Origin of the sequence: Rhodococcus sp. IEGM1339 (assembly GCF_050321925.1) — a bacterium.
In the GTDB taxonomy this organism is placed as follows: domain Bacteria; phylum Actinomycetota; class Actinomycetes; order Mycobacteriales; family Mycobacteriaceae; genus Rhodococcus; species Rhodococcus pyridinivorans.
This window is the reverse complement of sequence record NZ_JBNQFT010000011.1, coordinates 57,672-115,342: the sequence shown is the minus strand read 5'-3', so window position 1 is coordinate 115,342 and position 57,671 is coordinate 57,672. Positions and strand designations below refer to the sequence as shown.

Sequence of the window (57,671 nt, the reverse complement as noted above, 5' to 3'; positions counted from 1 at the left end):
TCGACGTGGGCGTCGAGGACGTCCCGCAAGCGTGCGGCGACTTTCACGGCGCTGAGCGAGTTGCCCCCGATTCCGAAGAAGTCGTCGTCGAGACCCACGCGGTCCCGGGTACCGAGCACTTCCGCGTAGATCGAGGCGACGACCGTCTCCGTGCGGCTGCGCGGGGCGCGATACGGCGCCGAGGCGACCTCCGCTTCCGGAAGAGCCTTGCGGTCGAGCTTACCGTTGACGTTGAGCGGCAGGACGTCGAGCGTGACGAAGCCCTGGGGGACCATGTAGGACGGCAGTGTCCGGGTCAGCGCGGCGCGGATCGACGCGATGTCGGGGGATTCGGCGACGGGAACCACGAATGCCACGATCCGATCGCCGTTCTGCACAGTGACGACGGCGTCACGAACCTGCGGAAGCGCACGCAACGCCGATTCGATCTCCCCCAGTTCGATGCGGAAACCCCGCACCTTCACCTGGAAGTCGGCGCGATCGAGGTATTCGAGCGTGCCCGACAGCCCGTCGTCGTCGAACCGCCAGCGCACGACGTCGCCGGTGCGGTAAAGACGCGTACCGGGTGCACCGAACGGGTTCGCCACGAACCGTTCGGAGGTGAGCTCGGGACGCCCGAGATAACCGCGAGCGAGCTGGGCACCGGCGAGATACAGCTCTCCCGCGACACCCGGAGGCACCGGATGCAGGCGGTCGTCGAGGACGAACACCTGCGTGTTGGGGATCGGCGACCCGATGGGCACGGATGTTTCCGCTGTCTCGGTGACTCGGTGGGCTGTCACCGAGACCGCCGCTTCGGTCGGACCGTAGAGGTTGACGAGGTCCGTGTCGGAGTGTTCGAGGGTGCGCTCCGCGGTGTCGACCGGAAGTACCTCGCCGATCGCCAGGACGCGTCGTAGCGAACCCGGCAGTTCTCCTTCTGCGTCGTCGAGCAGCGCATCGAGCATCGAGGGGACGACGTGCAGGGTCGTCACGTTCTCGCGGCGGATCAAGTCGTTGAGGTAGGCGGGGTCACGGTGTCCGTCGGGCGACGCGATGACGAGCTTCGCACCCGAGGTCGGCGCCGACCAGAACTCCCACACCGACAGGTCGAAGGTCGCGGCGGTCTTGAGGAGGACCGCGTCCCCCTCGCCGAGCCGGTACTCGTTCTTCTTCCAGACCAGCTGATTGACGATCGCCTCGTGCGAGACGACGACTCCCTTCGGACGGCCGGTCGAGCCCGAGGTGTAGATCACATACGCCGCGTTCCCGGCGCGCAGGGGTGCGAGACGGTCGGAGTTTCGCAGGGCGCGACCGTCGTACGCGGCGAGATCGACCGTGTCGACCTCGATCGTCGGGCGGTCACCGGGGAGGTCGATCCGGTCGCGGCCGGTGGTGAGCACACACGCCGGGTCGGCCGACTCCACGATGTACTCGATCCGCTCGCGGGGATGGTCGGGGTCGAGCGGCAGGTACGCTCCACCGGCCTCGACGACGGCATACATCGCGACGACGAGATCGATCGAACGACGGATGGGGAGGGCGACGACCGTCTCGGGACCGACTCCGTGTTCGATCAGCATCCGTGCGAGACGGCGTACCCGCGTGGCGAATTCACCGTAGGTGAGTTCGCTCTTCGCATCGACGAGCGCGCAGGCCGACGGTGTTGAGCGGACCTGGTCGGCGAACAGGTCGGCGAGGGTCCGGCCGGGGCCCACCGCGACCTGCTCGGCCTCCCATGCTTCGAGCATGGCGGCGAGCTGGTCGGGATCGTGCAGGTCGATGTCGCCGACCACGACGTCCGCGTCGTCGGCGACGACCGACAGGATCCGCAGATAGCGGTCGACCATGCGGCGGACGGACGACTCGTCGAACAGGTCGGTGGCGTAACCGAATTCGATGTCGAACCCGCCGGGTCCGCCGTTCACGCCGCGGTCGACGATCGTGACGTGGAGGTCGAACCGGACCGACGAGGACGAGGCGTCGAGCGGTTCGACCCGCAGGCCCGGCAACTCGAGCGCGTCGAGGGTGAAATTGTGGTACGACAGGCCCACTTGAAAGAGGGGATGGCGCGCCGGCGACCGAACCGGGTCGAGCACCTCCACGAGCCGCTCGAACGGGACGTCGGCGTGGTCGAAGGCCGCGATGTCCACCCGGCGCGCCTGGTCGAGCAGTTCGGTGAAGGACGCGCCGAGGTCGACGTCGGTACGCAGGGCGAGCATGTTGACGAACATGCCCACGAGGTCGTCGAGCTCGGGTGCCGATCGACCCGCGACGGGCGTCCCGATCACCACGTCGTGGGTGTTCGACAGTCGCGCCAGCAGCGCCGCGAGCGCGGCGTGGACGACCATGAACGGCGTCGTCCCGGTGCGGCGTGCCAGCGCGGTGATCGACTCGTAGGTGTCGCCGTCGAGTTCGGTGCGCACGGTGCCGCCACCCGAGCCGAGGATGGCGGGGCGGACGTGGTCGGTGGCGAGGTCGAGGTGGTCGGGGATACCGGCGAGCGCTTCGGTCCAGTACGCCAGTTGCCGGCCGGCGACGGACCCGGGATCGTCGTCGCTGCCGAGGACCTCGCGCTGCCACAGCGTGTAGTCGGCGTACTGCACCGGCAGCGGCGTCCACGCCGGCGGACGGCCTTCGGCTCGGGCGGTGTACGCGGTCACGAGATCGCGCACGAGCGGCGCGAGCGACGTGCCGTCACCGGCGATGTGGTGCATCACGAGCATGAGCACGTGGTCGTCGGTTCCGGTCTCGAACAGGTGCGCGCGGACCGGCACCTCCGCGGTCACGTCGAAACCACGTCCGGCGACGGTCGCGAGCCGCTCGACCAGTGCCTCTGCCGGAACCTGCTCCACCGGCACGTCGACCGTGACCCTCCCGGGTTCGAGGATGCGCTGTTCCCCGGTACCGTCGACCTCCGGGTAGACCGTGCGCAGCGTCTCGTGACGTTCGACGATGTCGGCGAACGCCGTACGCATCGCGTCGATGTCGAGGGTGCCCGCGAGCCGGACCGCCAGCGGAATGTTGTAGACGGCGGACTCGGGATCGAGGCGGTTGAGGAACCACATGCGCTGCTGAGCGTAGGACAGGGGCAGGCGTGCGGGTCTGAGCCGTGCGACGAGCGGCACCGTTCCGCCGGACGAGGTGGCGTCGAGGCGGCACGCGAGTCCCGCGACGGTCGGTTCCTCGAACAGCGCCGCGGCACCGACCGTGACTCCGAGCCGTGTCCGGAGACGACCGGTGACGGAGGTCGCGAGCAGCGAGTTGCCGCCGAGATCGAAGAAGTTGTCGTCGAGCCCGACCCGGTCCACCCCGAGCACGTCGGCGAACACCTCGGCGATCGCCCGTTCCGATACCGTCGCGGGGGAACGGAACTCGGTGGCCGTGATCCCGGGTTCCGGCAGGGCGGCGCGGTCGACCTTGCCGGACGGGGTGAGGGGAATCCGGTCGAGGACGACGACCGCTGCGGGAACCATGTACGCCGGAAGCAGGTCTGCGACGTGGCGGGTGAGGACATCCGCATCGAGCGCCGCACCGGCACGGTGCACGTACGCCACGAGGCGTGTCTCCCCGGCAGGTGTCGGACGGCCGAGGGTGACGGCGAAATCCACTCCGGGGAAGGACGACAGCGCCGCGTCGATCTCCCCGAGTTCGATGCGGAAACCGCGCACCTTCACCTGGAAGTCGTTGCGGCCCACGTAGACGATGCCCGCATCGGCGCTTTCGGGTCCACGGACGACGTCACCGGTGCGGTACATCCGTGTGCCTCCGGCAGCCGCGACGAATCGTGTCGCCGTCAATCCGGGACGTCCGTGATAGCCGCGGGCCACGCCCGGACCCGAGACGTACAGTTCTCCCACGACACCTGCGGGAACCGGATGCAGACGCGAGTCCAGCACGGACTCCGACACGTTGCGGATCGGGGGCCCGATCGTCACCCGGTCGCCGGGAGCGAGTTCGTCCGAGATGTTCGACATGATCGTCGTCTCGGTGGGGCCGTAGCCGTTGAAGAATCGGCGTCCGGGAGCCCATCGCGTCACCAGTTCGGGCGGGCATGCCTCACCACCGACGACGACCGTGTTCAGCACGCCGAGCCCGGACGGGTCCACCGAGGACAACGCGGCCGGAGTGACGAAGGCGTGGGTGACCCCGTGTTGCAGAACGAATTCTGCGAATTCGCCACCGCCGAAGACCGAGCGCGGCGTCACGACCATGGTCGACGACGCCCCGACCGCCAGGAGCAGTTCGAGTACGGAAGCGTCGAAACTCGGCGATGCGAAGTGCAGGGTGCGCGAATCGGCCGTCAGGCCGTAGCGTTCGACCTGCTCCGCACAGAAGTTCGCGAGACCTGTATGGGTGACGACCACACCCTTGGGCCGTCCGGTCGAACCGGACGTGTAGATGACGTAGGCGGCGTTGTCCGGTCGCAGCGGACCGCGTCGCTCGTCGAAGCCCACCGGGGTCGAGGCCAGCGCCTCCGCTTCGGACGACACGTCCGGTGCATCGATCCGCAGCCACTCGACGGTCTCCGGCAACGAGGAAGCGGTGTCCGAAAGGGTCAGTCCGGTAACAGCGCCGGAGTCGACCACCATGTGCTCGACCCGATCGGGCGGGTATGTGGGGTCGACGGGAACGAAGGCCGCGCCCGTCTTGGCGACGGCCCAGGTGGCGACCACCGATTCCGGCGACCGGACGAAAGCCAGCGCCACGACGTCCTCGGGGCCGATACCACGGCCGATCAGCAGTCGCGCCAGACGTGACGAAGCGGCGTCGAGTTCCGCGTAGGTCGTCGATCCCGATTCGGAGAGCATCGCGATACCGGAAGGATCGCGCTCGACCGCCGCGGCCAGCAGATGCGGGAGAAGCGCGGTCGCGCGACGGCGGCGTAGACGGTGATTCCACCGGCGAGAACCGCGCTGTCGGTGAGCGTCTGCGGACACCGCCGGACTCGATTCCGGCCCGATTGCACTGGTGGTCATGCCCTCCCCGATCTCGCCGGGGGTACGCAGAACCAGACGTCGCGAGAGTTCGCGGCGCCCATCGATCGAGCATCTGTGTGGACTGGTCCCCGACTACCGGTCCACATCTGCCGATCGTGATCGAGTCTGGCACAGGCCGGGCTAGGGCTCCACTCGAACGGACGGACCGACTCCGCCTCCCCGGTTGCCCGACTGGGCAATTCGGACATTCTCACCGCTGGTGAACTTCGCCAGGATCGGCCCGATCTCACGGCATCCTTCATCGGAGGTGATGCCCCAGTGATCGACGTCCACGATGTGCCGCACCACGCGACCGGTGACGAACGGATCCCATTCCCGAAGCGAAGGCTGTTCCCGGCGGGAGGATTTCCCGGCCTCGACGAACAACATGTTCCCGTCGAACAGGCCCGGTGTGTGACCTTCGAGCACCTCGAAGGAGTGGGTTATGCCGCGCAGAATCCCGTCGAGGGGAAGCGACCCGAGCGCCGGCCCGTTGTCGTCCGCCGGGTTGTTTGTGAAACGAAACACACCCGCGGGTGGTGTGTCGCCACCCTGCCCGGCCCCGATCAGGCCTGCCATCGCGACCTCCGCCGGATCGACCCGATCGGTCAGGACGATCCGTACGTGCGCGTCGAGGAGGGTCAGCGACGAGACGATCGAGCCCGCGCGCTGCAACCGGACCGCCATCTCGTGAGCGATGACGCCACCCATCGACCAACCGACGAGGTGATACGGACCGGCGGGCCGGACTTCACGAACGGCCTCGACGTAGACGGCGGCCCATTCCTCGATGGTCCCGGGTAACGGCGCGTCACCCGACAGTGCCGGTGACTGCAGTCCGTAGACCGGGCGTCCGTCCTCCACGTACTCGGCCAGCCCGGCGAAACTCCACGCCAGGCCTACGACGGGATGCACGAAGAACACCGGTGGACCATCGGCATCCGGTGTGCGCAGCGGTAGCACGATGTCGAAAGCTGCCCTGCGTCCGTCCTCGCCGGTAGGGTCGGTGCGATCGATCCGTTCCGCGAGATCGGCGACCACAGGACTGTCGAAGATCCACTCGACCGGCACGGTGTGCCCCACCGCAGCCGCCAACTCGCCGTGGACGGCGATCGCGAGCAACGACGTGCCGCCGAGTGCGAAGAAGTCGTCGTCACGTCCCACTCGCTCGATCCGGAGCGTGCGAGCGAATGCCGACGCGACAGTTGCTTCGGTGTCCGTCCGTGGCGGACGGTACCGAGCGGCTTCGGCCCGCAGAACGGGAAGAGCATTGCGGTCGAGTTTTCCGGTGGTCCCTCGGGGCAGTCGGTCGAGCAGGCCGATCGCGGTCGGAATCATGTATCCCGGCAGCCGCTCGGTGAGGGCAGGTCGTAGCGCTTCCACGTCGAGGTCGGTGTCGTCGTCCGCCACGACGAAGGCCACCAGCCCGTCTCCCCGGTCCGCATCTTTCTGCACCGCCGCAGCGGCGGTGATCACCCCCGGGCACGAACGCAGCGCATCCTCGATCTCGGCCAGTTCGACCCGGAAACCGCGGATCTTCACCTGCTGGTCCCGACGTCCCACATACTCGAGTTCGGTGCCGGCCGATGTCTCCACCCACCGCACCAGATCACCGGTGCGGTACAACCGTCCGTCGCCGAACGGGTCCGCGACGAACCGAGCGGCGGTCTCTGCCGTACGGCCGAGGTATCCGCGCGCAAGCTGCACCCCACCCAGATACAACTCGCCCACGACCCCCACCGGAACCGGGTTCAGGCGCCCATCGAGCACGCGCACGGTCGTGTTCCATGCGGGCACACCGATCGGAACGACATGCAGGTCGTCCTCCCGCACCTCGTGGGCAGTGACCGAGACGGTCGCCTCGGTGGGACCGTAGAGATTCGTCAGCACGGCATCCGAGCACTTCCGGAATCCCTCGGCCGAGGCGGGCGACAGCGCTTCCCCGATGGACAGCACCCGGCGCAACGAGGCGGGATATCCGCCGGTCGCTGCCGCGGTGAGCATATCGAGCATGGTCGGTACGGAGTGGAAGGTGGTGACCTCCTCCCGGTCCATCAAGGCCAGCATCGCCGCAGGATCGAGATACCGTCCGGGCGGCGGAACGACCAGGCATCCCCCGGAAGTGAGCGCACCCCAGAACTCCCACACCGACAGGTCGAAGGTCGGCGGTGTGTGCAGCACTGCCACTTCACGGTGGTCCGCTCCGAACCGGGAACGGATCCATTCCAGCTGGTTCACCACCGCCCGGTGCGGGACGACCACTCCCTTCGGTGTTCCCGTGGAGCCCGAGGTGAACAGCACGTAGGCCGCATTGTCGGGTGACAGCGGCGAAGTCCGGTCCGCATCGGTGAGATCGTCCGCCGGCAACTCTTCCCACGCCGGGTCGTCGATGTCGAACAGAACCGCGTCACGGGTATCGACCGTGCGGGTTGCGCCGGTCGTCTTCGACGAACGGAGAACGAGCGCGGGACGGGCGGTGTCCACGATCTGTTCGATCCGGCCGGACGGCAGAGAAGGATCGAGGGGCACGTAGGCGCCGCCGGCCGTCGAGACGGCGAACATCGCGACGACGAGCTCGAGAGAGTTCGGCATCAGAAGTCCCACCCGGGTCTCGGGTCCGACACCTGCTGCGACGAGTGCGCGTGCCGTACGGTTCACCCGCGCAGCGAATTCCCGGTACGACGCTCGTCCGCCGGGGTGGACCACCGCGGTGGCCTCCCGGACACGGGATACGTTTCTGCGGAAGAGCTCCGGTAGCGTCTGCGCGTCGGCCGGGTGTCGCCGGCCGCCCGAGATGTGCAGGAGGCGGGTGCGTTGCGCGGGGTCGAGCATCTGTGCGTCGCCCACCGGCCGCGTGGGGTCGGTCACGAGGTCGCGAACCAGGCGCACGAACATGTCCGCGAGTGCCTGCGCGGTGGACTCCTCGAAGAGATCTGTCGCGTAGGTGAGCACACCGGCCAACCCGTCCACCACGCCCTCGCCGTCGTAGCGTTCGGCGAGGATCAGGTGCAGATCGAATTGGGAGACGTTCCTTTCCGCTGCGAGACTTTCGGCCTCGAGACCCGGTAGGTCGAGATACGCGCGCGACAGGTTCTGGAAGGACAATCCGACCTGGAACAACGGGTGGTGCGCGAGAGACCGCACCGGATCGAGCACCTCGACGAGACGCTCGAACGGCACGTCGGCGTGCGCGAACGCGGCGAGGTCCGCCTTCCGGACCCGGGAGAGCAGAGTGGAGAACGACTCCGCGAGATCTACCTCGGCCCGGAAGACGATGGTGTTGACGAACATTCCGACGAGGTCGTCCAGTGCCGGGTCGTTCCGTCCCGCGACGGGAGTGCCGACCACGATGTCGCGCATGCCGGACATCCGGGAGAGCAGCACCGCGAACGCCGCGTGAACCACCATGAACGGCGTGGCGCCGTGATCCTGCGCAAGTGCCCGGAGCGCCGTGTGGACCTCCGTACCGATCGAGACATCCACGCTTGCACCACGATACGACTGCACCTTCGGCCGCGGGTGATCGGCGGGAAGGTCGATCCGGTCGGGGATTCCGTCGAGGGCGCGACGCCAGAAATCCATCTGTCGGGAGGACATCGAGCCGGGATCGGACTCGTCGCCGAGGATCTCGCGCTGCCAGAGTGTGTAGTCCGCGTACTGCACGGACAATTCGGGGAGCCGCGGTTCCGAACCGGAGAGTCGGGCGACGTAGCAAGCCGCAAGATCCCGGGTCAGCGGCCCCATCGAGTAGCCGTCGGCGGAGATGTGGTGCACCACGACGACGAGCACGTGCTCCTCCGGCGCCGTCCGGAGGAGTTCGACGAGGAACGGGACCTCACGTGTGACATCGAATCGAGTGCAGACGACTCGTTCGATCCTGCCGGCCAGCGCATCCGGCGAGATGTCGACCGGGACGAGCACGGACCGCACCGAGTCCGCACCGAGAATGTGCTGTACGGGACGGCCGTCGACCTCCGGGTAGACCGTCCGCAACGACTCGTGCCTGGCCACGACGTCATCGATCGCACGGCCGAGCGCGTCTGCGTCGAGCGCTCCGGTGAACCGGACGACGACCGGAATGTTATAGGCCGCAGACGAATCGACACGGTTGAGGAACCACATGCGTTGCTGCGCCAACGACAACGGCACCCGCTCCGGACGCTCCCGCACCGCCAACACCACAGTCCCGGCACCGGCACCGGCACCGGCGGTGTCGATATCGACACGGGCCGCCAACTCTTGCACCGACGACGTCTCGAACACCACCGGCACCGCCACCCGATACCCCAAACGCGCCGACAACCGCGCCACCAACCGCGTCGCCGCCAACGAATTACCCCCCAGATCGACGAACGAATCATCCAACCCGACCCGCTCGACCCCCAGAACCTGCGCGACCTCCTCGGCCACCGCGATCTCCACTGGTGTCCGCGGCGCCCGATACTCGGCCACCTCGAACACCGGCGCCGGCAACGCCGCCCGATCGACCTTCCCCACCGGCGTCAGCGGCACCTCGTCGAGCACCGTCACCGACGACGGCACCATATAACCGGGCAACACCTCCCCCACCGACGCGCGCACCTGCGCCGGATCGAGCACCGCCCCCGCCTCGGGCACCACATACGACACCAACGCCGACTCCCCCGACGCCAACGCCGCCCCCACCGTCACCGCGAAACCGACCCCCGGCACCGACGACAACACCGCATCGATCTCCCCCAACTCGATCCGGAACCCCCGAATCTTGACCTGGAAATCACTGCGCCCCACATACTCGAACACCCCATCGCCGCCCCGACGCACCAGATCCCCCGTCCGGTACATCCGACCACCCGGAGTGAACGGATCGGCCACGAACCGCGCCGCGGTCAACCCGAACCGACCGTGATAACCCCGCGCCACCTGCGCCCCGGCCACATACAACTCACCGACCACACCCTCGGGCACCGGACGCAACCGCTCATCGAGCACGAACGCCCCCACCCCCGCGATCGCCGACCCGATCACCACCGGCGCATCGGGCACCAACTCCGCCGACGAGGTCGCCAGAATCGTCGTCTCCGTCGGACCATAGGCATTGAAGAACCGCCGCCGACCCGGCACCGACCACCGCCGCACCAGATCCGGGGTGAACGACTCACCCGCCACGACCACCACACGCAGAGCATCCAACCCGGCAGGATCCATCGACCCCAACGCACCCGGCGTCATGAACACATGCGACACCGACTGCGACGCAATCACATCCGCCAGATCCGGACCACCACCAACCCCCGCCGGCGCCACCACCACCGTCGCCCCCGCCGAGAACCCCACCCCCAACTCGAGCAACGACACATCGAAACTCGGCGAACACACATGCAACACCCGCGACGAGCCATCGACCCCGAAATGCTCACGCTCGGCCGCAATCACCCCACCGACACCGGCATGCGAGACCACCACACCCTTCGGCCGCCCCGTCGACCCCGAGGTATAAATCATCCACGCCGCATCCGACGGCTCGAGCGAACGCACCCGATCCGCATACGAGACCGGCCGCGACGACAACCCCCGCACCTGCGCGGCCACCGACACCTCGTCGACCACCACCACCGGCACCGACCCCGCCGACCCGGCCACCACCTGCGCCACCGACGCCACCGTCAACGCCAACACCGCACCCGAATCGGCCACCATGAACTGCACCCGCTCGGCCGGATAACCCGGATCCACCGGCACGAACGTCGCCCCCGACTTCGCCACCGCCCACAACACCACCACCGACTCGAGCGACCGCGGCACCGCCACCACCACCGCATCCCCCGGCCCCACCCCACGACCGATCAACCACCGCGCCCACCGCGACGACACCGCATCGAGCTCCCGATACGACAACGACCGAGAACCCTCCACCACCGCCACCGCATCACCGGCCGACTCCACCGCCGACACCAACAACTGCGGCAACAACACACCACGACGACCACGCCCACGCCGCTCCGGGCGGGGTCCGCCGGACCGGCGACCACTCCGCGACTGTGTCGCGGCTCCTCCGAACCTGTCGATTCCTCGTTCGGACCCCGCCTCGGCCACGTGACAACTCCTCCCGTCGGAGCACCCCGACGGCCCCGGTCACGGTAAAGTTACCGTTCGGTCACGTGTCCTGCACTCCCGACGGGGAGGGCCGTCGGGCGCTCGTGTTCGTCACAGATCACAATCCGTCCCGAGTGTCACCCCGAGAAGTCGATCATGAACCGGACGACCACGGGTGAGTTCTCGCGCAGATGGTGGCGTCGACCGATTCGGAAGCCGCCGTCCCGATCCCGTCCGTGACCGAGACGAACTCGAGATCCGCACAGCCGACGAGGTCGGCCACCGCATCACCGGGAACGAATGCGTGTGTCACCCATTCCTCTTCCGCAGCACGGGCGAGATCGTCACGGTTTTCGGGAACGATCACGACAGCACCGGCCAGTGCGGCAGCGAGCACCGCATATACCGACCAGGGGTCTGCCGCCCGCCCTGACACCAGGATCCGAGCATCGTAGGTGAGACCGAACTCGGTGTGATCGCGGCGAAGAGCAGCCACCGCACGTCCCTGAGTGAGGTCGCCCTGCGGCAGCCTCAGCGCAGGGTCCCCGGCACGGAGGACGGACGTGCGCTCGGTGTAGGCGATGGGGCGCTCCGATTGCACCGACACCCTCGACACCAGTTCCGGGTCGTCCATCGGAAGCAGAACCGCCGAGCCGTCGGCGGTGCGCTGTGAGGTCGTGAGAATCCAACGAGCCTCGGAGGACGTCCCCACCGCGATCGCGGCCCCCGCCTTCACGGTTGCCCAGATCGCGGTCACCAGGTCGATTCCGGCGGGGACATCAACGGCGACGGTCTCGCCCGGACCCGCACCGAGCGAGATCAGATGCCGCGCCCACCGAGAGGATCGTTTCTCGACCTCCGCGAAGGTCGACTCGGTCTCGCCGAACACGACGGCAGGAGCGTCCGGATCCGATTCGACCACAACGCGCAGTTCCTGGGCGATCGTCGTATCGGGGACCTGCGAAGACGACTCCGGCACGGCGCGAGGGGCACCGGTGACCACCGCGACCTCGTCAGCGGTCCGGATATCGATGTCCCCGACCACCGCGGCGGGATCGGCGGCCACCGCGTCGAGCACCGCCACGAATCGACGCGCGTAGGCCTCCGCGGTGTCCGCGTCGAACAGATCGGTCGCGTAGGTGAAGGCAACGGCCATCCCACCCGGCCCGCTCGCGGAGTCCTCCCGAGGCTCCACCGTGACCTGCAGATCGAACTTGGCGGAGAGCTCTCCCGTGTCGAGCGCTTCGACGGTCAGCTCCGGCAGTTCCATACGCACGGGGTCGAGGTTCTGGAAGGACAGCACCGTCTGGAAGACCGGATGCCGGGAGCTCGAACGAGCGATCCCCAGTTCGTCCACGACACGCTCGAACGGCACGTCCGCATTCGCGAAGGCTTCGAGGTCGCCGGCTCGGACCGTGTCGAGCAGGGCGTCGAACGCCGTGGCCGGGTCGACGTCGCTGCGCAGTGCCAGCGTGTTGACGAACATGCCGACCACGTCGTCGAGTGCCCGAGCACCGCGCCCGGCCACTGCCGTCCCGATCACGACGTCGCGCGAACTGCTCAGTCTCGACAGCAACACCGCGAGAGCGGCATGCACCACCATGAACAGCGAGGCACGATGTTCCGAGGCGAGAATGTCGAGGCGAGCACGGGTATCCGCGGACACATCGATCATGGTCGTGGCACCGCGGGTGCTGGTTTGTGCGGGTCGCGGCCGGTCGGCGGGAAGGTCCAGCAGGTCCGGCACCCCTGCCAGGCGTTCACGCCAGTAGTCGAGCTGCTTCCCCGCAGGCGATGCCGGATCGTCGGCGTCCCCGAACACGTCCTGCTGCCACAGCGCGAAGTCCGCATACTGCACCTCGAGCGGAGGGAGCTCGACGGAGCTGCCGGAGATGCGCCCGATGTACGCCGACACGAGGTCGCGGGCGAGCGGTGCGAGCGACGCACCGTCCGCCGAGATGTGGTGCACGACGAGCACGAGGACGTGGTCGTCCGGCGTGAGCGAGACCAACCGGCCCCGCACGGGTACGTCTGTGGATACATCGAAGCCCTGCGACGCGACCTCCACGACCGCCTCGAACGCCTCTCCCTCGGTACCCGCGGTGACGACCGTCAGTTCCTCGACCGCGTCGACGGACCGGATCCGCTGGTACGGACCGTGATCGTCGTACGGGTAGACGGTACGCAGTGTCTCGTGGCGCTCGACCACATCGCGCACGGAAGCTGCGAGTGCCTCGGTGTCGAGGCTTCCGCGCAGCCGAATCGCCAGGGGGATGTTGTAGGTGGACGAACCGGGGTCGAGCTGATTGAGCACCCACATCCGCTGCTGTGCGAGCGAGAGCGGGATGCGATCGGGACGCGGCCGTGCGACGAGCTCCGGCACCGCGCGATCGGAACTGCCGCCATCGACGCGCGCCGCCAGACCCGCGACGGTGGGAGCTTCGAACAGTTCCCGGATGGCCAGGCTCGCTCCGGTCGCCTCGTTGATGCGGGCGACGACCCGTGTCGCGACGAGGGAGTTGCCGCCGAGGTCGAAGAACGAGTCGTCGGCACCGACGCGTTCGATACCCAGCACCTCGGCCCAGACCTGCGCGACGATCCGTTCCGATTCGGTGGCCGGTTCGCGGAAACGATCGGCGTCGATGTCGATGCGGGGCACGGGGAGAGCGCGCCGGTCGAGCTTGCCGTTCACCGTGAGCGGCAGTTCGTCGAGCACGGTCACCACATCGGGAACCATGTACCCCGTGAGAAATTCGGATGCGTGCGCGCGCACCGCGGCCGGATCGACGGTTTCACCGGTGCGGGCGACGACGTAACCGACGAGACGTTCGCCGAGTCCGTCGTCCCGGACCATCGCGACCGCCTGTGCGACACCCGGAGCCTGCAGTAGCTGCGACTCGATCTCGCCCAGTTCGATACGGAAGCCGCGGAGCTGGACCTGGGAGTCGCTGCGGCCCGCGTATTCGAGGATGCCTTCGCCGTTCCACCGCGCGATGTCGCCGGTGCGGTAGAGACGACCGCGACCGAAGGGGTTCGCGACGAAACGCGCGACCGTCAGGTCGGGGCGTCCGAGATATCCGCGGGAGAGCTGGTCGCCGGAAATGTACAGCTCCCCCGGCACGCCGGCGGGCACGGGATGCAGACGCCGGTCGAGGACGTAGGCGTCCAATCCGGGAAGCGAGCGTCCGATCGCGCTGGCGGCACCGGCCTTCGCGAGGGCGCGGTCGATGCGCTGGTACGACACGTGCACCGTGGTCTCGGTGATGCCGTACATGTTCACCAGTTGTGGGCCGGCGGGGTGACGATCGAACCAGCCCGCGAGCCGGGCCGGGTCGAGTGCCTCGCCGCCGAAGACGACGTAGCGCAGCGCGAGCGGTGCCGTGTCGGCCGCGAGAGTGCGATCGGCCTCGTCGAACTGGTAGAACGCCGACGGCGTCTGGTTGAGCACCGTGACGCCCTCGCGCCGCACGAGCTGCGCGAACAGCTCGGGTGACCGGGAGGTGAGGTAGTCGACGACGACGAGCCGGCCCCCGTACAGCAGCGGTCCCCACAGTTCCCACACCGAGAAGTCGAAGGCGTAGGAGTGGAACAGCGTCCACACGTCGTCCGGGCCGAAGCCGAAGCGGGGCTCGGCGTTGGCGAAGAGGGTCAGCACGTTCCGGTGCGTGACGGCGACACCCTTGGGGCGGCCGGTCGAACCGGAGGTGAAGATGACGTACGCGAGATCGTCCGGTTGCGGCGATGCGATCCGGTCGGCGTCGGTGAGCGGATCGGCCGAGACCGAGTCGTCGTTCTGTGCGTCGGCGACATCGAGCATCTCGATTCCGCTGCCGCGCAACGCCTCCGCTCCGGGCTCGTCTCCGAGTGCATCGGAGGTGAGGATCACGCGGGGCCGCGCCTGGTCGAGGATGTACCGCACACGGTCCTGCGGGTGAGCGGTGTCGATCGGCAGGTAGGCGCCGCCGGAGAGCACGACCGCGGTGAGGGCGACCACGAGGTCCTCGGTCCGCGGCAGGGCCACCGCGACGAGAGTTCCCGGTCCGACGCCGGCGCCGACGAGCCGGCGTGCGATCCGATTCGCGCGGGCACCGAGCTCGGCGTACGTGAGGGTCGTCTCGCCGTGGGTCACCGCGGCATTCGCGGCGTGGGCGCACACGGCTGCGTCGAAACGTGCAGCCAGCGTGGCCGGTTCGACGACCGGGACGGATTCGCCGAGCGTGTTCCACTCGGTGAGGATGCGGTCGAGTTCGTCGTCGGTGACGAGCGGCACGTCGCCGACCGCGATGCGCGGATCGGTGGTGACCGCCTGGAGGATCCGCGAGAACCGTTCTGCGACAGCGGCGACGGTCTGCTGATCGAACAGTTCGGTGGCGTAGTTGAACTCCACCACGAGACCGGAGGGATCGCCGGCGGCGTCGACGACATCCGCGACGGTGACCTGCAGGTCGAACTTGGCGACCTGCGCGTCGAAGTCGATACCGGAGACGGTGAGCTCGGGCAGTTCCAGCTGCGAGACCGGCATGTTCTGGAAGGTGAGCATGACCTGGAAGAGCGGATGACGTGCCTGCGAACGAGGCGGATCGAGCACCTCGACGAGCCGCTCGAACGGCACGTCGGCGTGCGTGAACGCCTCGAGGTCGGCCGTGCGCACCGAGTCGAGGAAGTCGCCGAAGGACGCCCCGGACTCGACTGGTGTACGCAGCACCAGGGTGTTGACGAACATGCCCACCAGGTCGTCGAGCGCGGCGTCGCCGCGGCCGGCGACGGGGGTACCGATCGTGATGTCGTCGTTGCCGCCGAGCCGCGCCAGAAGTACAGCGAGCGCGGCGTGGACGACCATGAATTCCGTTGCGCCGCTGCGGCGGGCCAGATCGGCGATCGCTGCGCGGACGCGCTCGTCGAGGGTGAGCCGGTGTGAGGCACCCCGATAGCTCGCGACGGCCGGCCGGGGACGATCGGACGGCAGCGTCGACTCTTCCGGCAGATCCGCGAGGGTCCGCTTCCAGAAATCGGTCTCCCGCGCCATGAGCGACTCGGGGTCGGACTCGTCTCCGAGGATCTCGCGCTGCCAGAGTGTGTAGTCCGCGTACTGCACCTCGAGCGGTGCCCATCCGGGTTCCCCGCCCGCGACACGCGCGGCGTAGGCCGTCACCACGTCGCGGGTCAGCGGTCCCATCGAGTAGCCGTCGGCGGAGATGTGGTGCACCACGACGACGAGCACGTGCTCGTCCGGGGCCACGGAGAACAGGCGCACTCGGATCGGAACCTGTTGCGTCACATCGAAGCCGGTGGTGACCGCTTCGGCGACCCTGGCCGGGACCTCGTCGGCGTCGACGATCTCGGGGCGGACCTCGACGACCGCGTCCGCGGCGGGCAGCACCTGCTGGTAGCCGACACCGTCGATCTCGGGGTAGACGGTGCGAAGCGATTCGTGGCGTTTCACCACGTCGGAGACCGCCGCCTGCAACGCGTTGGTGTCCAGTCGTCCCGAAAGGCGAATGGCCACAGGGATGTTGTTCACGGCGGAGTGCGGTTCGAGCCGGTTGAGGAACCACATGCGTTGCTGCGCCAACGACAACGGCACCCGCTCCGGACGCTCCCGCACCGCCAACACCACAGTCCCGGCACCGGCACCGGCACCGGCGGTGTCGATATCGACACGGGCCGCCAACTCTTGCACCGACGACGTCTCGAACACCACCGGCACCGCCACCCGATACCCCAAACGCGCCGACAACCGCGCCACCAACCGCGTCGCCGCCAACGAATTACCCCCCAGATCGACGAACGAATCATCCAACCCGACCCGCTCGACCCCCAGAACCTGCGCGACCTCCTCGGCCACCGCGATCTCCACTGGTGTCCGCGGCGCCCGATACTCGGCCACCTCGAACACCGGCGCCGGCAACGCCGCCCGATCGACCTTCCCCACCGGCGTCAGCGGCACCTCGTCGAGCACCGTCACCGACGACGGCACCATATAACCGGGCAACACCTCCCCCACCGACGCGCGCACCTGCGCCGGATCGAGCACCGCCCCCGCCTCGGGCACCACATACGACACCAACGCCGACTCCCCCGACGCCAACGCCGCCCCCACCGTCACCGCGAAACCGACCCCCGGCACCGACGACAACACCGCATCGATCTCCCCCAACTCGATCCGGAACCCCCGAATCTTGACCTGGAAATCACTGCGCCCCACATACTCGAACACCCCATCGCCGCCCCGACGCACCAGATCCCCCGTCCGGTACATCCGACCACCCGGAGTGAACGGATCGGCCACGAACCGCGCCGCGGTCAACCCGAACCGACCGTGATAACCCCGCGCCACCTGCGCCCCGGCCACATACAACTCACCGACCACACCCTCGGGCACCGGACGCAACCGCTCATCGAGCACGAACGCCCCCACCCCCGCGATCGCCGACCCGATCACCACCGGCGCATCGGGCACCAACTCCGCCGACGAGGTCGCCAGAATCGTCGTCTCCGTCGGACCATAGGCATTGAAGAACCGCCGCCGACCCGGCACCGACCACCGCCGCACCAGATCCGGGGTGAACGACTCACCCGCCACGACCACCACACGCAGAGCATCCAACCCGGCAGGATCCATCGACCCCAACGCACCCGGCGTCATGAACACATGCGACACCGACTGCGACGCAATCACATCCGCCAGATCCGGACCACCACCAACCCCCGCCGGCGCCACCACCACCGTCGCCCCCGCCGAGAACCCCACCCCCAACTCGAGCAACGACACATCGAAACTCGGCGAACACACATGCAACACCCGCGACGAGCCATCGACCCCGAAATGCTCACGCTCGGCCGCAATCACCCCACCGACACCGGCATGCGAGACCACCACACCCTTCGGCCGCCCCGTCGACCCCGAGGTATAAATCATCCACGCCGCATCCGACGGCTCGAGCGAACGCACCCGATCCGCATACGAGACCGGCCGCGACGACAACCCCCGCACCTGCGCGGCCACCGACACCTCGTCGACCACCACCACCGGCACCGACCCCGCCGACCCGGCCACCACCTGCGCCACCGACGCCACCGTCAACGCCAACACCGCACCCGAATCGGCCACCATGAACTGCACCCGCTCGGCCGGATAACCCGGATCCACCGGCACGAACGTCGCCCCCGACTTCGCCACCGCCCACAACACCACCACCGACTCGAGCGACCGCGGCACCGCCACCACCACCGCATCCCCCGGCCCCACCCCACGACCGATCAACCACCGCGCCCACCGCGACGACACCGCATCGAGCTCCCGATACGACAACGACCGAGAACCCTCCACCACCGCCACCGCATCACCGGCCGACTCCACCGCCGACACCAACAACTGCGGCAACAACACACCACGACGACCACGCCCACGCCGCTCCGGGCGGGCAGCACGCTCGGAACGCGCGGCACGCTCGGGGCGGGGAGCACGTTCGGGGCGGGGAGCACGTTCGGGACGCGACGCCCGGGCACGAGCGCGATCGGCCGGAGATACGTGCGAGTCCGCGTCACTCGATCGCGATGCGTTTACCGGAGTGGCTCCGTCCGCGCTGCCGTCGTGTCGTGAACGCATGAAAAAGCCCACACCCTTCGCTTTCGATACCAGTGGTCGCGCCTGCGAACCGAGCAAGCATAGTCATCCACCCGAATCGCGTGACCTTACTCGACAGTAACCTCTCTGGTTCATCTCCCGAGTCGCCCTCGACGTTACCGGGCGGTACCTCCGGGGTCCCACCTCGCGCATCGGCGGGGCCGTCCGAGGACGGCCCCACCTGCGGTCAGTCCGGATCGGAGAGCCGGTGCACCCGGTGCGCCGCGCCCCATTCGTCGAGCAGATCCTGGGGCGCCTCGTCGACCACGACGACCACCGCGAGATCCTCGAGACTGCCCGGCTCGAGCGTGCGCAGCGAGGCTTCCGGCAGGTGGACGTGCGTGACCCACTCGTTGTAGAGCACACCGTCCAGGGAGGCCCCCGACACCGTCTTCTCGGGTACGACCACGACGACCGCACCCGTCGCGGTCACGGCCAGCGGCTCGAGGGCCACCGATTCGACGTCGACGCTGCCCAGGGCTGCGCTCCGCGACTCGTAGGTCAGCTCGTACCTCTCGCGCAGCTCGTCGATCCGCTCGAGAAGTTCGGCGTTCGTGAACGTCCGCGACCCGATGACCGCCGCCGCGTCCGACGGTTCCACCGGGCGCAGCCGGTCCGAGTACGTCACGGGAGCGGCCGAGAGAGCCGACAGGTCCGTCTGCACCTTCTCGTCGTCCACGACGATCCAGTCGCCCGACAGGGATCCTGCCGCCTTCGAGAGGGTCAGACCCACCGCGGCTCCCGCCGGCAGCTCTTCGCCGTGGCGAGCCGGGTCGACCATCACCAGTGCCGAGCCGGTCTTGGCCACCGCCCACTGCGCGACCACCGAGTCCACCGATCGTGGCATCGAGACGGCGACAGCATCGCCTGTTCCCAGCCCGCGATCGATGAGCATGCGGGCCAGGCGGGAAGACCGTTCGTCGAGTTCGCGGTACGAGATCTCCACACCCTGCCCGTCGGCCTCGGGTTCGGCGGGCACGGCGAGTGCGGGCGCCGAGGGGTCCATTTCGACCACCTCCGCGAGCACAGTGGCGAGGGTGCCCGCTCCCGTACCGCCCACAACCGCGGAGGGCCCGGATTCGGCCACGATGCGCGCGAGTTCGTCGGCCTCGACGAGTTCGATATCGGCGACCGCCGTGTCGGAATCCTCGACGAACGCCTCCAGCACACGCACGAATCGTCGGGAGAGGTGAACGACCTCGGCCTCGTCGAAGAACCGCTCCAGGTACTTGAAGGTCAGTTCGATCTCGCTGTCGGCAACGGTGAGCAGCGTTATCGGGTAATGCGTGGCGTCCTTCACTCCGACGCCCGTGATCGTCATGCCGTCGATCGAGCCCGCAGCGTCGGACAACGCGTCCCGATCGATCGGGTACGACTCGAACACCAGCAGGGAGTCGAATCCGATCGGCGTTCCGATGCGCTGTTCGATGTCGGACAGGCCGACATAGTGGTGATCGAGCAACCCCGCCTGCTCCGCCTGCAGACGTCGGAGCATCTGCGACACGGATTCGTGCCGGTTCGTCCTTACGCGCACCGGCAATGTGTTGATGAACAGACCCACCATCGACTCGACGCCGGGCAGGTCGGCGGGACGACCCGACACGGTCGCGCCGAACACGACGTCCGAGCTGCCGGTGATGCGGCCGAGCACTACGCCCCAGGCAGCCTGCACGAGGGTGTTCACGGTTACGCCGAGATCGGCCGCGAGGGCGGCCAACCGGGCGGTGCGCTCGGTGTCGAGCAGGACGCGGACCGTGGAGATCGTGTCGTTCCCGGGGTCGCGCTGAACCGGAGCGATGGCGGTCGGATCTCCGAGCCCTTCGAGCGCGGTGGCCCACGCGTCGAGCGAAACCGTCCTGTCCTGCTCGGCGAGCCACGCGAGGAAACTGCGGTAGGAGCGCGCGCGCGGCAGTGCCGTGGGATCACCGCGAAGCACGTACAGGGCCATCAGATCCTGCATGAGCAGCGGCATCGACCAGCCGTCGAGAAGGATGTGATGGGTCGTGACTCCGAGGTGGTACCGGTTCGTTCCGGATCTCACGAGCAGGAACCGAATGAGCGGTGCCGACTCCATGTCGAAGCGGCGGGACTGCTCGTCCGCCAATGCCGATGCGACCGCGGCCATCCGTCGCTCGTCCTCGGTGTCGCTCGAATCGAGTTCTCGCCAGGGAAGCTCGACGTCGTCGAGCACCAGTTGCAGGGACCGTCCCTCCGCGTCCGTGACGAAAGCGGTCCTGAGATTCGGGTATCGGTCCAGCAGTGCTTGTCCGGCCGCACGCAGGCGCGCCGGATCCACCTCACCCTCGAGGTCCAGCACGGCCTGCATGGTGTAGACGTCGACGTGCTCCTCGGTCACCATCGACGCGTGGAACAGCAGACCCGCCTGCAGCGGCGACAGCGGCCACACGTCCGAGAGCGCCGGGTAGCGCTGCTCCCATTCCTCGATCTCGCTCTGTTCCAGACCGGCGAGCAGCAGGTCGGACGGTGTCAGGCCACCCGCATCCGGTGACGCCGCGTACTGGGCGAGAGCGCTCAGTGCCTGCGACCAATGCTGAGCAAGCTCGTCCACGTCGTCGGAATCCAGCAGCCCCGACGGGAAGGCGATGCTCGCGCCGAGCTGTGGTCCGCCGTCGCCGTCCGAGACGATCGCATTGATATCGACGCTCGCGTTGGCGGGCATGTCGGCGTCCTGAGCAACATCCAGCTCGCCGAGCGCGGAGGTCGGTGCCCAGCCGATCTCCGCGAGGCCCTCCGGTACGTCCGCCGACGACATCCGGCCCAGATAGTTGAAGCTCACCTGCGGCACTCGGGCGATCGACGCCAACCGCGCCGACGATTCCGGATCCAGATAGCGCAGCATGCCGAATCCCATACCCTTGTCCGGGATGGCCAGGAGCTGTTCCTTGACCGCCTTCACGGCCGATCCGATCGCAGCGCCACCGGCGAAAGCCTCGTCGACGTCCACTCCGGTCAGGTCGACCCGGACCGGGTACGCACTGGTGAACCACCCGACCGTCCTCGACAGGTCCGCTCCCGGCAGGACGGACTCCTCCCGCCCATGACCTTCGAATTCGACCAGTGCCGAAGACGATTCGATGCCTCGATCGCGTCGCCACCGCACGAGTGCCAGGCCGAGCGCAGCCATCAGGCCATCGGCGACACCACCGCGGAACAATGTCGGCACCGACGTCAGCAGAGCATCGGTTTCGGACGCCGGGAGAGACAGCTCGACCCGTCGGACGGTGGAAACGGTGTCGACGGCAGGATCGAACGGACGTGAGCCCAGAGCCGGGTCCGGGCCCTCCAGAATGCGCTCCCACAGAGGAAGTTCCGCCCGGCGCTCCGAGGCCGCAGCCACGAGACCGTGCGCCCATCGCCGCAGGGACGTGCCCACGGCGTCGAGCGACACTTCCTGGCCGGAGACGATCTGCCCCCAGGCCAGGCCGAGGTCCGGCAGCAGGATGCGCCACGAGACGCCGTCCACGACCAGATGGTGGGCGACGACCGCGAGGATGCCCGCACGCTCACCGCCGAAATCGAACCACACGAACCGGAGGACCGAACCGCTGGCAGGATCGAGCCGGCCCAGCGCTGCGTCGATCTCGTGTTCCGCAACGACAGTCAGATCTGCGTCGCTGATTCCGGCGGGTAGCTCGACCCGTTCGAGAATCGACATCGGATCGACACTCCCCGCGGCGCGAACGCGTAGGACATGCTCCCCATCGGTTCCGCGCTCGAGGATCGAACGCAGAGCGTCGTGGTGATCGACGACAGCACCGATCGTACGAACGAGCACGTCCTGATCGATCCCGCGCGGCAATGTCACGGCGACGATCTGCGAGAACCGATCGAAACCACCGGGCCACGACAGGACCTCATGCATGATCGGCGTCAGCGGAACCTCGCCGACACCGCCACCGGGAAGCTCGGCCGGACGCAGTGTCGTCCCGCCCTCGGAGCGCGTCGCGACCTCGGCGAGACCGGCGACCGACCGACGCTCGAAGACGTCCCGGGGGGTGAACACCACACCGCGCGCCTTCGCCCGCGACACCAACTGGATCGACACGATGCTGTCGCCGCCGAGCGCGAAGAACGACTCGTCGACGCTCACCTTGTCCAGATGCAGAACCTCCGCGAACACCTCGGAGATGATCTGCTCGACCTCACCCTCGGCGGCCCGGTACTCACGCTCCTCGATCACCGGTTCCGGCAGCGCATCGCGATCGAGTTTGCCCACCGGCGTGAGCGGCACCTCGTCGAGTACCACGATGGCCGACGGCACCATGTGCGGCGGCAACGACCGTGCCACGAACTCGGTCAACTCCGCCGTGTCGACCGTTCGGCCCCGCACCGGCAGCACGTACGACACCAGCACGGTGGCGCCGGAACCGGTGGTCCGGCCGAGAGTAGCCGCGAAATCCACACTGTCGTGCCCGGCGAGAGCCGCGTCGATCTCGCCGAGCTCGATACGGAACCCGCGGACCTTGACCTGGAAGTCGCTGCGGCCGACGAATTCGAGCTCGACGGGACCGCCCTCGATCGAACGCCAGCGAACCACGTCGCCCGTGCGGTACATGCGCGAGCCGTCGCTGCTGTAGGGATTGGCGACGAACCGCTCGGCGGTCAGGGCGGTGCGCCCGTGGTAACCCCGCGCGAGCGCGCCACCTGCCATGTAGAGCTCGCCTGCGACACCCTCGGGCACCGGGTTCAGCCGGGCATCGAGGACGAGCGCGGATACACCGTGGGTCGGGTTGCCGATCGTGATCGGCCGGCCCGGTTGCAGGCGGGCGAACGACGAGATGATCGTGGTCTCGGTGGGGCCGTACCCGTTGAAGTACTTCCGTCCCGGCGCCCAGCGACCGAGCAGCTCGGGTGTGGTGACGTCGCCGCCCACCGACACCACCTCGAGGCTGTCGATACCGGCAGGATCCATCGTGCCCAGCACTGCGGGCGTGATGATCGTGTGGGTCACCTGTTCGGTCTGCAGCAGTTCCGCAAGATCCGGGCCGCCGATGATCCGGCCCGGCACGATCACCAGCGTCGCACCGCTCGAGAATGCAGCCATCCACTCGAGCACCGACGGGTCGAAGCTCGGCGAGCAGATGTGCAGGAACCGGTGGCCGGCACGCAGGTGGTAGAGGTCCACGGCGGTGTCGACGACGCCACCGAGACCGGTGTGGGTGACCACGACGCCCTTGGGCCTACCCGTCGAACCCGACGTGTAGATCACATAGGCCGGGTGTTCGAGCCGGATCGGCCGCACGCGATCGGCGTCGGTGACCGGCGCACCGGACCGCGCGTCCAGTTCCGCGGCCGTCTCCGGCGCGTCGAGCACGACCCAGTCGGAGTCGTCCGGCATCGCCTCGCGATATTCGGCGCCAGTGATACCCATGGCCGCTCCGGAATCCGCGAGCATGTAGCGCACGCGGTCGATCGGGTAGTTCGGATCGACCGGCAGGTGGGCGGCACCGGCCTTCGCGATCGCCCACACGCTCAGCACCATCTCGTACGAACGCGGGTACGCGACGGCGACGATGTCCTCCGGTCCGACCCCTCGCTCGATGAGCATGCGGGCCAGGCGCGACGAGGTCTCGTCGAGTTCCCGGTAGGTGACCGACCGGCCCTCGTACCGCACCGCGACGGCCTCGGGGGCCCGCGCGACGCCCGAAGTGAGGATGTCGGTGAGGCTTCCACCTGCACTGACGCGGTCGCCGTGGACGTGCGTGAGCCGGTCGAACTCGTCTGTGTCGAGAAGCGGTAGATCTCCGACCGGCAGGTGCGGATCGCCCAGTACTCCCGCGACGAGCATCTCGAACCGTCGAGCGAATCCTTCGATCGTCGAGCGGTCGAACAACGCACTCGCGTAGGAGAATTCAGCCGAGATTCCGGCGGGGCCATCCGATCCGCCGCGATGCTCGCGGAGGGTCAGCGACAGGTCGAACTTGACGGTGTCGACCTCGAAGGGCACTCCGGACACCGTGAGTTCGGGCAGTTCCAGCGCCGTCTCGGGCAGGTTCTCGAACGACAGTGCCACCTGGAACAGCGGGTGGCGTGCCGTCGACCGCTCGGGGGCGAGGATCTCCACGAGCCGCTCGAAGGGGATGTCGGCGTGGGCGAACGCCTCGAGGTCGCCCTCCCGCACGCGCGAGAGGAGGTCCGAGAAGCTCTTGCCCGCGTCCACCCGGGTGCGCAGGACGAGCGTGTTGACGAACATGCCGACCAGGTCGTCGACCTCCGATTCGCCACGACCGGCGATGGGCGTGCCGATCGCGATGTCGTCGCTGTCGGAGATCCTCGACAGAAACACCGCGAGCGCGGTGTGCATCACCATGAACATCGTGGTGCCCGTGGAGCGTGCGAGTGCCGCGAGGCCGCGGTGCAGGTCCGCGCCGAGGACGAACTCGATCTTGCCGCCGGTGAAGGACTGGATCGAAGGACGCGGCCGGTCCATGGGGAGATTCAGCTCGTCAGGCAGACCCGAGAGCGTGCGCTTCCAGTACTCGGCCTGCGCAGCGAGCAGGCTCTCGGCGTCGTCCTCTCCGCCGAGGACCGCGCGCTGCCAGATGGCGAAGTCGGCGTACTGCACCGGCAGCGACGCCCAGCGGGGGGCTTCACCCTCGGCGCGGGACATGTACGCCGTCATCACGTCGCGGGTCAGCGGCGAGATGGACCAGCCGTCGGCGCTGATGTGATGGACGACGAAGACCAGCACATGATCGCGCTCGGAGAGCTCGAACAGTCTTGCGCGCAGCGGGATCTCGGTGGTGACGTCGAACCCGCGGGAGACGACCGCCGTCACCTTCTGCAGCAGGTCGTCCTCAGTGGCCGATTCGACGTCGATGTCGGGTGCGGCCTCCGCGACCGGGAGTATCAGCTGGTAGGGCTGTCCGTCGATCTCGGGATAGATGGTGCGGAGCACCTCGTGCCGGGTGAGCAGGTCTTGGACCGCTGCCTGCAGCGCACCGAGGTCGAGTGCCCCGGTCAACCGGACCGCCACTGGGATGTTGTCGACCGACGACTCGGTGTCGAAGCGGTTGAGGAACCACATGCGCTGCTGCGCGAGCGACAGCGGCACACGTTCAGGCCGCGGCTGCGGCACCAGCGGCGGACGTGCCGCCGCATCGGTGTGCTGCTCGGCCGCGACGGCGAGCGCCGCGACACTGGGGGCTTCGAACAGCACGCGAACGGGGACGCGGGTGTCGAGCGCCGCGCCGATCCGCGAGACGACCTGGGTGGCGAGCAGCGAGTTGCCGCCGAGTTCGAAGAAGTCGTCGTCCACACCCACGCGGGTGAGGCCGAGGACGTCGGCGAACACGCCGGCGACGATCTCCTCGACCGGGGTGCTCGGGGCACGGAATTCGCGGGTCTCGAAGACCGGCTCGGGCAGGGCCCTGCGGTCGAGCTTGCCGTTGACGTTCAGCGGCAACGCATCGAGCGTCACGAACGCCGACGGCACCATGTACGACGGCACCTGAGCACCGAGGGCGGATCTTATCGACTCGATGTCCGCCTGCGCATCGTCCACGGGCACGATGTACGCGACCAGCTGGGTGCCGACCCGCTCGTCCTCGCGAGCGATCACCGCGACATCACGCAACGCATCCATCGCCCGCAGAGCGGATTCGATCTCACCGAGCTCGATACGGAACCCACGCACCTTCACCTGGAAATCCGTACGCGACAAGTAATCCAACTGCCCGTCGCGAGTCCAGCGCACCAGATCGCCCGTACGATACAGACGTTCACCATCACCGAACGGCGACGCGACGAACCGCTCCGCACTCAGATCCGCACGCCCGAAATACCCGCGCGCGAGCTGCGCACCCGCGAGATACAGCTCACCGGCGACACCGGCCGGAACCGGATGCAGACGCTCGTCGAGCACATACACCCGGGTGTTCCACTCGGGCACACCGATCGGCACCGACGCACCCGAGACATCGGTGACATCACCGGCGGTGACCGACACCGCGGCCTCGGTCGGACCGTACAGGTTCACGAGCCGCGCACGGTTGTGGGTCAGGAACCGCTGGGCGGTCGCCGGCGGCAGCGCTTCGCCGATGGCGAGGATGTGGCGTAGCGAGGAGGCCAGCACTCCGTCGGCGTCGACCATCAACGCCTCGAGCATCGACGGCACCACATGCAGCGTCGTCACCGACTGCTCGGTCAGCAGCCGGTTCAGATAGGCCGGATCGCGATGACCGTCGGCCGACGCGATCACCACACGACCACCGGAGACCAGCGCCGACCAGAACTCCCACACCGACAGGTCGAACGTCGCCACCGTCTTCAACAGCACCGCATCATCGACACCGAGACCGAAATACTCACGCTTCCACAGCAACTGGTTGACGATCGCCGCATGCGGCACCGCCACACCCTTCGGCCGACCCGTCGAACCCGACGTGAAGATCACATACGCCGTGTTCGACGCACGCAACGGAGCGATCCGCTCGCCGTCGACGATGGAGGCGGACGAGACGTCCGAGAGATCGAGCGTGTCGATCGCCAGGCTCGGGACAGACCTCTCCCCCGGCACGACGAAGGCATCGCGTTCGGTCGACAGGATCACCACCGGCGCCGCGGTGTCGAGAATGTACGCGTTGCGATCGTCCGGCTGATCGGGATCCACCGGCACATACACGCCACCGGCCTTGACCACCGCATACATACCGACCAGCAACTCGACCGAGCGACGCATCGCCAGCGCCACCGTCGACTCCGGACCCACACCCTCCGAGATCAACCTGCGCGCAAGACGATTGACACGCGCATCGAACTCCGAATAGGTCAGCGACTCGCCCTCGAACACCAACGCCGGCGCATCCGGCACCCGCGAGACCTGCTCGTCGAACAGATCGACCAACGTCGCCGACCTGGTGGGGTGTGTGGTGTCGTTCCACGCCTCGAGCACTCGCGCGGTTTCCACGGTGTCGAGGAGGGTCAGATCGCCGACCGGCAGTGCCGGGTCGTCGACCACGGCGTCGAGCACGCGGATGAACCGGGCGGCGAACTCCGCGACCGTCGATTCGTCGAACAGGTCGGTCGCGTAGGTGAAGTAGCCGGTGATGCCCGTGGGCGTGCCGTCGTCGCTGTAGCGGTCGGTGACGATCAGGTGCAGGTCGAACTGCGAGATCTCCATGTCGGTGTCGAGTCCGGAGATGGTGAGACCGGGGAGTTCGAGTGCGGCCTGCGCGAGGTTCTGGAACGACAGACCCACCTGGAACAGCGGGTGGCGTGCCGTGGATCGTGCGGGGTTGAGCACCTCGACGAGCCGCTCGAACGGCACGTCGGCGTTCGCGAACGCGCCGAGGTCGGCCTCACGGGTCCGTCCCAGGAGTTCGGTGAACGACGCGTCCGAATCGACGTGGGTCCGGAACACCAGCGTGTTGACGAACATGCCGATCAGGTCGTCGAGTTCGCGCTCGCCACGACCGGCCATCGGCGTGCCGATCGCGATGTCGTCGCTCGACGACATTCGTGCGAGGAACACCGCGAGCGCGGTGTGCAGCACCATGAACATCGTGGTGTTCGTGCGCCGGCCGAGATCGGCGAGGCGTCGGTGGAGTTCGGCCTCAACGGTGAAGTCGACGCGGCCGCCCCGGAACGACTGGACAGCGGGACGCGGCCGGTCGCTCGGGAGATCGAGCTGGTCGGGCAGTCCGGCGAGGGCCTGCTTCCAGTACTCGACCTGCTTGGCGGCCAGCGCTTCCGGGTCGTCCTCGTCGCCGAGCACCTCGCGCTGCCAGATGGCGAAGTCGGCGTACTGCACCGACAGCGGCTCCCATGCCGGGGCGTCGCCCTGCGACCGCGCGACGTAGGCCGTCATGAGGTCGCGCGTGAGCGGACCCATCGACGAGCCGTCGGCGGAGATGTGGTGGACCACGAAGGCGAGGACGTAGTCGGATTCGCGGACCCGGAACAGTCGCGCACTCAGCGGCACGGTCGTGGTGACGTCGAAGATCGTCGCCGCGAGTTCCTGGACGGCGACGACGATGTCCTCCTCCGGCACGTCCACCGGGGTGAGGTCGGGGACCGTCTGCGCGGCCGGAACGATGACCTGGACGGGACCGTCCTCGGTCTCCGGATAGAAGGTGCGCAGCGATTCGTGACGGGCCACGACGTCGCCGACGGCGGCCTGCAGCGCGTCGACGTCGAGATCGCCGGTGAGCCGGATCGCGATCGGCACGTTGTAGGCCGACGATTCGGTGTCGAATCGGTTGAGGAACCACATGCGCTGCTGCGCGAGCGACAGCGGGATGCGTGCGGGCCGCTCGATGGCTTCGAGAGGCCGGCGGTCCTCGCCACGCTGCGACTCGACCGCACCGGCGAGCGATTCGACGGTGGTGTTCTCGAAGAGGGCACGCACCGGAACCTTCGCGCCGAGTGCGGCTCCGAGCCGGGAGGCCACCTGGGTGGCGAGCAGCGAGTTGCCGCCGAGTTCGAAGAAGTCGTCGTCGAGACCGACCCGTTCGACGCCGAGCACCTCGGCGAAGACCGCGGCGACGGCCTGCTCGGCCGGCGTGACGGAGGTCCGGAATTCGCGGGTCTCGAAGACCGGCTCGGGCAGGGCCCTGCGGTCGAGCTTGCCGTTGACGTTCAGCGGCAACGCATCGAGCGTCACGAACGCCGACGGCACCATGTACGACGGCACCTGCGTCGCCAGTTCGCTCCTGACCGTCGCCACGTCGAGGGTGTCGGCTTCGATGGGTACGACGTACGCGACCAACTGGGTGCCGACCCGCTCGTCCTCACGAGCGATCACCGCGACATCACGCAACGCATCCATCGCCCGCAGCGCCGACTCGATCTCACCGAGCTCGATACGGAACCCACGCACCTTCACCTGGAAATCCGTACGCGACAAGTAATCCAACTGCCCGTCACGGGTCCACCGCACCAGATCGCCCGTACGATACAACCGCTCCCCGTCACCGAACGGCGACGCCACGAACCGCTCCGCACTCAGATCCGCACGCCCGAAATACCCGCGCGCGAGCTGCGCACCCGCGAGATACAGCTCACCGGCGACACCGGCCGGAACCGGATGCAGACGCTCGTCGAGCACATACACCCGGGTGTTCCACTCGGGCACACCGATCGGCACCGACGCACCCGAGACATCGGTGACATCACCGGCGGTGACCGACACCGCAGCCTCGGTCGGACCGTACAGGTTCACGAGCCGCGCACGGTTGTGGGTCAGGAACCGCTGGGCGGTCGCCGGCGGCAGCGCTTCGCCGATGGCGAGGATGTGGCGTAGCGAGGAGGCCAGCACTCCGTCGGCGTCGACCATCAACGCCTCGAGCATCGACGGCACCACATGCAGCGTCGTCACCGACTGCTCGGTCAGCAACCGGTTCAGATAGGCCGGATCGCGATGACCGTCGGCCGACGCGATCACCACACGCCCACCGGAGACCAGCGCCGACCAGAACTCCCACACCGACAGATCGAACGTCGCCACAGTCTTCAACAGCACCGCATCATCGACACCGAGACCGAAATACTCACGCTTCCACAGCAACTGGTTGACGATCGCCGCATGCGGCACCGCCACACCCTTCGGCCGACCCGTCGAACCCGACGTGAAGATCACATACGCCGTGTTCGACGCACGCAACGGCGCAATCCGCTCGGTGTCGGTCACCGGCACCGCGGACAGCTCGGACAGATCCAGGCTGTCGAGCAACAGGATGGGGACAGACTTCTCCCCCGGTGCCGTGAACTCGTCGCGTTCGGTGGACAGCACCACCACCGGAGCGGCGGTGTCGAGAATGTACGCGTTGCGATCGTCCGGCTGATCGGGATCCACCGGCACATACACGCCACCGGCCTTGACCACCGCATACATACCGACCAGCAACTCGACCGAGCGACGCATCGCCAGCGCCACCGTCGACTCCGGACCCACACCCTCCGAGATCAACCTGCGCGCAAGACGATTGACACGCGCATCGAACTCCGAATAGGTCAGCGACTCGCCCTCGAACACCAACGCCGGCGCATCCGGCACCCGCGAGACCTGCTCGTCGAACAGATTCACGAGCGTCGACGCCTGGTCGACCGCGCGGTCGGTGGCGTTCCACGACTCGAGGATCTCGACCCGTTCGGATCCGTCGAGCATGTCGATGTCGCCGACAGCCGTGGTCGGGTCGGTGACGATCGCCTCGAGGACACGCACGAAGCGCTGCGCGAAGCCCTCGACCGTCGACTCGTCGAACAGATCGGTCGCGTACGTGAAGGTGGCGTCGATGATGTCGGGCGCACCGTCGTCAACGTAGTGGTCGAACACCGTGAGCTGCAGGTCGGTCTTGGCGAGCTGCAGCTCGAAATCGGTGGAACTCACTGTCAGACCGGGCAGTTCGAGCTGGGTGCGCGCCAGGTTCTGGAACGACAGACCCACCTGGAAGAGCGGGTTGCGGGCGGTCGAGCGCACCGGATTCAGCACTTCCACCAGGCGTTCGAACGGCACGTCGGCGTTCGCGAAGGCACCGAGGTCGGTCTCGCGGGTGCCTTCGAGGAGTCGCTCGAAGGACTGGGCCGGGTCGACGTCGCTGCGGAAGACCAGCGTGTTGACGAACATGCCGATCAGGTCGTCGAGCTCGCGCTCGCCACGACCGGCGATCGGGGTGCCGATCGCGATGTCGCGGGTGCCCGAGAGCCGTGCCAGCAAGGTCGCGAAGGCCGCGTTGACGACCATGAACAGCGTCGCGTTCTTCGACCGCGCGAGTTCCTGCAGGCCGCGGTGCAGTTCGGGTGAGATCGTGAACTGCAACGATTCGCCGCGGAAGCTCTGGCTCGGTGGACGCGGGCGGTCGGACGGGAGGTCGAGCTGGTCGGGAAGGCCGGCGAGGGCCTGCTTCCAGTACTCGACCTGCTTGGCGGCCAGCGATTCCGGATCGTCCTCGCTGCCGAGCACCTCGCGCTGCCACAGCGCGTAGTCGGCGTACTGCACGGGCAGCGGTTCCCATGCCGGGGCGTCCCCGTGGGAGCGCGCTGCATAGGCCGTCATCAGGTCGCGGGTGAGCGGGCCGACCGACGCACCGTCGGCCGACACGTGGTGCACGACCAGCGCGAGGATGTGCTCGTCGTCGCTGACGCGGAAGATGCGCACCGCGACGGGCACCTCGGAGGTCACGTCGAAGGTCGTCGACATGAAGGCGACGATCTCGGGTTCGAGTTCGGCCTCCGCGACGTCGCGCACGACGAGTTCGGGCAGCGCACCGTCGAGCGGGAGCACCACCTGGTGCGGGCCCTCCGGCGAGTCCGGGTAGATGGTGCGGAGCGATTCGTGCCGCGCGATGACGTCGCGTGCTGCCGCACGGAGCGCCTCGACGTCGAGGGTGCCGACGAGCCGCACGGCGATCGGGATGTTGTCGACCGCGGAGGACGCCGTGTCGAACTGGTTGAGGAACCAGTAGCGCTGCTGCGCGAGCGACAGCGGAACCCGATCAGGTCGTTCGGTGGCGACGAGGGGCCGGCGCGGACCGCCGGAGACCCCGCGTTCGAGGCGTGCCGCAAGCTCTTCCACGGTGGAGGCCTCGAACAGCAGGCGCAGCGGAACGGTGGCGTTCAGCGCTGCACCGATGCGGGAGACCACCTGGGTGGCGATGAGCGAGTTGCCGCCCAGCGCGAAGAAGTCGTCGTCGAGGCCGACGCGGTCGACACCGAGGACCTCGGAGTAGATCGACGCCACGACCTGTTCCGTGGAGGTGGTGGGAGCGCGGAACGCCCTGACCTCGAAGACCGGGTCGGGCAGTGCCTTGCGGTCGAGCTTGCCGGACGCACCCAGCGGCATGGCGTCGAGGAGCACGTAGGTGGCGGGCACCATGTAGGCCGGCAACTGCGCGGACAGTGCCGCACCGGCCGCCACCTGATCGAAGGTCGTACCGGCCTGCGGGACGACGTAGGCGACGAGCTGGTCCTGACGGACGAGCACCACGGCCTGGTCGACCTCGTCGAGGGCGAGCAGCGCGGTCTCGATCTCGCCGAGTTCGATGCGCAGACCGCGGAGCTTGACCTGGAAGTCGGTGCGGCCGATGTAGTCGAGTTCGCCGGCGCCCTCCGTCCAGCGCACGAGGTCGCCGGTGCGGTACAGCCGCTCACCGTCGCCGAACGGCGAGGCGACGAAGCGTTCGGCCGTGAGGTCGGGGCGCTGCATGTACCCGCGGGCGAGCTGAGCTCCCGCGAGATAGAGCTCTCCCGCGACCCCCACGGGCACGGGCGCGAGACGCTCGTCGAGGACGTAGACGCGGGTGTTCCACACGGGGGCGCCGATCGGCACGGAGACCGTGTCGGCGTCGGTGGCCTCGTGGTAGGTCACGTCCACGGCTGCCTCGGTGGGGCCGTAGAGGTTGTGCAGGCCGGCGTCGGACAGCAGTGCCCGCGTGCGTGCGGCCAGTGCGGGCGGCAGTGCCTCACCGGAGGCGAAGACGTGACGGAGCGAGGTGAGGTCGTCGGCCGATGCCTCGGCGACGAACACCGCGAGCATCGACGGCACGAAGTGCACGACGGTCACGCCGCGCCGCTCGATCACCGAGGCCAGGTACCGCGGGTCGCGGTGACCGTCGGGCACGGCGACCACCAGTCGGGCACCGATCTGCAAGGGCCAGAAGAACTCCCACACCGACACGTCGAAGGTGAACGGGGTCTTCTGCAGCACCACGTCGGCGGCGGTGAGCGGGTATTCGTGCTGCATCCAGCGCAAGCGGTTGACGATCGCGCCGTGCGGCACCGCCACGCCCTTCGGGCGCCCGGTGGACCCGGACGTGAAGATGACGTAGGCGGTGTTCGACGCCCGCAGCGGAGACGTCCGCTCGGCGTCGGTGACCGGCTCGGACGCCGTCGCGGACAAGTCGAGGGTGTCGACGACCAGGCTCGGGACGGACCTCTCCCCCGGTACGCGGAATCCGTCGCGTTCAGTGCTCAGCACCACCACGGGCGCGGCGGTGTCGAGGATGTATCCGTTGCGATCGTCGGGCTGATCCGGATCGATCGGCACGTAGGCACCACCGGCCGTGACGACCGCGTACATACCGACGAGCAGATCCAGCGAGCGGCGCATAGCCAGACCCACCGAGGACTCCGGCCCGACACCGAGCGAGATCAGGTGTCGTGCAAGACGATTCACGCGCTCGGAGAACTCGCCGTAGGTCAGCGACTCGCCCTCGAACTCCACCGCCGGCGCATCCGGCGACCGCCGTACCTGCTCGGCGAACAGATCGACGAGGGTCGAGGTGTCGTCGAGCGCGCGGTCGGTGTCGTTCCACTGCTCGAGGACCTGCACGCGTTCGGCGTCGTCGAGCAGGTCGACATCACCGATCGCGACGGAGAGATCGCCGGTGACCGCATCGAGGAGACGGACGAAGCGCTCGGCGACACGCTCGACGGTGCGGGTGTCGAACAGATCGGTGGCGTAGGTCAGGCCCACCGAGTACTCGGCGGCACCGGTCGCGGTCGGCGTCTCGGTGACGACGAACTGGAGGTCGAACTTGGCGGTCGCGATGTCGAGGTCGACGGCCTCGACGGTCAACCGCGGAAGTTCGAGCGTGCCGGTCTCGAGGTTCTGGAACGACAGCATCACCTGGAACAGCGGGTGACGTGCGGTGGAGCGCTCGGGGTTGAGCACCTCCACGAGTCGTTCGAACGGCAGGTCGGCGTGGCCGAACGCTTCGAGGTCGGCGCCGCGCACCTGTCCGAGCACCTGCTCGAACGACTCGCCGCCCTCGACCCGGGTGCGCAGCACGAGGGTGTTGACGAACATGCCCACCAGATCGTCGAGCGCCGCGTCGCCACGACCGGCCACCGGAGTTCCGATCGCGATGTCGTCGGTGCCCGACAGACGCGCCAGCAACACCGCCAGCGCGGCGTGCACCACCATGAACGGGGTCGCGTTGCGTTCGCGGGCGAGCGTGACGATGCGGTCGTGCAGCGTCTCGTCGATGGTGAACTCGTGCAGGGCACCACGATTGGTGGCGACGGCGGGCCGCGGGCGGTCCGCCGGCAGGTCGAGCTGCTCGGGCAGACCCTCGAGCGTGTCCCGCCAGAAACCGACCTGCGAGGAGATGACCGACTCCGGATCGTCCTCCGAGCCGAGCACCTCCCGCTGCCAGATCGCGAAGTCGGCGTACTGGACCGGCAGCGGTTCCCAGCCCGGCTCTCCGCCGGCGGCGCGGGCCGCGTAGGCGGAGACGATGTCGCGGGTGAGCGGGCCCATCGAGAAGCCGTCGGCGGCGATGTGGTGCACGACCAGCGCGAGCACGTGCTCGGTCGCCGACACCGCGAACAGCTGCGCCCGGAAGGGTGCCTGGGCAGAGACGTCGAAACCGGACGAGACGAGATCGGTGATGCTCTGCACCAGCTGCGTCTCGGTGACGTCGACCGGCGTGAGGTCGGGTTCGACCTCGGACACCGGCAGCACCTGCTGGTAGCCCACACCGTCGACGTCCGGGTAGATCGTCCGCAACGACTCGTGCCGGCCGAGCACGTCGACCACCGCGGAGCGCAGCGCCTCGACGTCCAGGGCGCCGGTCAACCGGATCGCGCCGGGGATGTTGTTGACGGCCGATTCCGGTTCGAAGCGGTTGAGGAACCACATCCGCTGCTGCGCGAGCGACAGCGGGACCCGCTCGGGACGTTCCTGTGCGACGAGCGGCGTGCGGCCCTGGGCCTCGCTCTGCTCGACGCGGGCGGCGAGAGCGGCCACGCCGGGCGCCTCGAACAGGACACGAACGGGCACAACGGTTCCCAGTTCGGAGCCCAGGCGCGCGACGACCTGCGTCGCGATGAGCGAGTTACCGCCGAGGGCGAAGAAGTCGTCGTCGAGCCCGACACGGTCGACACCGAGGACGTCGGCGAACACGCCGGCGACGACCTCCTCGACCGGGGTCGTGGGTGCACGGAAGCCGCGAGCCTCGAAGACCGGATCGGGCAGCGCCTTCCGGTCGACCTTGCCCGAACTGCCGAGCGGCATCTCGTCGAGGACCACGAACTGCGACGGCACCATGTAGGCCGGGAGCACCGCGCCCAGCGCGGCCTGCGCACCGTCGCGGTCGAAGGTCGTGTTCGGGGCCGGAACCACGTAGGCGACGAGCTGATCGTGCCGCACCTGCGCGGCAGCCTGCGACACCCCGGTGTGGTCGAGCAGTGCGGTCTCGATCTCCCCCAGCTCGATACGCAGACCGCGGAGCTTGACCTGGAAGTCGGTGCGGCCGAGATACTCGAGATCACCGCTGCGGTCGTTGCTCCAGCGCACGAGGTCGCCCGTGCGGTACAGACGCTCACCCTCGCCGAAGGGCGAGGCGACGAAACGCTCGGCGGTCAGATCGGGGCGGCCGACGTAACCGCGCGCCACCTGCACGCCCGCGAGATACAGCTCACCCACGACACCGGCGGGAACCGGCGACAGTCGCGAGTCGAGCACGTAGGCGCGGGTGTTCCACACCGGAGCACCCATCGCGACGGAGCCACCCGTCGTTCCTGCGACCGGGCGGGCGGTGGCGTGCACCGTGGCCTCGGTGGGGCCGTAGAGGTTGTGGAGCTCGGCGTCGCTGATCCGCGAGAACTGCTCGGCCACCGACATCGGGAAGGCCTCACCTGCGACGAGCACGGTGCGCAGCGACGCGCAGTCGTCGGGCGACACCGACGCGGCGAACACCGCGAGCATCGACGGGACGAAGGAGGTCGCCGTCACCGCGCGCTCGCGGATGACGGTGCCGAGATAGGCGGTGTCGCGGTGACCGTCCGGGACCGCGATCACCATGCGCGCACCGACGGCGAGGGTGCCGAAGAGTTCCCACACCGACACGTCGAAGGTGAACGGGGTCTTCTGCAGCACCACGTCGTCGGGGTCGATCCCGTATTCGGTGGTGATCCACCGGATCTGGTTGACGACCGAGGCATGGGCGACCGCCACACCCTTCGGACGTCCCGTCGAACCGGAGGTGAAGATCGAGTACGCGGTGTTCGACGGCCGCAACGGCGCGAGGCGGTCGGCGTCGGTGACCGGCTCGGCCGGTGTCGCGGACAGGTCGAGGCCGTCGATCGCGAGCGACGGCACCGATGCCGTGGCCGGCACGGAGAATCCGTCGCGTTCGGTGGTCAGCACCACCACGGGAGCGGCGGTGTCGAGGATGTAGCCGTTGCGATCGTCCGGCTGATCCGGATCGATCGGCACGTAGGCACCACCGGCCGAGACGATCGCGTACATACCGACGAGCAGATCCAGCGAGCGGCGCATCGCCAGACCCACCGACGCCTCCGGTCGGACACCGAGCGAGATCAGATGCCGCGCAAGACGATTCACGCGCTCCGAGAACTCGCCGTAGGTCAGCGACTCGCCCTCGAACTCCACCGCGACCGCATCCGGCGACCGCCGGACCTGCTCGGCGAACAGATCGACGAGAGTCCCGGCGTCGCCGAGTTCGTGCTCGGTGGCGTTCCACGTGGCGAGCACATCGGTGCGCTCGGCATCGTCGAGCAGCGCGACATCACCGACCGGAAGTGCGGGTTCGGTCACGACCGCGGTGAGGATCCGGGTCAGGCGCTCGGCGAAGGACTCCATCGTCCGGGCGTCGAACAGATCCGTGGCATAGGTGAGGTCGACGAGATACCCCTCGGCGGTCGCGTCGTCCGAGACGGTGACCTGCAGGTCGAACTTCGCCAGTGCCGCGTCGACGTCGAGCGCCGAGACGGTCAGGCCGGGCAGTTCGAGGGAGTCGGCGTCGAGGTTCTGGAACGCGAGGAGCACCTGGAACAATGGGTGCCGTGCCGTCGACCGTTCGGGGTCGATGATCTCGACGAGCCGCTCGAACGGCAGGTCGGCCTGCCCGAACGCCTCGAGGTCGGCGCCGCGTACCTGTCCGAGCACCTGCTCGAACGACTCGCCGCCCTCGACCCGGGTGCGCAGCACGAGGGTGTTGACGAACATGCCCACCAGGTCGTCGAGCGCCGCGTCGCCACGACCGGCCACCGGGGTGCCGATCGCGATGTCGTCGGTACCCGACAACCGCGCCAGCAGCACCGCCAGTGCCGCGTGCACGACCATGAACTCGGTGGTGGAGGTGCGACGGGCGAGATCGCGGACGGCGGAACGGAGTTCGGAGTCCAGGACGAACCGGTGCGAGGCACCGCGGTAGCTCGCGACGGCCGGTCGCGGACGGTCGGCCGGCAGATCGAGTTGCTCGGGCAGACCCGCGAGGGTCTCCCGCCAGAACGCGACCTGCGAGGAGATGACCGACTCCGGATCGTCCTCCGAGCCGAGCACCTCCCGCTGCCAGATGGCGAAGTCGGCGTACTGCACCGCGAGCGGTTCCCACTGCGGGGCGTCGCCCGAGACGCGTGCGGCGTAGGCCGTCACGACGTCGCGGGTCAGCGGACCCATCGAGAACCCGTCGGAGGCGATGTGGTGCACGACCAGCACCAGCACGTGCTCGGCCGCGGTCCCGGTCTCGGTGACGGCGAACAGCCGGGCCCGGAAGGGGACCTGCGTCGTCACGTCGAAGCCGGTGCCGACGATCTCGGTGGCCCGGGCGATCAGATCGGACTCGGCCACCGGGACCGGCGTCAGGTCGGGCACCACCTCGTCCACCCGCAGCACCTGCTGGTAGCCCACACCGTCGACGTCCGGGTAGATCGTCCGCAGCGACTCGTGCCGGCCGAGCACGTCGGTCACCGCGGCCTGCAGGGCCGCCGCGTCGAGTGCCCCCGACAGGCGGATCGCCACGGGGATGTTGTCGACCGCCGATTCGGGCTCGAAGCGGTTGAGGAACCACATCCGCTGCTGCGCGAGCGACAACGGCACCAGTTCCGGACGCACCTGCGGGACCAGCGGTGCGCGTCCGTCGCCACCCGAGGCCATGGCGGCGTCGACGAGCGAGGCGAGTTCGGCCGCCGTCGGGGCGTCGAAGAACTCGCGGACGTCGATGCGGACCTTGTGGTCGGCGCTGAGCCGCGCGACGACCCGCGTCGCGCTCAGGGAGTTGCCGCCGAGTTCGAAGAAGTCGTCGTCGACACCGAGCTGCTCGATACCGAGGACCTGCTCGAAAGCGGCGACGACGGCGCGCTCGGTGGCCGTCGACGGTGCGCGGTATTCGCGCTGCAGGGAGCTGAAGTCCGGTGCGGGCAAGGCCTTCCGGTCGAGCTTGCCGCTGCCGCCGAGCGGGAACTCGTCGAGTTCGACGAACAGCGACGGCACCATGTAGTCGGGCAGGCGCCGGCGCACGGCGTCGGCGAGCTCGGACCGTTCGATGTCGTGCCCGTCGGTGACGAGATAGGCGACGAGGTGGTCGCCGAGCGTGGGGTCGGAGTGTACGACGACGACCGACTGCCGCACGCCCGGATGGTCGAGCAGCGCCGATTCGATCTCGCCGAGTTCGATGCGCAAACCGCGCAGCTTCACCTGGAAGTCGGTGCGACCGATGTACTCGATCTGCCCGTCGTCGTTCGTCTTCACGAGGTCTCCGGTGCGGTACATGCGGTCACCGGGCTCGCCGAACGGGTCGGCGACGAAGCGGTCGGAGGTCAGATCGGGGCGACGGAGGTAGCCGCGCGCGAGCTGGACGCCCGCGAGGTAGAGCTCACCCTCGACACCGTCCGGGACGGGACGCAGGCCCTCGTCGAGGACGTAGAGGCCGGTGTCGGCCACGGCGGCACCGATCGGCACGACGGTGTCGTCGGCCGAGGTCGCGAAGTAGGTGACGTCGACCGCGGCCTCGGTGGGCCCGTAGAGGTTGTGCAGACGCGCCGAGGAGATCTCGTAGAAGCGGGCGACGGTCTGCGGCGGCAGCGCCTCACCGGACGCGAAGACGTAGCGGAGGGTGCTCACCGACGCGGCGGTGGGCTCGGTGAGGTAGACGGCGAGCATCGACGGCACGAAGTGCGCGATCGTCACGCCGCGTTCGATCATCGTCTGCGCGAGATAGGCCGGGTCGCGGTGCCCGTCGGGCACCGCGATCGTGAGGCGGGCACCCACCTGCAGCGGCCAGAAGAACTCCCAGACCGACACGTCGAAGGTGAACGGTGTCTTCTGCAGCACCACGTCGTCGGCGCGCATCCCGTATTCGGACTGGCGCCAGTCGATGTTCGCGACGATCGCCCGGTGCTCGACGGCGACGCCCTTGGGCCGTCCCGTCGAACCGGACGTGAAGATGACGTAGGCGAGGTGATCGGCCGTGAGCGCGCCGCGGCGCTCCTCCGGGGCGATCGGCTCGTCGGAGACCTCCGACAGGTCGAGGGCGTCGATCGTCAGCGCCGGGACCGAATCGGGAAGATCGACGGCGTCGCGCTCGGTGGTGACGACGGCGACCGGCTCGGCGATCTCGAGGACGTAGGCGAGGCGATCGGCCGGATGGTCGGGATCGAGCGGCACGTAGGCGCCACCGGCCTTGACGATGGCGTACATGCCGACCAGCAGATCGAACGACCGGCGGACGGCGAGACCGACCCGTGCGTCCGGGCCCACACCGAGACCGATCAGGTGACGTGCGAGACGGTTGGCGCGGGCATCGAATTCGCGGTAGGTCAGGGCCTGCCCGTCGAACTCGAGAGCGACCGCATCGGGGGTCCGCGCCACCTGGGCGTCGAAACGCGCCACCAGTGTATCGGGATCGAACGTGGCCGGTGCTGCTGCATCGTCGCCGAGCACCTCGACGGCGTCGGCCAGCAGGGCGTCGACCACCCCCGCGAGACCCGGAGCACCCAGCAGAGCGGGCGCGATGTTCGACAGGACGACGGGGAACAGCGCGTCGAAACCGAGCGCGCCACCCATCGCGGTGTCGAGCGTGGCGATCTCGTCGCGCAGGCGCGCGTAGCCGATACGGGTGTCACCGTCGGTGAGGGCGACGCGGTCGGGTTCGATCTCCGCGACGGCGGCGAGCAACCGGGGAAGGTCCTCGATCGCCAGCGCCGGCTTGCCCGCCATGTCACCCGTCATCTACGTCAGCCTCCTGAAATAACCTGCGCTCGGCATCACGCTGCGCACGCGACACCGCCCCCCGCTGCCACCCGGCACCGTACTGGCCGGGCAGTCGAACGACAGCCGATCTTCCATTATCCCGAAGTGACCGACACAGGACTAATCCGCGTCTCCCACCGCGTCGGCATCGACGCCTACCGCGACGGCGATCACATCGCGCACCAACTGTGCGAGACCGTCGGCGCCGAGTTGGGGCAGCATCCCCGGTACGAGCCCGTTCAAAACCACCGACACGAGTGCTTCTGCGGTGAGCGCACCGCCGGTCGTGGTGGCCATGGTGTCCAGACGCTGTGCGAACTCGCCGAGTGTGACTTCGCGCTCACCGTGCCGGAAGGCGACGGTGTCCGGGGCCACGGCAGCCGCTGCCGCCACGAGTGCCGGCAGATCGGCGACGGTGCGTGCCTTCTTCGGCCGGGCCGCCCGCGCCCGCTCGGCATCCGTGCGGATGTCGATCGAACGGAGGACGACCTGCGGGTCGGCGCTGACGGTCTCGAGGATCCGGACGAAGCGGTCGCCGAAGGTCTCGACCGTCGCGGCGTCGAACAGTGCCGTGGCGTAGGTGAAGGTCACATCGAGTGCGGTCAGCGCTCCCGACTCGGAGAACCGTTCGACCACCGTGCACTGGAGGTCGAACTTCGCCTGGTCGGCTCCCGTCTCGAGCGCGGCCACCTCGAGCCCCGGCAGGGCGAAGGTGCCGGTGTCGATGTTCTGGAAGGTGAGCATCGCCTGGAACAGCGGGGTGTACGCGCTGTTGCGCCGCACACCGAGACGTTCGACGACCCGCTCGAACGGCACATCGGCGTTGCCGAACGCCGCGAGATCCTTCTCCTTGGCCTGAGCGAGCAGCTCCGCGAAGGTCGCCGAGCCGGCCACCCGGGTGCGGAGCACGAGGGTGTTGACGAACATGCCGACGAGGTCGTCGAGCGCTTCCTCACCACGACCGGCGGTCGGCGTGCCCACCGCGATGTCCTCGCTGCCCGACAGGCGGGCGAGCAGCACCGCGAAGGCGGCGTGCATCGTCATGAAGACCGTCGCGTTGTGCTCGCGGGCGGTCTTCTCGATCCGCTGCGCGAGTTCCTCACCGATCGTGAAGGTGAACGACTCACCGACGGTCGACTGGCGGGCGGGGCGCGGACGATCCGTGGGCAGGGCGAGAACCTCCGGGACACCGGAGAGTTCGTCGGCCCAGTAGTCGAGCTGACGCGACAGCTCGCTCTCGGGATCGTCCTCGGAACCGAGAACGCTCTGCTGCCACAGCGTGTAGTCGGCGTACTGGACCTCGAGCGGCGCCCAGCCCGGGGTCTCCCCCGCGGCATGCGCGAGATAGGCGGTCATGACGTCGCGCACGAGCGGGCGCATCGAGTACCCGTCGGCACTGATGTGGTGCGCGACGACCGCGAGGACGTGTTCGGCGGCGTCGAGACGCAACAACGCGACCCGCACCGGCGGGACCGATGCCGTCACGTCGAATCCGCTGCCGAGGATCTCGGTGAGACGGTCGACGAGTTCGTCGGTGGTCACGTCCACCGGGGTGAGCTCGGGCACGGCCTGCGCGACCGGCAGCACGACCTGCACCGGACCGTCACCGCTGTCCGGGTAGACGGTGCGCAGCACCTCGTGTCGTGCGAACAGGTCGGCGACCGCGGCGCGCAGGGCGTCCACGTCGAGCGCACCGGTCAGGCGCACGGCGACGGGGATGTTGTAGACACCCGATTCCGGATCGACCCGGTTCAGGGTCCACATGCGCTGCTGTGCGAGCGACAGCGGCACCTGCTCGGGACGCGGGACGGTCGTGAGCGCCGGACGGGCACCCTCGCCCACCGACGGCCGGAGGCGGGCGGCGAGCGCGACCACCGTGGACGACTCGAAGACGGTCCGGACCGGCACGCGGGTGTCGAGTGCGGCACCGAGCCGGGCGGCGAGCTGCGTCGCGAGCAGCGAGTTGCCGCCGAGTTCGAAGAAATCGTCGTCGAGGCCGGCCCGCTCGACGCCGAGCAGTTCGGCGACGGTCGCGGCCACGATCTCCTCGACGGGATCGGTCGGGGCGCGGAACTGCCCCGCGTCGAGTTCGGGGTCGGGCAGGGCCCGCCGGTCGAGCTTGCCGTTGGTGTTCAGCGGCAGCGCCTCGAGTTCGACGAAGGCCGACGGCACCATGTACGACGGCAGTCGCTCCGCGAGCGCCGTCCGTGTCGCACCGGAGTCGAACGCGTCGGTGGCCGGCACGACGTAGGCGACGAGACGGTCGCCGAGGTGGGCGGTGCTGCGCACCAGGACAGCGACATCCTTCACGTCGGGCAGCTCGCGCAGGACGGTCTCGACCTCGCCGAGTTCGATGCGGTAACCGCGAACCTTGACCTGGAAGTCGGCCCGGTCGAGGTATTCGAGGCGACCGGCACGGTTCCACCGGCCGATGTCGCCCGTGCGGTACATACGTCCGCGTCCGTACGGGTCGGCGACGAACCGGTCCGCGGTGAGGTCGGGACGGTCGTGGTAGCCCCGCGCGAGCTGGGCACCCGCGAGGTACAGCTCGCCGGCGACACCCGGCGCCACCGGCCGCAGCCGGTCGTCGAGGACGTAGACGGCGGTGTTCCACTCTGGCACACCGATCGGGACGACGGTCCGGTCGGCATCGTCGACCTCGTGGACGGTCACCGAGACCGCGGCCTCGGTCGGTCCGTAGAGGTTGTACAGCGTCGCGGTGTTGTCCGCGCGGAACTGCTGGGCCACCGCCGCGGGCAGCGCCTCACCGATCGCGAGGATCCGCCGCAGCGACGGCGCCACCGGACCGGCCGCGACCGTCATCAGCATCGACAGCATGGACGGAACGGTGTGCAGCGTGGTCACCTGCTCGTCGCGCAACAACGCGAGCAGATAGTCGGGATCGCGGTGTCCGTCGGCGGTGGCGATCACCAGGCGGGCGCCGGAGGTGAGCGCCGACCAGAACTCCCACACCGACAGGTCGAACGTCGCGACGGTCTTGAGCAGCACCGCGTCGTCGGCCCCGATACCGAAATACTCACGCTTCCACAACAACTGGTTGACAATCGCGGCGTGGGAGACCGCGACGCCCTTGGGGCGGCCGGTCGAACCCGACGTGAAGATCACGTACGCCGTGTTGCCCGGCCGCAGCGGAGCCGACCGGTCGTCGTCGGTGATCGGATCGTCGGAGAGCCCGGCGAGGTCGAGGCCGTCGAGTTCGACGACCGGCGCCGTGCCGTGCTCGACCCGGTCGCCGCTCGTCGTCACGATCGCGACGGGAGCGGCCGTGTCGAGGATGTAGGTGTTGCGCTCGGCGGGCTGGTCCGGGTCGACCGGCACGTAGGCAGCGCCGGTCTTCGCGATCGCGTACATGCCCACGAGCAGCTCGGGTGAACGACGGATCGCGAGCGCGACCCGATCCTCCGGCCCCACACCGAGACCGAGCAGGTGCCGGGCGAGACGGTTGACGGACGAGTCGAACTCGCCGTAGGTCCACCGCCGGCCCTCGTACACGATCGCGACGTCGTCGCGGTGTGCGGCGACCTGCTCGTCGAACAGACCGACGAGGGTCGCGCCGGGGTCGGTTCCGTGCGCGGTGTCGTTCCACGCGCCGAGCACCGTGTCGCGCTCCTGCGGCAGGAGCAACGCGTGATCACCGACGGGCAGTGCCGGCGACTCGACGAGCGCTTCGAGCAGCTGCTCGAAACGGGCCGCGACGGCCTCCGCGGTCTCGCGGTCGAACAGATCCGTCGCGTAGGTGAGGATCGCGTCGATGCCCTTCGGCGCGCCGTCGTCTCCGTAGCTGTCGGCGACGATCAGGTGCATGTCGAACTGGGCGGTGCCACCTTCGAGATCGACCGGTTCGATGTCGAGCCCGGGCAGGGCGAGTTCGGAGCGGCTCTGGTTCTGGAACGAGAAGCCGACCTGGAACAGCGGATGCCGGGCCGTCGAGCGGGCCGGGTTCAGGACCTCCACGAGACGCTCGAACGGCACGTCCGCGTGCGCGAAGGCCTGCAGATCGGTTTCCCGTGCTGCGGACAGCAATTCGTCGAAGGACGCACCACCGTCCACCTCCAGCCGGAGCACCAGCGTGTTGACGAACATGCCGATGATGTCCTCGGTGGCCTGCTCGGTGCGGCCCGCGATGGGGGTGCCCACCGCGATGTCCGTCGAACCGGACAGGCGCGCGAGCAGCGCCGCGAAGGCCGCGTGCACGGCCATGAACAGGGTCGCGTTCCGGTTGCGCGCCAGATCCCGCAGCTCACGGTGGAGATCGGCACCGATGGTGAACTCCACGCGGTCGCCGCGGAAGCTCTGCTGCGCCGGCCGCGGACGGTCGAGCGGCAGGTCGAGCTGGTCGGGCAGGTCGGCGAGCGCGATGCGCCAGTAGCCGAGCTGCTCGGCGGCGGTGGACTCCGGATCGTCCTCGGAGCCGAGGACCTCCCGCTGCCACAACGCGAAGTCGGCGTACTGCACCGCGAGCGGCGCCCACGCCGGATCACTGTTCGCGGACCGGGCGGCGTAGGCCGTCATCACATCGCGGACCAGCGGCACCATCGACGAGCCGTCGGCGCTGATGTGGTGGACCACGGTGACGAGGACGTGATCGTCGTCGGCGACGCGGAGCAGATGCATCCGTACCGGCACGTCGACGGTGACGTCGAAGCCGGCCGCGGCGATCTCCCGCATCCGCGGCTCGAGATCGGCGGCGGTGACGTCCACCGGTTCGAGCTCCGGCCGGACCTGCGAGGCAGGCAGGATGCGCTGCACCGGACCGGATTCGGTCTCGGGATAGACGGTGCGCAGGGACTCGTGCCGTGCGACGAGGTCGGTGACGGCGGCACGCAACGCGTCGACGTCCAGTGCGCCCGTCATCCGCAACGCGAACGGGATGTTGTAGGCCGTCGAGTCGGGATCGAACCGGTTGAGGAACCACATCCGATGCTGTGCGGGAGACAGCGGGATCGACTCCGGCCGTGTCCGCGCCGCGAGCGGCACCCGAGCGCCGCGACCGGACTCCTGCTCGACCCGTGTCGCGAGTTCCGCGACGGTGGACGCCTCGAACAACGTCCGCACCGGCACCTGCGCATCGAGCGCGGCACCGAGTCGGGCGACGACCTGCGTCGCGATCAGCGAGTTGCCACCGAGTGCGAAGAAATCGTCGTCGGCGCCGATGCGGTCGACACCGAGGACGTCGGCGAACACGCCCGCCACGATCTCCTCGATCGGGGTGCTCGGCGCGCGGAAACCACGCGTCTCGAACACCGGCTCGGGCAGCGCCCGGCGGTCGAGCTTGCCGTTGACCGTCAGCGGGATCGCGTCGATCACCACGAACGCCGAGGGCACCATGTACTCCGGCAGGACCACGGCGACACCGCTGCGCAGCGCTTCGGTGTCGATCGACATGCCTTCGTGCGGAACCACATAGGCGACGATCCGGGCTGCTCCCGGGGTGTCCTCGCGCACGATGACCGCCGCGTGGGCGACCTCGTCCTGCGCGAGCACCGCAGACTCCACCTCACCGAGCTCGATGCGGAAACCGCGGATCTTCACCTGGTCGTCGGCGCGTCCGAGATATTCGAGATCGCCCGAGACGACCCAGCGTGCGACATCGCCCGTCCGGTACAGCAGCGCACCGTCGGACGAGAACGGATCGGCGACGAAACGTGCCGCCGACAGCTCCGGACGGCGCAGGTATCCACGCGCCAACTGGCCGCCGCCGACATACATTTCGCCGGCCACACCCACCGGCACCGGCTTGAGCCGCCGGTCGAGCACGTACACCCGCAGACCCGCGATCGGGACACCGACCACGCTCGCGGACGCACTCTGCGCCAGGTCGGCACCGATCTCCCGGTACGACACGTGCACGGTGGTCTCGGTGATGCCGTACATGTTCACCAGGCGAGGAGCTGTGCCGATCCCCCGTCGCTGCGCTCGCCCCGCATCGCCGTGACGTTCGAACCATCCGGCCAGACGCCGTGGTTCGAGTGCCTCGCCACCGAAGATCACGTACCTCAGCGACAGCTGTGCCTCGTCGGCCACCACCCGGTCGGCCTCGACGAGCTGGTAGAACGCCGACGGGGTCTGGTTGAGCACGGTGACCCGCTCGCGGATCAGCAACTCGCGGAAGGCCTCCGGCGAACGCGACGTGAAGTAGTCGACCACCACGAGGGTTCCGCCGTAGAGCAGAGGTCCCCACAGCTCCCACACCGAGAAGTCGAAGGCGTAGCTGTGGAACATCGTCCACACGTCCGACGAGTCGAAGCCGTACACCGATTCGGTGTTGACCATCAGCCGCACCACGTTGCGGTGCGGGATCAGCACACCCTTCGGGCGTCCGGTCGATCCCGACGTGTAGATCACGTACGCGAGGTTCGTCGACGTCAGCGGGGCACGACGCTCCGCGTCGAGGATCGGTGCGTCGTCGACCTCCGACAGATCCAGACGGTCGATCTCGACGACCGGCACCGAGGCCGGGAACGCGACCTCGACGTCCGAAGTGGTCACGACCGCGACCGGCGTGGCATCCGAGACCAGGAACTCGATCCGGTCGGCCGGCGAGTTCGGGTCGATCGGCAGGTAACCGGCACCGGCCTCGAGCACCGCGAGCAGCGCCACGATCAGATCGAGCGAGCGCGGCATCGCGACCGCGACCAGATCCTCCGGTCCGGCACCGACATCGATGAGATGACGTGCCAGGCGGTGCACCCGCGCACCGAGTTCGCGGTAGGACAACTGCTCGTCGCCGAACCGCACCGCGACGGCGTCGCCGCGTTCGGCGACGCGCGCCTCGAACATGTCGACGAGTGTCGTGCCGGCCGGTGCGACATCGTCGCCCAGCGAATTCCAGCGCGAGACGACCAGTTCGCGTTCGAAGTCGTCGACGATCTCGATGTCGCCGACCACCGCGGCCGGATCCTCGGCCACTCCGCGCAGGATGCGCAGCAGCTGCTCCGCGAAGGCCGCGACCCGCAGGTCGTCGAACAGATCGGTCGCGTAGGTGACGGCGAAGTCCATACCGGCCGCCGAACCGTCCTCGCCGACGGTCTCGGCGAAGGTGAACTGCAGGTCGAACTTGGCGGTGGGCGCCTCGTAGTCGACCGCCGCGGCGGTGACGCCGTCGAGGTCGAACTCGACCCGGCCGGTGTTCTGGAAGGTCAGGGCCACCTGGAACAGCGGGTGACGCGCCTGCGAGCGCTGCGGGTCGAGGATCTCCACGAGCCGCTCGAACGGGACGTCGGCGTTCGCGAAGGCGTCGAGGTCGGTGTCGCGCACCTCGGCGAGGAGGTCCTGGAACCGGATGTCGTTGCGCACACCGACACGCAGCACGAGCGTGTTGACGAACATGCCGACGAGGTCGTCGAGGGCGGCCGCGCCGCGACCCGCGATCGGGGTGCCGATCGCGATGTCCTCGCTGTCGGACAGTCGCGCCAGCAGCACCGCCAGCGCCGCGTGCACGACCATGAACAGGGACGTGTTCCGCTCCCGGGCAAGGTTTTCCAGCGCCGAGTGCAGCTCGGGTTCGATACGGAACCGGCTGGTGCGTCCGGTGTTCGACGCGACCTCGGGGCGAGCACGATCCGACGGCAGGTCAAGCTGGTCGGGAAGGTCCGCCAGCTGCGCGGTCCAGTACTCCACCTGGCGCGAGAGCACCGAACGCGGATCGTCCTCGGAGCCGAGGACGTCGCGCTGCCACAACGCGTAATCGGCGTACTGCACCTCGAGCGGCGCCCAGTTCGGAGCCTCCCCGCGCGAACGGTTCGCGTAGGCGACCATGATGTCGCGCGCGAGCGGCCGCAGCGAGAAGCCGTCGGACGCGATGTGGTGGACCACGAGGAACAGCACGTGCTCACGCCCGCCGAGCGAGAACAGCACGACCCGCAGCGGCACCTCGCTCGTGACGTCGAAGCCGGCCGAGGTGAGCTGCTCCGCCCGCTCGAACAGGCTGCTCTCGGCGACCCGCTCGACGGGCAGCTCCACCGTGTAGGGCGGCTGCACCGACTGGTGGCCGACGCCGTCGATGTCCGGGTAGACCGTCCGCAGCGACTCGTGCCGCTCGACGACGTCGCCGAGCGCGGTGCGCAGCGCGTCGACGTCGAGGTCCCCGGTGAGGCGAACACCGACGGGGATGTTGTTCGCCGCGGAGGCCGGATCGAAGCGGTTGAGGAACCACATGCGCTGCTGCGCGGGCGACAGCGGGATCCGCTCCGGACGCTCGCGCCGTTCGAGGGCGGGCCGCGACCCGGCTCCCCCGAACTGTTCGACGCGGACCGCGAGGGCCTCGACGGTGGGGGCGTCGAACAGGGCACGGACGGGGACGGTCGTATCGAGGGCGTCGCCGAGACGGGCGACCACCTGCGTCGCCACGAGCGAGTTCCCACCGAGCGCGAAGAAGTCGTCGGTACGGCCGACGCGCGGGACACCGAGCACCTGCGCGAAGACACCCGCGACGATCTCCTCGACCGGCGTGCGCGGCGGCATGAACTCCTGCACCTCGAAGGTCGGTGCGGGCAGCGCGCGACGGTCGACCTTGCCGCTCGTGTTGAGCGGCAGCGAGTCGAGCACGACGATCGCCGCGGGCACCATGTACGACGGCAGTCGCGAGAGCAGCGCGGTCTTCACGTCCGCCGGGTCGATGTCGGCGCCGGCGATCGGCACGACGTACGAGACGAGCTGCGGTCCGGATCGGGGATCCTCGCGCACCACCGTCACGGCACGACCGATCGCGGGCTGCGAGGTGAGTGCGGTGTCGATCTCGCCGAGTTCGATCCTCAGACCGCGAAGCTTGACCTGCTGATCGGTGCGGCCGATGTAGTCGAGTTCGAGGCGGTCGCCGCCGGCGGTGCGCACCCACCGCACCAGGTCGCCGGTGCGGTACAGCCGACCACCGGAGGTGGAGAACGGGTCGGCGACGAAGCGTTCCGCGGTCAGGTCCGGCCGACCGTGGTAGGCGCGGGCGAGCTGCGCACCGGACAGGTACAGCTCTCCGGCGACGCCCACCGGGACGGGCCGCAGCCGCGCGTCGAGGACGCGGGCGGCGGTGTTCCACACCGGCGAGCCGATCGGCACCGCGGGGTGGTCGTCGGGTTCGGCGGTGCGGTGCATCGTCTGGATGGTGGTCTCGGTGGGACCGTAGAGGTTGTGCACCGGTGCTGCGCCGAGCTTGCGGAAGCGGGCGGTGCTCTCGCCGGAGAGACTCTCGCCACCGCAGAAGACGTGGGTGAGCGAGGCCGCGGCCTCCTCCCCCAGGTGCTCGAGCACCGCGTCGAAGACGGTCGGCACGAACTGGACGACGGTGATGCCGGCCCGGGCGATCTCGGCGGCCATTCCGGCGGGTTCGCGGTGCAGGCCCGGCGACGCGACGACCGTGCGTGCGCCGGCGTGCAGCGGCAGGAAGAGCTCCCAGACCGATGCGTCGAAGGTGACCGGCGTCTTGAGGAGCACACGATCGTCGGCGGAGAGGGCGAATTCGTCCTGCATCCACGACAACTGGTTGACCACCGCGCCGTGCGGCACGGCGACGCCCTTGGGGCGGCCGGTGGAACCGGAGGTGTACAGGACGTAGGCGAGGTGCTCGGCCCGCAACGGACGGATCCGCTCGTCGTCGCGGACGGGCGAGCCGTCGCGGCCGGAGAGGTCGACGGCGTCGATCTCGACGATCGGGATGTCCCCGAAACCTGTCCGGTCCCGGAACTCGTCCCAGGATGCGACGAGAACCAGTGAGGGAGCGGAAGATTCGAGGACGTACGCGATGCGGTCGGCGGGCTGTTCGAGGTCGAGCGGCACGTAGGCGCCGCCGGCGGCGATCACCGCGTGGACGGCGACGAGCATGTCGACGGACCGGCCGATCGCCACACCCACCCGGGTCTCCGGGCCGACGCCCGACTCGACGAGATGGCGTGCGAACGCGTTGACCCGCTCCCCGAACTCGCGGTAGGTCAGCGGCGTCCCGACCGCGTCGGTGCCGGGCACGACGGCGAGGACATCGGGCGTGCGCTCGACCTGCGCATCGAGCAGCGCGGGCAGGGTCGCGGTCGTGCCGAGATCGGTGCGAGCACCGTGCGCGGCGGCGTCGACGGCGTCGCGTTCGCCGGCGGTGAGCAGCGGCAGTTCGTCGATCCCGGTGCCGGGAGTCTCCGTCGCGGCGGCGAGCAGACGGACGAACCGCTCACCGAGGACGTCGATCGTCTCGGCGTCGAACAGGTCGGTCGCGTAGGAGAGTTCGACGACCCACCCGTCGGACGATGCGCCTTCGGTGTCGGCGTCGAGGACCGTCATGACGAGGTCGAACTTGGACAGTCCGTTGTCGAGGGGCACGTTCGTCACCGAAAGTTCCGGCAGCTGCAGCGACACCTGTCCGAGATTCTGGAAGGCCAGCATCACCTGGAACAGGGGGTTGTGCGCCTGGGTGCGGACCGGGGCGAGGACGTCGACGAGACGCTCGAACGGGATCTCGGCGTGGGCGAACGCGCCGAGGTCGACCTCGCGGACGTGGGCCAGCAACTCGTCGAAGGTGGCGGTGACGTCCACCCGGGTCCGCAGGACGAGGGTGTTGACGAACATGCCGATCAGGTCGTCGAGGGAGCGTTCGCCGCGCCCGGCGATCGGCGTGCCGATCGCGATGTCGTCGGATGAGCTCAGACGCGCGAGCAGCGTCGCGAGCACCGCGTGCACGACCATGAATTCGGTCGTGCGCCGCTGCTGCGCGAGACGTTCCACCGCGGCGCGCAGGTCGGGATCGATCGTCAGCCGGGTGACGGCACCGCGGTACGACGCGACCGCCGGACGCGGCCGGTCCGTGGGCAGGCCGAGGCTCTCCGGCAGGTCGGCGAGGGTTTCGGTCCAGTAGCCGATCTGGCGGGCCAGCACCGACTCCGGATCGTCTTCCGCGCCGAGCACTTCGCGCTGCCAGAGGGTGAAGTCGGCGTACTGGATCTCGAGCGGGGTCCAGGCCGGAGCCTCGCCCTGCGCCCGGGCCGCGTAGGCGATCATGATGTCGCGGGTCAGCGGCACCATCGAGAAACCGTCGGCGGCGATGTGGTGCAGGACCGCGACGAGCACGTGCGAGTCGGGTCCGGTCTCGAACAGCCGAACCACCATCGGCACGTCGCGCACGACGTCGAAGGTGGTCGCCGCGAGTGCCCGCAGTTCGGCAGGCAGGCGGTCTGCGTCGATGCGGGTGACGGCCAACTCGACCGGCACCTCCGAGACCGGCAGCACCTTCTGGTAGCCGTAGCCGTCGACGTCGGGGTAGACGGTGCGGAGCGATTCGTGCCGTGCGACGACGTCGCGCAGCGCGGTCCCGAGCGCAGCGACGTCGAGCGCACCGGACAGGTGCACGGCCACCGGGATGTTGTTGACCGCGGACTCCGGGTCGAAGCGGTTGAGGAACCACATGCGTTGCTGCGCGAGCGACAGCGGAACCCGTTCGGGGCGGCGCCCGGCGACGAGCGGTGTGCGGGCCGCACCCGACGAGTCGGCCTCGACGGCGGCGGCGAGGGCCTCGACGGTGGACGCCTCGAAGATCGCGCGCAATGCCACTCGGCCACCGAGGGATTCGCCGATGCGGGAGACGGCCTGTGTTGCGATCAGCGAGTTGCCGCCGAGCGCGAAGAAGTCGTCGTCGAGACCGACGCGTTCGAGTCCGAGGACGTCGGCGAAGACCGACGCGACGATCTGTTCGACCGGGGTCGTCGGGGCGCGGAACTCCTTGACCTCGAAGATCGGGGCCGGCAGGGCCTTGCGGTCGAGCTTGCCCGACGATCCGAGCGGGAACTCGTCGAGCACGACGTAGACCGACGGCACCATGTAGGCCGGCAGCGAGCCGGCGAGACGACGCGAGACGGAGGTGGTGTCGAGCGACCGGCCGTCGGCGGCGACGAGATAGGCGACGAGGTGCTCACCGGAGTGGGCGTCCGAGCGCACGAGCACGACGGCCTGATCGACGTCGCCGAGCGCGAGCAGAGCCGTCTCGATCTCGCCGAGTTCGATGCGCAGACCGCGCAGCTTGACCTGGAAGTCGGTACGGCCGATGTATTCGAGTTCGGCACGCGCCGTGCGTGCGTCGGAGGTCTCCCGGGCGACCCACCGCACGAGATCGCCCGTGCGGTAGAGCCTCTCCCCCGCCCCGTACGGCGAGGCGACGAAGCGTTCCGCCGTCAGATCCGGCCGCGCCACGTAACCGCGCGCCAGCTGGACACCCGACAGGTAGAGCTCACCCGCGACACCGACCGGCACCGGATGCAGTCGGCCGTCGAGGACGTGGACGCCGGTGTTCCAGACCGGGACGCCGATCGGCACCGACACCGCGTCGGCTGCGGTGACCTCGTGGTAGGTCACGTCGACGGCCGCCTCGGTGGGGCCGTACAGGTTGTGCAGGCGAGCGCCCGGCAGGATCGACCGCAGGCGTGCGGCGACCGATGCGGGCAGCGCCTCGCCCGAGGCGAAGACCATCCGCAACGATGAGGCCGAGGCCGCGGCGTTCTCGGCGACGAAGACCGCGAGCATGGACGGCACGAAGTGCGCGACCGTGACGCCGCGGTCGGCCATGACCCGGGCGAGATAGGCCGGGTCCCGATGACCGTCGGGAAGTGCGATCTCGAGTCGCGCACCGATCTGCAGGGGCCAGAAGAACTCCCACACCGACACGTCGAAGGTGAACGGCGTCTTCTGCAGGACTACGTCGTCGCGACCGAGGCCGTACTCGTCCTGCATCCACAGCAGGCGGTTGACGATTGCACCGTGCGGCACCGCGACACCCTTGGGCCGTCCCGTCGAACCGGACGTGAAGATGACGTAGGCGGTGTTCGCCGGCGTGAGCGTGGCGATGCGATCGGCATCGGTGATCGGGCCGGACGGCAGGTCGGACACATCGAGCGTGTCGATCTCGATCGTGTGCGCGGCCGCGGTCGACCCGAAGGCGTCGCGGGTGGTGGTCAGCACCGCGACCGGCGCCGCCGTGTCGAGGATGTACGCGTTGCGGTCGGCGGGCTGATCGGGGTCGAGCGGCAGGTAGGCGCCGCCGGCCTTGACGATCGCGTACATGCCGACGAGGAGGTCGAGGGATCGCCGCACCGCGAGTCCGACGGTCGACTCCGGTCCGACACCCTGCGAGATCAGATGGCGGGCAAGGCGGTTCACTCGCGCGTCGAAGTCCGCGTAGGTCAGCTGCTCGCCCTCGAAGGCCACGGCCGCGGCGTCGGGATCCGTCGCCACCCGGGCGTCGAACAGGTCGACGAGAGTGGCCGGTTCCAGCTCGTGCGCGGTGTCGTTCCACGATTCGAGGACCGCGAGTCGCTCGTCGGCGTCGAGCAGGTCGATGTCGCCGACGACGACCTCGGGTTCGCGCACCACGGCCTCGAGGATGCGGACGAAGCGATCGGCGAATCCGCGCACCGTCGCGTGATCGAACAGGTCGGTCGCATAGGTGAACGCCGCTCCGAGACCGTTCGGCGTGCCGTCCTCCGCGAAGTCCTCGGTGAGGGTGAGCTGCAGGTCGAACCTGGCGACCGCCGTGTCGATGTCGAGCACGTCGAGGGTCAGGCCACGCAGTTCGACGTGCGCGGCGCGCAGGTTCTCGAACGAGAGCATCACCTGGAACAGCGGGTGCCGGGCGGTGGAGCGGGTCGGGTTGAGCACCTCGACGAGCCGCTCGAACGGCACGTCGGCGTGGCCGAAGGCGCCGAGCGCCGCATCGCGTGCCCGTGCGAGATGCGCGGTGAACGGCCTGCCCGAATCGACATCCGTGCGCAGCACGAGGGTGTTGACGAACATGCCGATCAGGTCGTCGAGCGCCTGCTCGCCGCGACCCGCGACCGGGGTGCCGATCGCGATGTCGTCCTGACCGGACATCCTCGCGAGCAACACGCTCAGGGCCGCGTGCACCACCATGAACAGCGATGCGTTGCGGGTACGTGCCAGCGCCACGAGCTCGCGGTGCAGTTCCGGATCGATCGGGAAGTCCACGGTCGCACCGGAGTACGACTGCACGGCCGGCCGCGGACGGTCGGCGGGCAGATCGAGCTGGTCGGGCGCACCGGCGAGGGTGCGACGCCAGTAGTCGAGCTGCCGGGAGATCAGCGACTGCGGATCGTCCTCGGATCCGAGTACCTGCCGCTGCCACAGCGTGTAGTCGGCGTACTGCACCGGCAGGGGTGCCCACGAGGGCTCCTCCCATTCGGTGCGGGCAGTGTAGGCGACCATGATGTCGCGCGCCATGGGGCCGGTGGACCAGCCGTCGGCCGAGATGTGGTGCACGACGAGCGCGAGCACGTGTTCCTGGTCGCCGAGTTCGAACAGTTCGGCGCGGATCGGCACGTCCGACGTCACGTCCAGTCCGGTGAAGACCAGGCGCCGCACGGACGCGGACAGCTCGTCGGGGGTGATCCGGGTCGGGGTCAGATCCGGCACGACCTCCGCCGCGGCACGGACGACCTGGTGCGGTCCGTTCGGCGAGTCGGGGAAGACGGTGCGCAACGACTCGTGCCGATCGATGACGTCCATGATCGACACCTGCAGTGCGGCGACGTCCAGTTCGCCGGTCAGGCGCAGCGCCATCGGGAGGTTGTAGGTGGACGACCGCGGATCGAAGCGGTTGAGGAACCACATGCGCTGCTGCGCGAGCGACAGCGGAACACGTTCGGGCCGCGGCATCTTCGTCAGGGCGATGCGCGCTCCGCGACCTGCCTCCTGCTCGACGCGCACCGCCAGGGCCGCCACCGAACTGGATTCGAACAGCGCCCGAACCGGCACCTGCGCGTCGAGGGCGACACCGAGCCGGGAGACGACCTGCGTGGCGAGCAGCGAGTTGCCGCCGAGTTCGAAGAAGTCGTCGTCGAGACCCACGCCCTGGACGCCGAGTACCTCGGCGAAGACGTTCGCGACCGTCTCCTCGATGGGAGTGGTCGGGGCACGGAACTCGCGGTAGCTGATGCCGAGATCGGGCTCGGGCAGGGCACGGCGGTCGAGTTTGCCGACCGGGTTGAGCGGCACCTCGTCGAGCACGACGATCTGCGACGGCACCATGTACGACGGTAGCGAGCGGCCGACGTGATCGGCGAGTTCGGCAGGATCGATCTGCTCGTCCCCGTGCACGTACGCGACGAGCGCGGTCTGCCCCGACGGCATCTCGTGTCCGACGGTGGTCGCGAAGGCGACCGAGGGGTGGGTCAGCAGTGCGGCGTCGATCTCCCCGAGTTCGATGCGGTAGCCGCGGACCTTGACCTGGAAGTCGGCGCGTCCGGCGAACTCGATGCGGCCCTGCTCGTCCCAGCGCACGATGTCGCCGGTGCGGTACATCCGGGTTCCGTTCGCGCCGAACGGGTTCGCCACGAACCGGTCGGCGGTGAGCGCCGGACGCCGATGGTAACCGCGGGCGAGCACGTCGCCCGCGAGATAGAGCTCACCCGCGACACCGGCGGGGACCGGGCGGAGCCGGCTGTCGAGGACCAGGGCGTGCACGCCCGCCACGGGCCGTCCGATGGTGATCGGCCCGGACGGTTCGAGCAGAGCGCGCGTCGAGACGATCGTGGTCTCGGTCGGCCCGTAGGCGTTGTAGAAGTTGCGGCCGGGCGCCCAGCGGGAGACGAGGTCGGCCGTGGACACGTCGCCACCGACGTTCACGACGCGCAGGGCGTCGAGTCCGCTCGGGTCGACGGAACCGAGCACCGCCGGGGTGATGACGGTGTGGGTGACGCCGGTGCGTTCGATGAGCGCGCGCAGTTCGGCGCCGCCGTAGACGGACGGCGGTGTCACGACGAGTTCGGCGCCGGTGGACCCGGCCAGCGTCCAGTCGAGGACCGTCGGGTCGAAGCTCGGCGAGCAGATGTGCAGGAGCTTCGATTCCTCTGTCACGCCGTACAGTTCGACGGTCTCGCGGACGAGACCGGCGAGGCCGCGGTGGGTGACGGCGACGCCCTTGGGCTTGCCCGTCGAACCGGAGGTGTAGATGACGTAAGCGGTGTGGTCGAGGCGCAGCGGCGCAGCGCGGTCGGCGTCGGTGAGCGGGCCGTCCGGGTAGGACGCGCACGCGTCGACGAACTCGGGGTCGTCGAGTCGGATCCACTCGGTGGCCGAGGACAGACCGGTGGCGTACTCCCCCGTCGTCAGACCGAAGACGGCCGACGAGTCGTCGAGCATGTGGGTGACGCGTTCGGCCGGGTACTCCGGGTCGACGGGCGTGTAGGCGGCGCCGGTCTTGGCGACCGACCACACGGCGAGCACCATCTCCCACGACCGTGGGAAGGCCAGCGCGACGATGCCGTCGGGCCGGGCACCGCGCTCGACGAGCCGCCGGGCGATGCGGTTCGACCACGTGTCGAGTTCGCGGTAGGTCAGGACGGTGTCGCGGTCGCGGAGGGCGACGCGGTCGGGATGGTCGACGGCGCCGGTGGTCAGCAGTTCCGCCAGGGTGCGGGCCTCGGCAGGCTCGGGCCCCGTCGCCGTGAGCAGGCGTTCGGCCTCCCCGGGCGAGAGGATCGCCAGGTCGCCCACGCAGGTCGACGCATCGGCGACGATCCCGGCGAGAATCCGCGCGAAGCGTTCGGCGAAGACGGCGACCGTCGCGGCGTCGAACAGGTCGGTGGCGTACTCGAACAGGGCGTCGAGGCCGGCGGGTTCGCCGTCGTCACCGGTCTTCTCGGTCACCCACAGCTGGATGTCGAACTTCGAGATCGGCACGTCCAGTTCGGCGCCGACGGCGTGGACTCCCGCGAACGAGACGTCGCGCGCGGTGCCCGGTTCGAGGGACAGCGCGGCCTGGAACAGCGGGTGCCGCGCGGTCGAGCGCGGCGGGTTGAGCACCTCGACGAGACGCTCGAAGGGGACGTCTGCGTTCGAGAACGCCGTCAGGTCGGTCTCCCGGACGCCGGCGAGGTAGTCCTCGAACGAAACGCCGGGATCGACCCTGGTGCGCAGGACGAGGGTGTTGACGAACATGCCGATCAGGTCGTCGAGATCCTTCTCCCCACGACCTGCCACGGCGGTACCGATGGCGATGTCGTCGGAACCGCTGAGGCGGGACAGCAGCGCCGCGTAGGCAGCGTGGACGATCATG

General features: G+C 68.9%; 5 protein-coding genes (2 of these 5 cut by a window edge). All 5 read right to left on the bottom strand.

The annotated features are described in order from the left end of the window. Positions 1-4,958, bottom strand: partial view of an amino acid adenylation domain-containing protein gene (locus ACQR3U_RS12820; protein WP_230811502.1) — the 5' portion only. 877 nt of this gene lie to the left of the window's left edge; 4,958 of the gene's 5,835 nt are visible here — the first part of the coding sequence; the start codon lies at positions 4,956-4,958; the stop codon falls past the left edge of the window. Positions 4,959-5,099: 141 nt separating this feature from the next. Then, positions 5,100-10,913: an amino acid adenylation domain-containing protein gene (locus tag ACQR3U_RS12815; RefSeq protein WP_428692125.1), complete on the bottom strand. Its 5,814-nt coding sequence runs from the start codon at positions 10,911-10,913 to the stop codon at positions 5,100-5,102. 274 nt (positions 10,914-11,187) lie between these two features. Next, positions 11,188-18,642: an amino acid adenylation domain-containing protein gene (locus ACQR3U_RS12810; RefSeq protein WP_428692124.1), complete on the bottom strand. Its 7,455-nt coding sequence runs from the start codon at positions 18,640-18,642 to the stop codon at positions 11,188-11,190. A 205-nt stretch (positions 18,643-18,847) separates the two neighbouring features. Next, on the bottom strand, positions 18,848-40,594 hold the full coding sequence (locus ACQR3U_RS12805; protein WP_230811010.1) for a non-ribosomal peptide synthase/polyketide synthase: 21,747 nt from the start codon (positions 40,592-40,594) through the stop codon (positions 18,848-18,850). 141 nt (positions 40,595-40,735) lie between these two features. After that, positions 40,736-57,671 carry the 3' portion of a non-ribosomal peptide synthase/polyketide synthase gene (locus ACQR3U_RS12800; protein WP_230811009.1) on the bottom strand. Its footprint extends 3,965 nt past the window's final position, so 16,936 of the gene's 20,901 nt are visible here — the last part of the coding sequence; its start codon lies off the right edge, out of view; it ends in the stop codon at positions 40,736-40,738.

Excerpts from the sequence above, each read along its gene's own strand:
- ACQR3U_RS12810 (WP_428692124.1), bottom strand. The coding sequence starts at position 18,642 with ATGCGTTCACGACACGACGGCAGCGCGGACGGAGCCACTCCGGTAAAC.
- ACQR3U_RS12805 (WP_230811010.1), bottom strand. The coding sequence starts at position 40,594 with ATGACGGGTGACATGGCGGGCAAGCCGGCGCTGGCGATCGAGGACCTT.